The 56202-nt window shown below is 72.7% G+C and carries 55 protein-coding genes and 1 pseudogene; 25 read left to right on the forward strand and 31 right to left on the reverse strand.

The genetic code is table 11. From position 1 onward, the window contains the following. From Dsi01nite_RS44625 to Dsi01nite_RS44635, 3 genes and pseudogenes are all read right to left on the reverse strand, one after another. Positions 1 to 330, reverse strand: a pseudogene (locus Dsi01nite_RS44625) (hypothetical protein); the annotation flags it as partial. 733 nt (positions 331 to 1063) lie between these two features. Continuing rightward, entirely contained in the window at positions 1064 to 1597 is a 534-nt protein-coding gene (locus Dsi01nite_RS44630) for an SAV_6107 family HEPN domain-containing protein (RefSeq protein WP_203852523.1), read from the reverse strand. Positions 1598 to 2023: 426 nt separating this feature from the next. Then, positions 2024 to 2608 carry a helix-turn-helix domain-containing protein gene (locus tag Dsi01nite_RS44635; protein WP_203852524.1) on the reverse strand — a complete coding sequence of 195 codons (585 nt, stop codon included), beginning with the start codon at positions 2606 to 2608 and terminating at the stop codon, positions 2024 to 2026. A 48-nt stretch (positions 2609 to 2656) separates the two neighbouring features. On the opposite strand from Dsi01nite_RS44635, the gene Dsi01nite_RS44640 reads away from it, so the two are divergent. The 8 genes from Dsi01nite_RS44640 to Dsi01nite_RS44675 are packed head-to-tail and all read left to right on the forward strand — an operon-like array spanning position 2657 to position 9545. Further along, positions 2657 to 3508 carry a class I SAM-dependent methyltransferase gene (locus Dsi01nite_RS44640; protein ID WP_203852525.1) on the forward strand — a complete coding sequence of 284 codons (852 nt, stop codon included), beginning with the start codon at positions 2657 to 2659 and terminating at the stop codon, positions 3506 to 3508. Positions 3509 to 3549: 41 nt separating this feature from the next. Beyond that, positions 3550 to 4494, forward strand: a complete 945-nt coding sequence (locus Dsi01nite_RS44645; RefSeq protein ID WP_203852526.1) for an EamA family transporter — start codon at positions 3550 to 3552, stop codon at positions 4492 to 4494. 10 nt (positions 4495 to 4504) lie between these two features. After that, positions 4505 to 4999 carry a YbaK/EbsC family protein gene (locus tag Dsi01nite_RS44650; protein WP_203852527.1) on the forward strand — a complete coding sequence of 165 codons (495 nt, stop codon included), beginning with the start codon at positions 4505 to 4507 and terminating at the stop codon, positions 4997 to 4999. Then, entirely contained in the window at positions 4996 to 5775 is a 780-nt protein-coding gene (locus Dsi01nite_RS44655) for a monooxygenase (protein WP_203852528.1), read from the forward strand. Before Dsi01nite_RS44650 ends, Dsi01nite_RS44655 begins: the two co-directional genes overlap by 4 nt. Next, the gene (locus Dsi01nite_RS44660) at positions 5772 to 6308 is read left to right on the forward strand and encodes a GNAT family N-acetyltransferase (RefSeq protein WP_203852529.1); all 537 of its coding nucleotides are present in this window, start codon (positions 5772 to 5774) and stop codon (positions 6306 to 6308) included. The genes Dsi01nite_RS44655 and Dsi01nite_RS44660 overlap by 4 nt, the downstream gene beginning before the upstream one ends. After that, positions 6305 to 7039, forward strand: a complete 735-nt coding sequence (locus Dsi01nite_RS44665) for a carotenoid biosynthesis protein (protein ID WP_203852530.1) — start codon at positions 6305 to 6307, stop codon at positions 7037 to 7039. The genes Dsi01nite_RS44660 and Dsi01nite_RS44665 overlap by 4 nt, the downstream gene beginning before the upstream one ends. Then, positions 7021 to 8097 carry a glycosyltransferase family 2 protein gene (locus Dsi01nite_RS44670; protein WP_203852531.1) on the forward strand — a complete coding sequence of 359 codons (1077 nt, stop codon included), beginning with the start codon at positions 7021 to 7023 and terminating at the stop codon, positions 8095 to 8097. The genes Dsi01nite_RS44665 and Dsi01nite_RS44670 overlap by 19 nt, the downstream gene beginning before the upstream one ends. After that, a complete protein-coding gene (locus tag Dsi01nite_RS44675) occupies positions 8085 to 9545 on the forward strand; it encodes a phytoene desaturase family protein (RefSeq protein ID WP_203852532.1) in 1461 nt (486 codons plus the stop codon). Before Dsi01nite_RS44670 ends, Dsi01nite_RS44675 begins: the two co-directional genes overlap by 13 nt. A gap of 186 nt (positions 9546 to 9731) precedes the next feature. Here the strand turns inward: Dsi01nite_RS44675 and Dsi01nite_RS44680 are convergent, their stop codons facing one another. Together Dsi01nite_RS44680 and metF are read right to left on the reverse strand one after the other, a co-directional pair. Then, positions 9732 to 10421: a CDP-alcohol phosphatidyltransferase family protein gene (locus tag Dsi01nite_RS44680; protein WP_203852533.1), complete on the reverse strand. Its 690-nt coding sequence runs from the start codon at positions 10419 to 10421 to the stop codon at positions 9732 to 9734. Next, positions 10402 to 11319: a methylenetetrahydrofolate reductase [NAD(P)H] gene (gene metF / locus Dsi01nite_RS44685; RefSeq protein ID WP_203852534.1), complete on the reverse strand. Its 918-nt coding sequence runs from the start codon at positions 11317 to 11319 to the stop codon at positions 10402 to 10404. The genes Dsi01nite_RS44680 and metF overlap by 20 nt, the downstream gene beginning before the upstream one ends. A gap of 185 nt (positions 11320 to 11504) precedes the next feature. Here metF and Dsi01nite_RS44690 point away from each other — a divergent pair, with 185 nt between their 5' ends. Both Dsi01nite_RS44690 and Dsi01nite_RS44695 read left to right on the forward strand, forming a co-directional pair. After that, complete coding sequence (locus tag Dsi01nite_RS44690) at positions 11505 to 12947, forward strand: helix-turn-helix transcriptional regulator (RefSeq protein WP_203852535.1); 1443 nt, start codon at positions 11505 to 11507, stop codon at positions 12945 to 12947. 180 nt (positions 12948 to 13127) lie between these two features. After that, positions 13128 to 14195 carry a polyprenyl synthetase family protein gene (locus Dsi01nite_RS44695; RefSeq protein ID WP_239136646.1) on the forward strand — a complete coding sequence of 356 codons (1068 nt, stop codon included), beginning with the start codon at positions 13128 to 13130 and terminating at the stop codon, positions 14193 to 14195. On the opposite strand, the gene Dsi01nite_RS44700 is transcribed toward Dsi01nite_RS44695, so the two are convergent. From Dsi01nite_RS44700 to Dsi01nite_RS44710, 3 genes are read right to left on the reverse strand one after another with little or no spacing between them, the layout of a single operon-like run. Beyond that, positions 14131 to 14466: a lycopene cyclase domain-containing protein gene (locus Dsi01nite_RS44700; RefSeq protein ID WP_203852537.1), complete on the reverse strand. Its 336-nt coding sequence runs from the start codon at positions 14464 to 14466 to the stop codon at positions 14131 to 14133. The two genes, Dsi01nite_RS44695 and Dsi01nite_RS44700, sit on opposite strands and share 65 nt — an antisense overlap. Beyond that, positions 14463 to 14813 carry a lycopene cyclase domain-containing protein gene (locus Dsi01nite_RS44705; RefSeq protein WP_239136648.1) on the reverse strand — a complete coding sequence of 117 codons (351 nt, stop codon included), beginning with the start codon at positions 14811 to 14813 and terminating at the stop codon, positions 14463 to 14465. Before Dsi01nite_RS44705 ends, Dsi01nite_RS44700 begins: the two co-directional genes overlap by 4 nt. 3 nt (positions 14814 to 14816) lie before the next feature. Next, positions 14817 to 15164, reverse strand: a complete 348-nt coding sequence (locus Dsi01nite_RS44710) for an Rv2175c family DNA-binding protein (RefSeq protein WP_345004658.1) — start codon at positions 15162 to 15164, stop codon at positions 14817 to 14819. A gap of 51 nt (positions 15165 to 15215) precedes the next feature. Here Dsi01nite_RS44710 and Dsi01nite_RS44715 point away from each other — a divergent pair, with 51 nt between their 5' ends. The 7 genes from Dsi01nite_RS44715 to Dsi01nite_RS44745 all read left to right on the forward strand — a co-directional run bounded on the left by Dsi01nite_RS44715 (position 15216) and on the right by Dsi01nite_RS44745 (position 21559). Further along, positions 15216 to 15809: a hypothetical protein gene (locus Dsi01nite_RS44715; RefSeq protein ID WP_203852538.1), complete on the forward strand. Its 594-nt coding sequence runs from the start codon at positions 15216 to 15218 to the stop codon at positions 15807 to 15809. Between the two features lie 34 nt (positions 15810 to 15843). Continuing rightward, positions 15844 to 17826 carry a Stk1 family PASTA domain-containing Ser/Thr kinase gene (locus Dsi01nite_RS44720; protein ID WP_203852539.1) on the forward strand — a complete coding sequence of 661 codons (1983 nt, stop codon included), beginning with the start codon at positions 15844 to 15846 and terminating at the stop codon, positions 17824 to 17826. After that, entirely contained in the window at positions 17826 to 18695 is an 870-nt protein-coding gene (locus Dsi01nite_RS44725) for a deoxyribonuclease IV (RefSeq protein ID WP_203852540.1), read from the forward strand. Before Dsi01nite_RS44720 ends, Dsi01nite_RS44725 begins: the two co-directional genes overlap by 1 nt. Positions 18696 to 18769: 74 nt before the next feature. Then, positions 18770 to 19351, forward strand: a complete 582-nt coding sequence (locus tag Dsi01nite_RS44730; RefSeq protein ID WP_239136650.1) for a helix-turn-helix domain-containing protein — start codon at positions 18770 to 18772, stop codon at positions 19349 to 19351. After that, positions 19351 to 19722, forward strand: coding sequence for a hypothetical protein (locus Dsi01nite_RS44735; protein WP_203852541.1), 372 nt, complete (start codon positions 19351 to 19353; stop codon positions 19720 to 19722). The genes Dsi01nite_RS44730 and Dsi01nite_RS44735 overlap by 1 nt, the downstream gene beginning before the upstream one ends. Continuing rightward, positions 19719 to 20765 carry an ABC transporter ATP-binding protein gene (locus tag Dsi01nite_RS44740; protein WP_203852542.1) on the forward strand — a complete coding sequence of 349 codons (1047 nt, stop codon included), beginning with the start codon at positions 19719 to 19721 and terminating at the stop codon, positions 20763 to 20765. Before Dsi01nite_RS44735 ends, Dsi01nite_RS44740 begins: the two co-directional genes overlap by 4 nt. Then, positions 20762 to 21559, forward strand: a complete 798-nt coding sequence (locus Dsi01nite_RS44745; RefSeq protein WP_203852543.1) for an ABC transporter permease — start codon at positions 20762 to 20764, stop codon at positions 21557 to 21559. Before Dsi01nite_RS44740 ends, Dsi01nite_RS44745 begins: the two co-directional genes overlap by 4 nt. A 181-nt stretch (positions 21560 to 21740) precedes the next feature. On the opposite strand, the gene Dsi01nite_RS44750 is transcribed toward Dsi01nite_RS44745, so the two are convergent. The 4 genes from Dsi01nite_RS44750 to Dsi01nite_RS44765 all read right to left on the reverse strand — a co-directional run bounded on the left by Dsi01nite_RS44750 (position 21741) and on the right by Dsi01nite_RS44765 (position 26566). Continuing rightward, complete coding sequence (locus tag Dsi01nite_RS44750; protein ID WP_203852544.1) at positions 21741 to 22772, reverse strand: threonine aldolase family protein; 1032 nt, start codon at positions 22770 to 22772, stop codon at positions 21741 to 21743. After that, positions 22765 to 24162 carry a class II 3-deoxy-7-phosphoheptulonate synthase gene (locus tag Dsi01nite_RS44755; protein ID WP_203852545.1) on the reverse strand — a complete coding sequence of 466 codons (1398 nt, stop codon included), beginning with the start codon at positions 24160 to 24162 and terminating at the stop codon, positions 22765 to 22767. The genes Dsi01nite_RS44750 and Dsi01nite_RS44755 overlap by 8 nt, the downstream gene beginning before the upstream one ends. A gap of 68 nt (positions 24163 to 24230) precedes the next feature. Beyond that, complete coding sequence (gene lpdA / locus Dsi01nite_RS44760; protein ID WP_239136652.1) at positions 24231 to 25604, reverse strand: dihydrolipoyl dehydrogenase; 1374 nt, start codon at positions 25602 to 25604, stop codon at positions 24231 to 24233. Next, complete coding sequence (locus Dsi01nite_RS44765; RefSeq protein ID WP_203852547.1) at positions 25601 to 26566, reverse strand: magnesium transporter CorA family protein; 966 nt, start codon at positions 26564 to 26566, stop codon at positions 25601 to 25603. The genes lpdA and Dsi01nite_RS44765 overlap by 4 nt, the downstream gene beginning before the upstream one ends. A gap of 28 nt (positions 26567 to 26594) precedes the next feature. Here Dsi01nite_RS44765 and Dsi01nite_RS44770 point away from each other — a divergent pair, with 28 nt between their 5' ends. Continuing rightward, positions 26595 to 27383 carry a thioesterase family protein gene (locus Dsi01nite_RS44770; RefSeq protein WP_239136654.1) on the forward strand — a complete coding sequence of 263 codons (789 nt, stop codon included), beginning with the start codon at positions 26595 to 26597 and terminating at the stop codon, positions 27381 to 27383. A 52-nt stretch (positions 27384 to 27435) separates the two neighbouring features. Here Dsi01nite_RS44770 and Dsi01nite_RS44775 read toward each other — a convergent pair whose 3' ends face one another. From Dsi01nite_RS44775 to Dsi01nite_RS44790, 4 genes are all read right to left on the reverse strand, one after another. Next, on the reverse strand, positions 27436 to 27795 hold the full coding sequence (locus tag Dsi01nite_RS44775; protein WP_203852549.1) for a hypothetical protein: 360 nt from the start codon (positions 27793 to 27795) through the stop codon (positions 27436 to 27438). A 16-nt stretch (positions 27796 to 27811) separates the two neighbouring features. After that, entirely contained in the window at positions 27812 to 29683 is a 1872-nt protein-coding gene (locus tag Dsi01nite_RS44780) for an endonuclease/exonuclease/phosphatase family protein (RefSeq protein ID WP_203852550.1), read from the reverse strand. Beyond that, the gene (locus tag Dsi01nite_RS44785; RefSeq protein WP_203852551.1) at positions 29646 to 30293 is read right to left on the reverse strand and encodes a winged helix-turn-helix domain-containing protein; all 648 of its coding nucleotides are present in this window, start codon (positions 30291 to 30293) and stop codon (positions 29646 to 29648) included. Before Dsi01nite_RS44785 ends, Dsi01nite_RS44780 begins: the two co-directional genes overlap by 38 nt. A 374-nt stretch (positions 30294 to 30667) precedes the next feature. Further along, positions 30668 to 31084: a PIN domain-containing protein gene (locus Dsi01nite_RS44790; protein WP_203852552.1), complete on the reverse strand. Its 417-nt coding sequence runs from the start codon at positions 31082 to 31084 to the stop codon at positions 30668 to 30670. Positions 31085 to 31155: 71 nt separating this feature from the next. Here Dsi01nite_RS44790 and Dsi01nite_RS44795 point away from each other — a divergent pair, with 71 nt between their 5' ends. Further along, on the forward strand, positions 31156 to 33150 hold the full coding sequence (locus Dsi01nite_RS44795) for a GGDEF domain-containing protein (RefSeq protein ID WP_239136656.1): 1995 nt from the start codon (positions 31156 to 31158) through the stop codon (positions 33148 to 33150). A gap of 44 nt (positions 33151 to 33194) precedes the next feature. Continuing rightward, entirely contained in the window at positions 33195 to 34163 is a 969-nt protein-coding gene (locus tag Dsi01nite_RS44800; RefSeq protein ID WP_203852553.1) for an SLAC1 family transporter, read from the forward strand. A gap of 10 nt (positions 34164 to 34173) precedes the next feature. Here the strand turns inward: Dsi01nite_RS44800 and Dsi01nite_RS44805 are convergent, their stop codons facing one another. The 12 genes from Dsi01nite_RS44805 to Dsi01nite_RS44860 form a co-directional block, all read right to left on the reverse strand. Then, positions 34174 to 35463, reverse strand: coding sequence for an AAA domain-containing protein (locus tag Dsi01nite_RS44805; RefSeq protein ID WP_203852554.1), 1290 nt, complete (start codon positions 35461 to 35463; stop codon positions 34174 to 34176). 31 nt (positions 35464 to 35494) lie between these two features. Continuing rightward, positions 35495 to 36979: a hypothetical protein gene (locus Dsi01nite_RS44810; protein ID WP_203852555.1), complete on the reverse strand. Its 1485-nt coding sequence runs from the start codon at positions 36977 to 36979 to the stop codon at positions 35495 to 35497. 80 nt (positions 36980 to 37059) lie between these two features. Beyond that, positions 37060 to 38187, reverse strand: coding sequence for a hypothetical protein (locus Dsi01nite_RS44815; RefSeq protein ID WP_203852556.1), 1128 nt, complete (start codon positions 38185 to 38187; stop codon positions 37060 to 37062). Between the two features lie 34 nt (positions 38188 to 38221). After that, the gene (locus Dsi01nite_RS44820) at positions 38222 to 39016 is read right to left on the reverse strand and encodes a hypothetical protein (protein ID WP_239136658.1); all 795 of its coding nucleotides are present in this window, start codon (positions 39014 to 39016) and stop codon (positions 38222 to 38224) included. A gap of 110 nt (positions 39017 to 39126) precedes the next feature. Beyond that, positions 39127 to 40173: an acyltransferase family protein gene (locus Dsi01nite_RS44825; protein WP_203852558.1), complete on the reverse strand. Its 1047-nt coding sequence runs from the start codon at positions 40171 to 40173 to the stop codon at positions 39127 to 39129. A 130-nt stretch (positions 40174 to 40303) separates the two neighbouring features. Continuing rightward, the gene (locus tag Dsi01nite_RS44830; RefSeq protein ID WP_203852559.1) at positions 40304 to 40792 is read right to left on the reverse strand and encodes a DsbA family protein; all 489 of its coding nucleotides are present in this window, start codon (positions 40790 to 40792) and stop codon (positions 40304 to 40306) included. 27 nt (positions 40793 to 40819) lie between these two features. After that, positions 40820 to 42007: an elongation factor Tu gene (gene tuf / locus Dsi01nite_RS44835; RefSeq protein WP_203852560.1), complete on the reverse strand. Its 1188-nt coding sequence runs from the start codon at positions 42005 to 42007 to the stop codon at positions 40820 to 40822. 340 nt (positions 42008 to 42347) lie between these two features. After that, complete coding sequence (locus Dsi01nite_RS44840) at positions 42348 to 43430, reverse strand: FHA domain-containing protein (protein WP_203852561.1); 1083 nt, start codon at positions 43428 to 43430, stop codon at positions 42348 to 42350. Positions 43431 to 43697: 267 nt separating this feature from the next. After that, positions 43698 to 44201: a DUF2199 domain-containing protein gene (locus Dsi01nite_RS44845; RefSeq protein WP_203852562.1), complete on the reverse strand. Its 504-nt coding sequence runs from the start codon at positions 44199 to 44201 to the stop codon at positions 43698 to 43700. Between the two features lie 8 nt (positions 44202 to 44209). Next, positions 44210 to 45016: a pyrroline-5-carboxylate reductase gene (gene proC, locus Dsi01nite_RS44850; RefSeq protein WP_203852563.1), complete on the reverse strand. Its 807-nt coding sequence runs from the start codon at positions 45014 to 45016 to the stop codon at positions 44210 to 44212. 72 nt (positions 45017 to 45088) lie between these two features. After that, positions 45089 to 46117, reverse strand: a complete 1029-nt coding sequence (locus Dsi01nite_RS44855; RefSeq protein WP_203852564.1) for a 6-phosphofructokinase — start codon at positions 46115 to 46117, stop codon at positions 45089 to 45091. 167 nt (positions 46118 to 46284) lie between these two features. Then, positions 46285 to 46923, reverse strand: coding sequence for a MerR family transcriptional regulator (locus Dsi01nite_RS44860; protein WP_203852565.1), 639 nt, complete (start codon positions 46921 to 46923; stop codon positions 46285 to 46287). 83 nt (positions 46924 to 47006) lie between these two features. On the opposite strand from Dsi01nite_RS44860, the gene Dsi01nite_RS44865 reads away from it, so the two are divergent. Beyond that, entirely contained in the window at positions 47007 to 47966 is a 960-nt protein-coding gene (locus Dsi01nite_RS44865; RefSeq protein WP_203852566.1) for a hypothetical protein, read from the forward strand. Then, a complete protein-coding gene (locus tag Dsi01nite_RS44870) occupies positions 47966 to 48403 on the forward strand; it encodes an ABA4-like family protein (RefSeq protein WP_203852567.1) in 438 nt (145 codons plus the stop codon). Before Dsi01nite_RS44865 ends, Dsi01nite_RS44870 begins: the two co-directional genes overlap by 1 nt. On the opposite strand, the gene Dsi01nite_RS44875 is transcribed toward Dsi01nite_RS44870, so the two are convergent. After that, entirely contained in the window at positions 48384 to 48884 is a 501-nt protein-coding gene (locus Dsi01nite_RS44875; RefSeq protein WP_239136660.1) for a polyadenylate-specific 3'-exoribonuclease AS, read from the reverse strand. The genes Dsi01nite_RS44870 and Dsi01nite_RS44875 overlap by 20 nt on opposite strands. Before the next feature lie 30 nt (positions 48885 to 48914). Next, positions 48915 to 49805: an aminoglycoside phosphotransferase/kinase family protein gene (locus Dsi01nite_RS44880; RefSeq protein WP_203852569.1), complete on the reverse strand. Its 891-nt coding sequence runs from the start codon at positions 49803 to 49805 to the stop codon at positions 48915 to 48917. A gap of 293 nt (positions 49806 to 50098) precedes the next feature. Here Dsi01nite_RS44880 and Dsi01nite_RS44885 point away from each other — a divergent pair, with 293 nt between their 5' ends. Then, positions 50099 to 50791, forward strand: a complete 693-nt coding sequence (locus tag Dsi01nite_RS44885; protein ID WP_203852570.1) for a Crp/Fnr family transcriptional regulator — start codon at positions 50099 to 50101, stop codon at positions 50789 to 50791. A gap of 67 nt (positions 50792 to 50858) precedes the next feature. Next, complete coding sequence (locus tag Dsi01nite_RS44890) at positions 50859 to 54446, forward strand: ATP-binding protein (RefSeq protein WP_203852571.1); 3588 nt, start codon at positions 50859 to 50861, stop codon at positions 54444 to 54446. Here Dsi01nite_RS44890 and Dsi01nite_RS44895 read toward each other — a convergent pair. Next, positions 54433 to 55140 carry a lysophospholipid acyltransferase family protein gene (locus Dsi01nite_RS44895; RefSeq protein WP_203852572.1) on the reverse strand — a complete coding sequence of 236 codons (708 nt, stop codon included), beginning with the start codon at positions 55138 to 55140 and terminating at the stop codon, positions 54433 to 54435. The genes Dsi01nite_RS44890 and Dsi01nite_RS44895 overlap by 14 nt on opposite strands. A 179-nt stretch (positions 55141 to 55319) precedes the next feature. Between Dsi01nite_RS44895 and Dsi01nite_RS44900 the strand changes: the two genes are divergently transcribed. Then, the gene (locus Dsi01nite_RS44900; protein ID WP_203852573.1) at positions 55320 to 56153 is read left to right on the forward strand and encodes a DUF308 domain-containing protein; all 834 of its coding nucleotides are present in this window, start codon (positions 55320 to 55322) and stop codon (positions 56151 to 56153) included. The last annotated feature ends 49 nt before the right edge of the window (positions 56154 to 56202 follow it).

A 56202-nucleotide genomic window follows, 5' to 3' on the forward strand; every position in this document is an offset into this window, starting at 1 on the left:
TGGGGCGAGAGCTGGGGCGAGAGCTGGGGCGAGAGCTGGGGCGAGAGCTGGGGCGAGAGCTGGGGCGAGAGCTGGGGCGAGAGCTGGAATCGTGGCCAGGGCTGGAATCGGGGCGGGAGTGAGCAGGCGCAACGGGGCCGGGCCGGCGGGCGGATCCTGGGGTGGCACGCTGCCGGTGGACGGCACGGGCCGCAGCTGGTGAGGGGTCTCGGGGGCGATCGGGACGGGACTCGCCGGGGGTTGGGCAGGGTCGTTCATGCCGTCGGCTCCGACCACAGCGTCGTCGTCGACGTGTGTGTCGTAGGACTCGGCGGCCGCCGAAGCCGACATGCCAGCCACGGCACCTGCTCCCCCACTGTCTGTACTGTTCTCCCGCCGCACTCCGAGATCCCGCTGCGACGGCCTTACGCGACGCTGTCCTGCTGTGACGCGGACCGCTGCCCGCCCCTGTCAAACTCGCCGCCCCATCCACCGGTCAATCCCACCGAGCGCCCCGCCGAGCAGTCCCGCCGGACTTCCCACCGCCCAATCCCGCCGGGCGTCCCGTCGAACATTCCCGCCGAAGTCCCCCGTCGGGCGTCCCGCTGAGCAGTTCCGCCGGACGTCCACCGCCCAATCCGTCCCCACCGAGCGTCCCCGGCGAACAGGACCGCCAGGGCAGTTCCGCCGGGCTGTCCCACCGCCCAATCCCGCCCGGCGTCCTCACCGAAGGAATCCCTACCGGCCAGGTCCTGCCCGGTCGGATGCGGCACTCAGGTGGCGGACGGCGACGCGGTATGGCCCAAGTGGCTGACGCCGCAGATGGCGGCCGGTCCAGACGCTCGGCACCACCACCCGGCAGGGCCTGCGATGCCCACCCGGCCCGGCCACCGTCTGCGGCGTCAGCCCCCGGACCCGCACCGACCTGCGAACCCGGCCGGTCCGACGCGAGGGGACGAAGCCCGGACGGCGCCAGCTCCGCGACCGGAGCACCGCACCAGCGGCTCCGGCGAGGAGGTGCCACCGGCGAGAGCGTCGCCGCGGAGCCTGGACAGGTCGGCCGGGCTCCGGCACCGACCGCGGGTCAGCTGGCCAGACCCTCGAGCCTGGGCTGATAGGAGAAGCCGAGGCCGACCTCGACGACGGCGATGAACTGCTCCGCGGAGCGCATGAGGTCGTCGGCCTCCCGGGCGGTGACCACCCGCGGGATGCCCGCCTCGGCGGCGGAGCGCTTGCTGGCGCCGGCGGCGAAATAGGCCGCCCACTCGGTCAGCTCGGGCGCGACGAGCACCAGCAGCGACCAGACGCTGGTCACCCGGCTGCGGCGGCCCGGCGCGGCGGGCACTGCCCTGGCAGCGAGGACAGCGGCGGCGGCGCGCAGCGCGGCGAGGTGGGCGGTGGCGTAGCGCATCCCGTCGGTGCGGATCTCCGCCGCCTCTTCGAGGCCGCGACGGGCAAGGGTCAGCAGCTCCCGCGGGGTGCGGTGGGGAAGCGCATGCGCGGGAACCGGAAGCTGTTGCCGGGACGCACCGCCGGCCGGGCCGGCGACCGCAGGGGTGGCCGGGGCGGTCGGGAATCGACTGACGTTGGACGAGTGGGTCGAACGGTTCGTCGGCATCGGTGTCTCCCTCTGTGGTGCGTCGGCGGGACCCGCCATGGGTGCCCGTGGTGCGTGCGGGCCGCCGCTGGGGGAGTAGCGGTGACACGCGCGGGTCGATCGGTGCTCGGACAGCGGGGTCGAACTGCGACTCCGCCGGCCGGGCGTGGAGCTTCCCCACACCACCCCCGGCCGGCGGGCCGGCTGGGTCGCTGCCCGCCGCCCGGGGGTCGTGGGCGGCGGGCAACGACCCCACCTGAGGCCAGACCCGCGAAAATCCGGCCTCCGCGGTGTCGCGGACCGCGCTCGGGAAGAACGCCGCGAATCGTCTTCCCGAAGCAGTTCGAACACTCGTTCGACTGGGATAAGACTACACCCGGGGGGCGGGAAAGTCGCGACGGCGCGGGAGATTTTTCGAACATTCGTTCGCACGCGCCGCGGGCCCGGTCATCCGGCCGCGCCGACGCCGCCCGACGGGTGCAGATGGGTGCGCTCGCCGTCGTGGTCGAAGACGCAGAGGATCTCCGCGGGGCCGCCGTGCGCACCGAAGGCGTGCGGGGTCATGGTCGAGAACTCCGCCGCCTGACCCGTCTCCACCAGGATGGTCCGCTCCCCCAGCCGCAGCTCGATGGTCCCGGACAGCACCGTGAACCAGTCCTTGCCCGGATGCACCCGCAACTCACTGGGGACCGCCCGGCTGACCCGCATCTTGGCCACGGAGACACCGTGCGGCCCCGACTCCCGGGTCAGCATCCACGTGGTCATCCCGTGCGCCACGTCGCGGCGCGGCCGGATCACCACGTCCTCGTCGTCCATGGACTCCACCAGCTGGTCCAGCGTGGTCCCCAGCGCGCGGGCGATCGGGGCCAGCTGATCCAGGGCGATCCGCCGGTGGCCGGTCTCGATCCTGCTCAGCGTGGAGGGGCTCAGATAACACCGGGAGGCGAGGTCGTCCAGCGACCAGCCCTTGGCGATCCGCAGCCCGCGGATCCGCTTTCGAACCAGCCCGTCGAGCTCACCGTCTTGCGTCATACGCAAGATGCTATGCCACTGACGCAACTCGTGGCTATGGTCAACGGCATGGCACACCACCACGAAGGCCACGCCCACCAGAAAAGCCACAACCACGGAAGCCACAACCACAACCACGGGAGCCACGAGGCCCTCGCCGACATCCTCGACCTCGACGCCGAGGTACTGCACGAGCACCTCACCGAGGTCATGGCCTGGGTCCACGAGCGCACCGGCACCGCGGCGACAGTGCTCGACCTCGGTGCCGGCACCGGCGCCGGCACGCTCGCGCTGGCCCGCCGCTTCCCCGGCGCGCGGATCACCGCGGTCGACATGTCCCCGCAGATGCTGGACCACCTGCGGCACAAGGCGCACGCCGCGGGACTGGCCGACCGGATCCGCACGGTCGAGGCGGACCTCGACACCGCCTGGCCGGACGGCGTCGAGCAGCAGGCCGACCTGGTGTGGGCGGCCAACTCCCTGCACCACCTCGCCGACCCCGTCGGCACGCTGCGCACGATCCGCGCCGCGATCCGCCCCGGCGGGCACCTCGTCGCCCTCGAGATGGACGCGTTCCCGCGGTTCCTGCCGGACGACGCGCTCGAGGCCCGCTGCCACGCCGCGGTGGCCGAGGCACGGGCCACCGACATGCCGCACCTCGGGGCGGACTGGGCGCCGCTGCTGCGCGCGGCCGGCTTCACCGTCAAGGCCCAGCACCGCTTCGAGATCGACCTGCGACCCCCACTGCCGGAGGCCACCGGCCGCTACGCCCAGACGTCCCTGCGCCGCCTGCACCAAGGCCTCGAGGGCCGGCTGAGCCCGGAGGACCTGGCTGCACTGGAGGCGCTGGCGGAAGCCGTACCCCAGCATCCGGACCTCACCGTCCAAGCTCGACGGACCGCCTGGATCGCCGAACCGTAAGGGGTGAAGCATCGACCACTCCTGACCTGTACCCTCTGCGGGTGACCCACCAGCCCCGCCCCGCCACCGGTGTCGCGATGGTCCTCGCCGGCAGCTGCCTGTTCGCCGTCAACGGCACCGTGTCCAAGCTCGCCGCCGAGACCGGGATCGACGCGCCGCAGCTCACCACGCTGCGGGCGGGCGGGGCCGCGCTGGGGCTGTTCGCGCTCGCCCTCGCGTTCCGGCCGTCCCGGCTGCGGATCACCCGGCGGGAGGTGCCGATGCTCGTCGCGTACGGCCTCGCCGGCTTCTTCTTCGTCCCCATGCTCTACTTCGTCGGCATCGGCAGGCTGCCGGTCGGCATCAGCCTGCTGTTCGAGTACACCGCGCCGGTCCTGGTCGCGCTGTGGGCACGGTTCGTGCAGGGCCACGCGGTGCGGCCGAGGCTGTGGGTGGGCCTCGCCGCCAGCCTCGCCGGGCTCGCCTGCGTCGCGGAGATCTGGGGCGAGCTGCGCCTCGACGCGGTCGGGGTGAGCGCCGCGCTCGGCGCCGCCGTGCTGCTCGCCGTCTACTACCTGCTCAGCGCCCGGGGCGTGGCCAGCCGCGACACGCTGTCGCTGACCGCGTACGCGTTCGGGGTGTCCGCCCTCGCCGGCTCGGTCGTGCGGCCGTGGTGGGAGTTCGACTTCGCCCGGACCACGGTCACCACCCACGGCGTCCCGGTCTGGCTCCTGCTCCTGTACGTCGTGATCGGCGGCTCGATCGCCCCGTACCTGCTGCTCGCCGGCGCGATGCGACACCTGCCGCCGACCAGCGTCGGCATCATCGGCATGTCGGAGCCGGTGATCGCGACCGCCGTGGCCTGGCTGGTCCTGCACGAGCACCTGAACGTCGCACAGATCTGCGGGGGCGCCCTGATCCTGGCCGGCGTCGCGTTGGCCGAGACCGCCCGGGTACAGGCGGCCCCCGCCGAACGCCATCCCGAAATTGTCGGTGCTCCGAACTAGAGTCGACGGCATGCAGGTACATCCCAACGTGCAGGCAATCCAGGACGCCCTCGACGCCGCCGGGGCACGCGACGCCGCCGGCACCCCGTGCCAGGTCAGGGTGCTCACCGAGCCGGTCCCCACCGCCGCGACGGCGGCGGCCGCGGTCGGGGTCGAGGTCGGCCAGATCGCCAACTCGTTGATCTTCGACGCCAACGGCGACCCGTTACTGGTCCTCACGTCCGGCGCGCACCGCGTCGACACCGGGAAGGTCGCCGCGCTGCTCGGCATCGCCAAGAGCAGGGTCCGGCGGGCCAGCGCCGAGTTCGTCCTGGAGCACACCGGCCAGGTGGTCGGCGGGGTGTCGCCACTGGGTCACCCGAAGCCGGTGCGCACCTTTGTCGACGTCGATCTGGAGGTGTACGGCGAAATCTGGGCCGCCGGTGGCATCTCCCAGGCTGTCTTCCCGATCACGTACGAGGAGTTGGTGCGCATCACCGCCGGCACCCCCGCCGAGGTCGCGTGACGGTCCGGCTCCACGTCTGGCGCGTCCGCAGGGCCGCGGTGCCGCTCGCGTTCTGGGGGATGGCCGTCGACCGGCGGAGGCTGCGCCGCCAGGCCGGCTTCGTGAAGCTGCTCGGCACCGGCCGGGGCAGCGACTTCGGCGCGGGCAAGGCGGACCTGACCCGCTGGGCGGCGATCATCGTCGGCGACGCCGTTGTCGTGCCACCGATGCGGGGAGCCGTCGCGAGCTGCGTCGTCACGCTGGAGCCGATCGCCAGCCGCGGCACGTGGGCCGGGCACGCACCGTTCACCCCCGACGACACGAGCACCCCTGTCGCCCACAGGAGCCCGGCCGACGGCAAGAGCGCCCCCGCCGACGGCACGAGCAGTCCGGCCGACGGCGGGAGTGACCCGGCTGCCCACGAACGTGATCCGGCCGGCCGCAAGAGCCGCAAGGCCGACGGCATGATCGCGGTGCTGACCCGGGCCAGGTTGAAGGCCCACAAGGCACCCGCGTTCTGGCGGGCCATCGACCCCGTGTCCAGGGTGCTCCCCGGCGCCGAGGGCATGATCTGCGCGTTCGGTGTCGGGGAGGCACCCGTAGGATTCCAGGGCACGGTCAGCCTCTGGCGCAGTGCGGCGGATGTCGTGCGTTTCGCGTACCGTCAGCCCGAGCATGCCGCCGTCGTGGACCGCACGGCCCGGGAAGGCTGGTATGCGGAGGAGTTGTTCGCCCGGTTCCGCGTGCTGGACATCACCGGCGACTGGGAGGTGATCGGTTGGAGGGACAGCCCGTGAGGCTCGTGCGGTGGCGCGGGGACGACCTCCTCGCGCGACTCGACGACGTCATCGCCGTCTACGGGGAAGCGATGGGCTACTCGGTCCAGCTCCTGCAGACCCGCCGCGGCTACGTGGCCGGCCACACCCGGCGCGAGTCGTTCCAGGCGGTCGCGACCCTGGACGACGAGGACAACCTGCTCGGCTTCGGCTACGGCTACCGGGGCACGTCCGGGCAGTGGTGGCACGACCAGGTGCGCAACGCGCTGCGCCGGGAGCACCGCAAGTTCTGGCTCGGCAACTGCTTCGAGCTCGTCGAGTTGCACGTCCGGCCGCACGCGCAGGGGCACGGCATCGGCGCCCGGCAGCTGCACGACCTGCTCAGCAACGCGCCCCAGCAGACCGCGCTGCTGTCCACGCCCGAGGCGCCGGAGGCGACGTCGCGGGCCTGGCGGCTCTACCGGCGGTTCGGCTTCGTCGACGTCCTGCGGCACTTCAACTTCCCGGGCGACGACCGCCCGTTCGCGGTCCTCGGCCGGCAACTGCCGCTGTGAGAGCCCTCTGGGCCGTGCTCGCAGCGCTGGTCCTCGTCGAGATCGCGTACCCGCTCGTGCACGGCGGCACCCGCGCCGCGCTGACCGTCGCCACGGTCGTGGTCGGCTACCTGCTGTCCGTGGGGCATGCCTGGTTGTCCCGCGGCCCGCGCACCGCGGCCGTGCTCATCCTGGTCACGACCGGCGGCGGCTTCGCCGTCGAGGCGGCCGGCCGCGCGACCGGCTACCCGTTCGGCGACTACGACTACACCGGTTCGCTCGGGCCGCGGCTGCTGGGCGTGCCGCTGGTGATCCCCCTGGCCTGGACGTGGATGGCGTGGCCGGCGTGGGTCGCCGCGGCCCGCCTCACCACCCGGCCGTGGCTGCGGACCGGTGTCGCCGGGCTGGGCCTGGCCGCCTGGGACCTCTTCCTCGACCCGCAGATGGTCGGCGAGGGCCACTGGCACTGGGACAGTCCCGGCGCCGCGCTCCCCGGCGTCCCCGACATTCCGATCACCAACTATCTCGGTTGGCTGGTGGTGGCGTGGGTACTGGCGGCAGCGCTCACGGCCACCACCGGGAACGGCACCGACGACCGGCCGATGTACGCGCTGTACCTGTGGACGTACGGCTCCAGTGTCCTCGCGCACGCGGTGTTCCTCGGCCTGCCCGCGTCGGCCGCGTGGGGCGCCGCCGGGATGGGCCTGGTCGCGGTCCCGCTGGCGGTGACGCTGTGGCGCTCGCGATCCTGACCCTCGCGGTGCTCGCGCTGACCGTGCACACGCTGGTCAATGCCCGCCTGCTGCGAAGGCCGGGCGCCGGGACGCGGCGGCACCGGGTGGCGGTGCTGCTGCCGCTGCGGGACGAGGCACACCGGGTCGAGCCGTGTCTGCGCGCGCTGCTCGCCCTGCGCGGCGAGCCCCGGCTGCTGATCCTCGACGACGGGTCCACCGACGGCACCGCCGACCTCGTCCGGTCCGTCCTCGCCCCGGCCGGCGACCGGGTCACGCTGCTGACCGGCCGCCCGCTGCCACCCGGCTGGCTCGGCAAACCCCACGCCTGCCACCAACTCGCCGAGGCCGAGGCCGGAGCTGACGTCCTCGTGTTCATCGACGCGGATGTGGTGCTGCGGGAGGACGCCCTCGACGCCGCCACCGCGGTGCTCGACGACGCGGAGGCCGACCTGCTCAGCCCGTACCCCCGCATCACCGCGGGCAGCCTGGGCGAACGGCTGGTCCAGCCCCTGCTGCAGTGGTCGTGGCTGACGTTCCTGCCGCTGCGGGCGATGGAACGCTCACCCCGCCCGTCGCTCGCCGCGGCCGGCGGGCAGTTCCTGCTGGTCCGGCGGGCCGCCTACGACCGGGCCGGCGGGCACGCCGCGGTCCGGGACAGGATCCTGGAGGACATCGAGCTGGCCCGTGCGGTGAAACGCACCGGCGGCCGGATCGCGCTCGCGGACGGTTCGGACCTCGCGACCTGCCGCATGTACACGTCCTGGCATGACCTGAAAGACGGCTACAGCAAGTCGTTGTGGGCGTCGTTCGGCTCGCCGGTGGGCGCGGCGGCGGTCGTGGCGCTGCTGCTCGCCCTGTATGTGGTGCTGCCGCTGACCGGCACCTGGTGGGGCCTGGCCGGCTACCTGCTGGGTGTGGCCGGCCGGGTCGCCAGCGCCCGCACGACCGGCGGCCGGGCCTGGCCCGACGCGCTCGCCCACCCCGTCTCCGTGCTGCTGTTCGCCTGGCTGGTCGCCCGGTCGTTCCGGCGGCGCGGCCGGGTCACCTGGAAGGGACGCCCCACATGGCGACCGTGACCGTCATCGGCGCCGGCGTCGGCGGCCTCGCCACGGCGGCCCGGCTCGCCGCCGCCGGCCACCGCGTCACCGTGTTCGAGCAGGCGGCCGCGGCGGGCGGCAAGCTCGGCCGGCACGAGCGGGTCACCACCGCCGGCACGTTCCGGTTCGACACCGGGCCCAGCCTGTTCACGCTGCCGCAGGTGGCCGCGGAGCTGTTCGCGCACACCGGCGGCCCCGCCCCCGAGCTGGATCTGGTCGCGTTGGATCCGCTGGTACGGCACTGCTTCCCCGACGGCACGACCCTGGACTCGTGTGCCGGGGCCGGCTTCGCCGACCGGATCGCGGCGGCGTTCGGCCCGGCGGCGGCCGAGGACTGGCGGCGGCTGTGGCGGCGCGCCGGCCGCGTCTGGGAGACCTCGTGGCGGCACGTCCTCACCGCCCCGGTGGACGGCCCGCTGCAGCTGGCCGGCCTGGCGTGGCGGCTGCGCGACCTGGCCGCGATCGCGCCCGGCCGGACGCTGCGCGGCCTGGGCCGCCGGCACCTGCGGGACCCCCGGCTGCGGATGCTCCTGGACCGTTACGCCACCTACACGGGCGCCGACCCGCGCCGGGCTCCGGCCGCGCTGCTCGCGATCCCCTACGCGGAGCTGGAGTTCGGCGGCTGGTACCTGCGCGGCGGCCTCGGCACCCTCGCCGACGCCCTCCTCAGCCGCTGCGCCGCGCTCGGCGTCACCGTCCACCTCGGCACAGCGGTCGGGTCCGTCCTCGTGGAGGGCTCCCGGGCCGCCGGGGTCGTCCTCGCCGACGGCACCGTGGTCCGGAGCGACCTGGTCGTCGCCAACGCCGACGCGCTGCACGTGTACCGCGACCTGCTGCCGGCACCACGCCGGGCGGCCGCCCTGGAGCAGCGCAGCCTCGGCGGGTTCGTCCTGCTGCTCGGGGTCCGCGGCGCGACCCCGAGGCTGGCGCACCACACGGTGTTCTTCCCACGGGACTACGACGCAGAGTTCGACGCGATCTTCGGCGCCCCGGCCCGCCCGCCGGACGACCCCGCGGTGTTCGTCACGTCGGCCGGCGACCCCAGCGCCCGCCCGGACGGCCACGAGGCATGGTTCGTCCTGGTCAACGCGCCGCCGCAGGGAGCCTTCGACTGGCGCGCGCCCGGCGTCGCCGAGGGCTACGCGGACCGGGTCCTCGCCGTGCTCGCCGACCGGGGGGTCGACGTGCGGGACCGGCTGCTGTTCCGCGACGTGCTGACCCCCGCGGACCTGGAGACGGCGACCCGCTCCCCCGGCGGCGCGATCTACGGCACCGCCAGCCACGGCCTCACCGGCCTGCTCCGGCCCCCGACCCGGGGCGCGGTCCGGGACCTGTTCCTGGTCGGCGGGTCCGTGCACCCCGGCGGTGGCCTGCCCCTGGTGATGCTGTCCGCGAAGATCGTCGCCGATCGGATCGGCCCTGCGTAAGACCTCTGAACCCGTCCGCTGAGAGCAGCAGGATCGGCGCCGACACCACTCAGATCGGACCGGTCGACGGCGGCTGACCGCTTTCAAGCAACCGTACACCAGCCCAAAAAACCGGACTCCGGAGCGTTACCAGCCATCACCTTTCGTAGTCTCGCGCGGGTCGCAGCACCCAGATCCTGCCCTGTTTCACGTTAATGCACGGCGAACGACGATCACCAACTGGACGAAGCCGACGGTGGTCAGAGCCGCCATAACCACGAGTACGGCAAGGACTGTCACGTCCTGCCAGCCGCCCGCAACCGTGGCGCCCGCGACCGCGAGGAGCCCGAAGATCGTGACCAGCACCCGGGTGGGGCGCTCCGCGACCGTGACCGTGCCGATGTCGGACATGCCGGCGACGGTGGCTCTGGCCCGCACGTACTCGTGCAGCCACATCACGCCGCAGCACGCCGCGGCGAGCCAGGCCGGCCCGCCGAGGACGACCAGAGCCGCGAGCCAGGACGCCTCGGCGACGCGGTCGGCGGCGGAGTCGTAGACCTGGCCGAGGCGGCTCGCCCGGCCGGTGATCACCGCCAGGACGCCGTCGACGGTGTCCGCGACCGCCGACAGCAACACCAGCACCGCACCCGCGAGGGCCCAGCCGCGCCCGGCGACGACGGCGAAGGGCACGGCCACGGACAGCAGCAGCCCCAGGACGGTGACGGTGTTCGGACTGCGGACACCGATGCGTGCGAGGGCGGCGCCCAGCGCGTACGACCCGCGCAGCCAACCCCGCACGAGCGGCGGCGCGGACCTCGGGTCGTAGCCGCCGTGCGCCGCCGCCCACCGCTCGGCATAGGCGTCCCAGTCGCGGACGTCAGACGCGGGCGGCGACACCGAGCTGCTGCCAGACCTCTCGCGTGGCCGTCGACCGGTTGAGCGTGATGAAGTGGATCCCTGGAATGCCCTCGCCGAGGAGCCGTTCGCACATCTCGCTGGCCAGGTCGATGCCGAGGCTCCGGACGGCTTGGGGGTCGTCGGCGACGGCCTCGAACCGCGCGGCGAGCGCCGGCGGGAACGGCGCACCCGACAGCTGCTGGGACCGGGCAATGGTGCCGATCGCCGTGACGGGCATGACCCCGGCGACGATCGGGGTGGCGCAGCCGGCCGCCGCGACCCGGTCGCGCAGCCGCAGGTAGTCGTCGGCGTCGAAGAACATCTGGGTGATCGCGAAGTCGGCGCCGGCCCGGCATTTACGGACGAAGTTGGCGGTGTCGGACTCGATGTCCGCCGACCTCGGATGCTTGTACGGGAACGCCGCCACCCCGATGCTGAAGTCGCCGGATTCGCGGACGAGGCTTACCAGCTCCTCCGCGTAGAGCACGCCCTCCGGGTGCCGGACCCACTCCCCCATCGGGTCGCCGGGCGGGTCGCCGCGCACCAGCAGGAAGTTGCGGATGCCGGCGCCGGCCAGCTGGCCGATGACGTTGCGCAGCTCGGCGATGGAGTGGTTGACGGCGGTCAGGTGCGCCATCGGCAGCAGCGTCGTCTCCGTCGCCACCCGCTCCGTCACGGCGACGGTCGTGTCGCGGGTGGTGCCGCCGGCACCGTACGTGATGGAGACGAACGACGGCCGCAGCGGCTCCAGCTCCCGGATCGCCTGCCACAGCTGGCGCTCGCCCTCGGGCGTCTTCGGGGGGAAGAACTCGAAGGAGAACGTCGGGGCCGCCCCGGCGATCAGGTCGCCGATCGCCGCGGGTCCACCACCCATCACAGAAGGAAGTCCAGATGCCACGTCCAGACTGTAGTGCCCCCGGCACCGCGGCCGGGAGCTCCGTCGGCACCGAATCATGTCGTACCCCTGGGGTAAAACAGACGTCGGACGGTTCGACGTCCGCGGGCAGCGCGAAGCCCGCGGCGCCGGGCGTCCGGCTGGACCGCGAGCGGACGGGGGTCGCTGGTGCCAGGAGGTCGTGACCGATGTCTCAAAGGATCGCCCCGCCCGCTGGCCCGGGCGAGTCGCTCGGCGCGCTGCTGACCCAGCTGCGCCAGGCGCAGGGCAAGTCACAGGTGCGGCTGGCCGGGCTGCTGTGCGCCGTGTCGGGCCTGCCGACGCTCACCCGCCACGAGATCTCCAGGTGGGAGCGGGAGGAACGGGTCCCGAGCCAGGCCTGGCTGGGCTGGCTCGCGCTCGTGCTCGACACCCCCGTCGACGACCTGGAGCGCGCCGCGGCGCGGACCCGCCGGCGGAGGGAGCCAACCATGACCCCGACCACCCCGACCACTCTGGCCACCAGAACCACCCTGGCCACCAGGACCACCCCGACCACCACCACCCTGGCCACCACGACCACCCCGACCATCAGGACCGCCCCGACCACCACGACCGCCCTGGCCGGGACACCGCCCGCGGGCCCGGCCGGGCGGGGCGGCGCCGGGGCGCGCGGGCCGGCCCAGGCCGGCGACGGCGAACCGGACCGGCGCGGGCGCATCGCCGAGCTGCGCCGCATGGACGACCTCCTCGCCGGCCCCGAGCTGCTCGCGCTGGTGCGCACCGAGCTGCGGGCCGCCGCGCGCGACGCCACCGCCGGCCACGGCGCCCCGGCGCAGGTCGCCGAGCTGGCCCAGCTGCACACCTGGGTGGCCACGGACGCGGGCCGGCACCCGCCCGACGGCATCCTGCGCAGCGGCGTGCGGGCGGCGCTCGCCGCCGGCGACCGGGCGCTCGCCGGGCATCTCCTCGGCTGCCACGCCCAGGCCGTCGCGGAACGCGGCGACGGCCCGGCCGCCCTGCGGGCCGCGGGTGCCGCCGAGCGGGTCGCGGCCGGCAGCGACCCGGCGACCACCACCGTGCTGTCGTTGCGGGTCGCGTTCGCGGCGGCGCAGGCCGGCGACCGGCGCACCTGCGACACGGCGCTCGCCGCGGCGGGGCACGCGCACGCGCGCGCCCGTGGCCGGCCCGGCCTCGCCCCGCCCTGGCTGTACTGGCTGGACGCCGCCCACGCGGACGCGCTCGCCGGCCTGTGCCTGGCCGCGGCGGGCCGGCCCGCGGCGGCGCTGGCCCACCTCACCGCCGCGCGGCGCTCCCCGACCGTGCGGTTGCGCGCGGCGGGCCTGGTGACGGCCGCCACCGCCCACGCCCACCTCGCCGCCGGCGACCTCGACGCGGCCTGCGACGCCGCTGCCGAGGCGTTGCTCACGTGCGTGGACTCGGGCTCGTTCCGGGTGCTGGGCCGGCTGCGACGCCTGGAGCCGGCCCTGCACGCCGCCGCCGGCCCCGGCCGGCCACCGGCCGCGCTGCGCGCCTACACCGCCCTGGCCGAGTCGGCTGCCACCTGTCTGCCGGGCGCCGCCCCGCCGCCGGTGCGCCCGGCCCCGCTCCGGAGCGGCCCGGTCCGGCTCCCGGGCACCGCGGCCAGCTGACCCGGCACCTCCCATGATCCGGAAGACCCCAGCGGCCCGGCCCGGCTCCCGGGCATCGCGGCCAGCCGACCCGGCACCTCCCATGATCCGGAAGACCTTGCGCATCCAGGGTCTTTCCGGATCATGGAAAACCGGGAGCCGGAGCGGCGGGTCCGCCGGTTTCGGACTAGCGTCTCTGCCGTGACGCACCCCTTCCTCGACCGGGCCGACCTCCGCACGCGGGTGCGGGAGGCGCTCAGTGACTTCCTCCAGCGGCGGCGGAGCCGGCTGGCCGAGATCGAGCTGGCGGCGCTCGCCCCGGTCGCCGACGCGATCGAGGCGCTCGTGCTGCAGGGCGGCAAGCGGCTCCGGCCGGCGTTCGCGTTCTGGGGGCATCGCGGGGCCGGCGGTGAGGACGACGACGCGGTGGTGGCCGCGGTCGCCGCGCTCGAGCTGGTCCAGGCGAGCGCGCTGATCCACGACGACGTGATGGACGGCTCGGAGACCCGGCGCGGCGAGCCGGCCGTGCACCGCAGGTTCGCGAAGCTGCACGCGGAGGCCGGCTGGCGCGGTGACCCGGCCGGGTTCGGCACCGCCGCGGCGATCCTGCTCGGCGACCTGTGCCTGGTGTGGTCGGACGAGATGCTGCACCAAAGCGGGCTCGACCCGCACGTCCTGGCCAGGGCCCGGCCGGTGTTCGACGACATGCGGACCGAGGTGACCATCGGGCAGTATCTCGACGTGCAGACGCAGGCGACGGGGGACACGTCGACGGCGCGGGCCAGCCTGGTGGCGCGGTTCAAGTCGGCGAAGTACACGATCGAGCGGCCGCTGCTGCTCGGCGCCGCGATCGCCGGGGCGCCGCAGACCCTGGCCAAGGCCTATGAGGGCTACGGGCTGCCGCTGGGCGAGGCGTTCCAGCTGCGCGACGACGTGCTCGGGGTGTTCGGCGACCCGGCGGTGACGGGCAAACCCGCCGGCGACGACCTGCGCGAGGGCAAGCGGACCTACCTGATCGCGGCGGCCCTGGAGGCAGAGAGCGCGAAGGCGGCCATCGACGAGCTGCTCGGCAAGCCGGACCTGGACGCGAGCGGGGTCGCCAGGTTGCGCGAGGTCATCGAGGGCAGCGGCGCCCTGGCGAGGACCGAGCGCAGGATCGAGAACCTCACCGCGGAGGCTCTGGAAGCCCTGGCGGGCGCGCAGGTCACCGCGGAGGCGCGGGAGGTTCTGACGGGTCTGGCCCAGGCCGCGACCCAGCGGACAGTCTGACCCACAGCGACAGCGTCAGCACGATCAGCGCGAAGCCGAACGCGAGGTCCTCGACCGGGGCGTACACCAGCCGCACCCCGAGAATGTCGTCGGGGTTGTAGAGGACCACGCCCCGCCCGGTGAGGATGCCGTTCGACAGCAGCTGGAAGCCGAAGATGATCGGGTAGGTGCACCAGAACACCCGCCCGAGCACGACCCGGCTCCGCAACGCGAACACGTCGATCAGGACGGCCACGACGACGCCGGTGGCCGCGGCGGCGGTGTAGGTCACGGACGCCGCCGCCGGAAGAAGCCGGCCGAGGCCATGCGCAGCAACGTCTGCCGGGTCGCCTCGAAGCCGAGGATCGCGCAGACCGGCACGACGAGGAAGAACAGCACCTCTTCCAGCGGCAGCCCACCCGGGAACACCACGCCGGTCAGCTGCGCGGGGTCAAACGTCCAGTGCCCCGCGCGGATGGCCAGGAGGTCCCAGACGACGAACACGGCGGCGACCGGGGCGATCGTCAGGACGAGCCGACGGACCTGCCGGAGCACACCGACCTTCAGCAGCGGCTCGAGCCACAGCGCGCCGAAGAGACAACCGGCGAGCACCAGCAGGTACGTCAGATGCGGCAGCATCCGTCAGAAGCCCAGCGCCTGCGCGCGGCGCTTGACCTCGGTGGCCCGGTTGCCGCGCAACGCCGCCGCCGGCGTGCCCGGCAGGGTGTCGTCGGGCGTGTACAGCCACCGCAGCGCCTCATCGTCGTTGTACCCAGCGTCGTGCAACACCGTGAGGACGCCGGGCAGGTGCTTCACCACACCGTCGTCGCTGATGAAGTCGGCCGGGACGCGCAGCACACCGTCCTTGCGGACGGCGAGGAACTTGCGCTCCCGGACGAGCTGGTGCACCCGGTTCACCGGGATGTCGAGGCGTTCAGCGACGTCCGGCATGGTCAGCCACTCGGTCGGGCCCACAGGTTGTTCGGTCACAGGAACACAGTGCCATGTCGCTGCGACGACAACTGACGGAGGGGAACGGCTGTGGGGCTCTGGCTCAAGGTCCACCGTGAGGTCACCGGTGCCTGGCGCTCCGCGTGCTACGACGTCTACCGGCAGGTGAGCCGTCGCAAGCTGGTGCAGCTGCTGACCGACGAGACGACCGAGTTCGCGGCGCGGCACCGCGCCCGGGACGTGCCCCGCCGGCCGCGGCGGGTCGCGGCGACCAGCGGCGTCGCGCTGCTCGTCGCCGGTGGGGCGGCCGGGACCTATCTCGCGGTCGCCGGCAGCCTCACCGCGATGCGGACGCCGCCGGCGCCGCCGGCGGTCGCCGCGGCGGCCGAGAAGGCGCCGGACGTGACGGACCCGGCGACGAGCGCCGCGCCGCAGGCCGAACCGACCCGCGCCCGGCCGCAGGTGCGGCGGTCCGCGCCGCCACCGGTCCTGGCGATGCCGGCCGTGCCGCCCGCCGGGGCGCCCACGACGAACCGGCCGGAGAGCACGCCGACCCCCTCGGCGAGCCCCAGCCCCAGCGTTTCGACCAGTCCGTCACCGTCCGTGTCGGCGCCGTCGCCAACCCGTACGGCCTCGAAATCCCCGAAACAGGGACAAAGCAATGTCGGTGTGGCAGGACGCTGAGGAATCGGGTTCACCAGCCGTACACTCGCAGCCAATGGATACCACGGTCGCCGATCCCCTTCTCGGTGCGCTTGTAGACGGGCGCTACCGCGTTCGCTCCCGTGTCGCCAAGGGCGGCATGGCGACGGTCTACACCGCTCTCGACGAGCGGCTCGAGCGCACCGTCGCCCTCAAGATCATTCACCCCGGACAGTCACACGATCCGCAGTTCGTCAACCGGTTCACCGACGAGGCGAAGACGATCGCGCGGCTCACCCACCCCAACGTCGTGGCGGTGTACGACCAGGGCACCCACCACGGCCTGCCGTATCTGGTGATGGAGTTCGTGCGGGGCCGCACGCTGCGCGAGGTGCTCGCCGAGCGCCGCCGCCTGCAGCCGCAGGAAGCGCTCGCGATCATGGAGCAGATGCTCGCCGCGATCGCCGCCGCCCATCGCGCCGGGCTGGTCCACCGCGACGTCAAGCCGGAGAACGTCCTCGTGGCCGAGGCCCCCGGCGACGCGCACAACCTCATCGACGGCGTGGTCAAGGTCGCCGACTTCGGGCTCGCCCGCGCGGTCGAGGCCAGCGCCGACGAGACCGGCTCGCACCTCATGGCCACCGTCGCCTACGTCGCGCCGGAGCTCGTCACCGACGGCCACGCCGACCCCCGCACCGACGTGTACTCCGCCGGCATCGTGCTGTTCGAGATGCTCACCGGCCGGGTGCCCTACGAGGCGGACCGTCCCGTCGAGGTCGCGTGGCAGCACGTCGACCGGGACGTGCCGTTCCCGTCGCGATACACCCCGGGCCTCCCGCCGGCCATCGACGACCTGGTGATCCGCGCGACCCGCCGCGACCCCGGCGCCCGCCCGACCGACGCGGGCGCGATGCTCTCCGAGGTCCAGGCCGCCCGCGAGAACGTCGGCGTGGAGCTGGCGACCCGGTCCCGGCCCCTCGCGCAGCCGACGGTGATCGTGCCGCAGGTCGAGTCGGTGCCGCAGAACGTGTACCGCACCGGTTCGATGTCGGTCGAGCCGGCCCGGCCCTCCTGGGCGAAGCTGCCCAGCCCCTCGCCCGCGCAGCCGCCGGTCCGCCGCCGCCGGGCGCAGCCGGAGCCGACCGGCCCCGGCGCCCGCCTCGCCGAGCTGCTCGCCCAGGTCAACGCCAACCCGCGGACCCGCCTCACGGTGATCGCGGCGATGCTCACGCTGGGCCTGCTCGTCGCCATCGGTGGGTACTGGATCGGCGTCGGCCGGTACACCGACGCACCGGACCTGACCACGATGAGCAGCGACATGGCCGGCCAGCAGGCCAGGGCCGCCGGGTTCAAGGTGAAGTTCGGCCCGGCGAAGTTCGACAAGAAGATCGCCAAGGACAAGGTCCTCGCCCAGGACCCGGCGGCGCACGCCCGCATCCTGGACGGCGGCACGATCACGCTGACGCTGTCGCTCGGACCGGAGATCCACAAGGTCCCCGACATCGCCGGCAAGGAGTACGACCTCGCGCTCGTCGACATCCAGGCGACCGGCCTGCAGGCGACCCGCGCCGAGAAGTTCGACGACGCGATCCCGGCCGGCTACGTCGTGGAGACCGACCCGAAGATCGGCACCGAGGTCAAACCCGGCCAGACGATCAAGATCCTCGTCAGCAAGGGCCCCAACCCGGTCAAGGTCCCCCTCGTCATCGGCAAGAACATCGAAGAGGCCAAGCAGGCCCTCGCCAAGGTGAAGATCACCGTCGGCAAGATCGAGACCGTCGACAGCGACAAGCCCGCGAACGAGGTCACCTCGCAGAGCATCGGCGACGGCAACAGCGTCACCGACGGCATGGTCATCGACCTGCAGATCTCCAAGGGCCCCGCGCTCGTGACGGTCCCCGAGGTCCGCGGCATGCAGCTCGACCAGGCCCGGCAGATCCTGGAGTCGATGGGCCTCGCCGTCGACCCGCAGGGCTTCGGCACCGTCCGGCAGATGGACCCGGGGCCCGGCACCCAGGTCCCGCCCGGCACCCGGATCCGCCTGCTGGCGTACTTCTAGTGCACGGCTCGACACCGGTCGGCGGGCACGCGCCCGCCGCCGGTGGCCTCGCCAAGGCATCGTTGCGCTACGTCGAGCAGACCGACGCCACCGCCGTGCAGGTCTACGTCTCCAACCCGCGCGGCTGGGCCGTCACCGACGGCGACCCCGCCCAGGACGAGGCGTTCCTCAGCGGCTGCGAGGATCGCGGTGTCACCGCCTACATCCACGCCGCGCTCCTGGTCAACCTCGGCTCCCCCACCGTGGCCACGGTCGAGCGGTCCATCGCCTCCCTCGAACACGCCCTGCGCCGCGGCAAGGCGATCGGCGCCCACGGCGTGGTCTTCCACGCCGGCTCGGCCGTCGACGCCGTCCATGCCGAGAAGGCGTTGGATGTGGTACGGGACGTGCTCCGCCCCCTGCTCGACCGGGCCGCCGGGCAGGGCTGGCCGCCGCTGCTGGTCGAGCCGAGCGCCGGAGGCGGCCGTTCGCTCGCGTCCCGGGTCGAGCACCTGGAGGCGTACCTCGCCGCCGTCGACAACCACCCGCACCTCGGCGTCTGCTTCGACACCTGCCATGCCTGGGCCGCCGGGCACGACCTCGCGACCCCCGGCGGCATGACCGCCACCCTCGACGCCCTGCTCACGGCGACCGGCCCCGGCCGGCTGCGGCTCATCCACGCCAACGACTCGAAGGACCCCTGCGGCTCGACCCGCGACCGCCACGAGTCCCTCGGCAAGGGCACCATCGGCGCGGCGGCGTTCGCCGAGCTGACCCGGCATCCGGCGGCGGCCGGCGTACCGCTGATCGTGGAGACCCCCAGCGGCGAACTGTCCGCCGACCACGCCGCCGACATCGCCCTCCTGCGCGGCCTGCCGCTCCCCAGCTGACCCTGCCCGGGCACGGCCCCCGCGATCGACGCGTCTCCTATTGATATCACTATCGATAGTGATACTGTTGAGTCGTGGAGCTGTCGAGGGACCGTTGGGCCGAGCTGGCGCTGCATCCGGTGCGCATCCGGATCCTGCGGGCCGTCGCCGGGACCCGGCTGACCACCCACGACCTGGTCGCGCTGCTGCCGGACATCCCGCACGCCACCCTCTACCGGCATCTGGCCACGCTCGTGAAGAGCGGCCTCATCGAGGTGGTGGAGCACCGCAAGGTCCGCGGCACCGCCGAGCGGGTCTACGCGTTGCCCGCGCACGGCGCGACGCTGGACCCGGCGGCCCTGGCCACGGCGACGCCCGAGGATCACGCCCGCTACTTCACCGCGTTCGTGTCGAGCCTGCTGTCCGAGTTCTCGCGGTATCTCGCCCGCGAGCGGATCGACTTCGTCGCGGACGGGGCCGGATACCAGCAGATCGTGCTCCACCTGACCGACGCGGAGCTGGCGACGTTCGCCGCCGAGCTCAACCGGGTCATCGGGCCACTGCTCGGCAACGAGCCGGGCGAGGGCCGGGTGCCGCGCCTGCTGGCCACCATCCTGCTGCCGGCCGACCAGCCGGCGGCCACCGAGGAAGCACCAACGACGGAAGGAAATGTCTGATGGCAGCAATCACCGTTACCGGAGACCTCATCGACGTCCGGTTCAGCGCCTGGGAGCGGCTGTGGATCGGGCGAGGTCGCCAGGCGATCCCGGTCGCCGGGGTGCGGCACGTGTCGCTCGTGGCCGAGCCGCTGCGCCTGGCACACGGCGGCCGGCGCGGCATCGTGGTGTCCGGCTTCCTCAAGATCGGCATCTGGGGACTGTTCGGTGGCCCCCGCCAGCTCGTGGCGGCGCGACGGGGCGAGCCGGGACTGCACCTCGTCCTGGACCCGCCGGCCGCCGGCGGGGAGTTCGACGAGGCCGTGCTCTCCGACCCGGCCGCGACCGGGATCGTGGACGCGATCTCCCGCGCGATGGCGGCCCGCGCATGACCGGCGACCGCCAGAAGATCGAGGTGAAGCACCTGACGAAGCGATACGGCGAGGTCACCGCCGTCAGCGACCTGACCTTCACCGTCGAGCCGGGCGTGGTCACCGGGTTCCTCGGGCCGAACGGCGCCGGCAAGACCACCACGATGCGGATGCTGACCGGCCTCGTGTCGCCCACGTCCGGCACCGCGACGATCGGCGGCCGTCCCTACGCGCAGCTGCGCCGGCCCTCGCGCACCGTCGGCGCCGTGTTCGACGCGAACGCCTGCCACCCCGGCCACACCGCCCGGGACCACCTGCGGGTCTACGCCGCGATGGGCGGCTACCCGGACGGCCGGGTCACCGAGCTGCTCGACCTGCTCGACCTCGCCGGGGCCGCCGACCGCCGCACCCGCGGGTTCTCCACCGGCATGCGGCAGCGGCTCAACCTCGCCACGGCGCTGCTCGGCGACCCGCGGGTGCTGCTGCTGGACGAGCCCGGCAACGGCCTCGACCCCGACGGCGTGCGGTGGCTGCGCGGGTTCCTGCGCCGGCTGGCCGGCGAGGGCCGCACCGTCCTGATCTCCAGCCACGTCCTCAGCGAGCTGCAGCAGCTCGTCGAGGACGTGGTGGTGATCCGGCGCGGCGAGCTCGTCGCCGCCGGGCCCTGGTCGCGGCTCGCCGGACCACCATCGGTGCTGGTGCACTCCCCCGACGCCGACCGGCTGGCCGCCGTCCTCCGCGACCACCGGCCGGACGGCGACGCACCCCGGGTCGACGCCGCCGCAAGCGGCCGGCCAGACGGTCATGCGGCCCGGGTCGAAGCCGCCGCGGGCAGCCGGACGGACGGCGACGCACCCCGGGTCGACGCCCTCGGTGGCGGCCGGCTCCGCGTCCACGGGCTGGGCGCACCCGAGGTCGCCGACCTCGCCGCCGCGCACCGGCTGCGGGTGCACGAGCTGGTCACCGAGCGCGCCGACCTCGAGCAACGCTTCCTGGAACTGACCAAAGAACTGACCAACGAACTGACCGACGAACTGACCGACGACACGGGGATCGCCGCATGAGACACCTGGTCAAGGCCGAAATCCGCCGGCTCCTCGCCACCCGCGTGTGGACCGGGCTGTTGCTCGCCGCGACCCTGCTCGGCGGCGGTCTGATGGGTGCGATGGCGCTCGTCGGGCCGGAGCACTTCGACCCGCCGATGCCCGGACTGGACACCGAGGCCGGCGTCCGGTCGATCCTCGGCATCCTCGGCTACACCGCGTTCGTGCCGGCCGCCGCCGGCACCCTCGCCGTCACGTCCGAGTACCGGCACGGCACCGCCGCCGTCACGTTCCTGTTCGCGCCCCGCCGCTGGCAGGTCCTCGCCGCCAAGCTCGCCACCTACGGCGGCGCCGGGCTGGCCTTCGGGCTGGTCCTCGCCGGCACCGCCGCGGCGGCCCTGTTCGGCGTCGCCGCCGCCCGCGGCGTCCCGCTCGGCCTCCCGGCCGGCACCGTGCTCGGGCTGCTGGCCCGCATCGGCCTCGCCATGGTCGGCTACCTGCTGATCGGCGTGGGCGTGGGCGCCCTGCTCCGCAGCCAGGTCACGGCACTGTGCGCCGTGATCGGCTATCTGTACCTGGGCGAACCACTGCTCATGATGATCCCCGGGGTCAACACGCTGTATCCGGTGCTGCCCGGCGGCGCCATGGCCGCCCTCACCGGCTTCACCTATCTCGCCGACGCCGTGTCGCAGGAGCTCGGCAGCACCGCCGTCCGGCTGCTCCCACCGGCCGCCGGCGCGCTGCTGCTCACCGGATACGCCCTCGCCGCCGCCGCGATCGCCGTCGTCCTGCCCATGCGCCGCGACGTCACGTGACCCGAAACCGCCACGTCACCTGACCCGAAACCGCTACATCCGCTGACCGGAAACCGCCACGTCACCTGACCCGAAACCGCCACGTCCGCTGACCGGAAACCGCGACGTCACGCGACCGGAAGTCGCCGCGTCACCTGACCGGAAACCGCGACGTCATGCGACCCGGAAAGGCCGGCGGGGGTCAGGTCAGGAGCTTGGTGAGCACCGACGCGGCGGTGGCGACATCCTCGTCGGTGAGGTCCAGGTGCGTCGTCAGGCGGACCGTGCGCGGCCCGAACGGCGACACCAGCACCCCGAGCTCGCCGGCCGCCGCCGTCAGCTGCGCCGCGTCGAGCGCCGCCGCGCGCAGGTCCAGCATGACGAGGTTCGTCTCGACCCGGGCCGGGTCGACGACGCCCAGCGGGGCGAGGGCGAGGGCCAGGTGGCGGGCCTTGGCATGGTCCTCGGCGAGGCGGTCGATGTGGAACCGCAGGGCGTGCAGGCCCGCCGCGGCGAGGATGCCGGCCTGCCGCATGCCACCACCGAGGCGCTTGCGGATCACACGGGCCTGCGCGATGCGCTCGGCGGAGCCGATGACCAGCGAGCCGACGGGCGCGCCGAGGCCCTTGGACAGGCAGACGGACAGGGTGTCGAAGAGCCGGCCGTATTCGGCCAGGGGGATGCCGGTGGCGACGTGCGCGTGCCAGATGCGGGCGCCGTCGCAGTGCAGGAGCAGGCCGTGCTCGTCGCAGACGGCGCGCAGCGCCTGGAGATCGGACCACGGGATGATCGAGCCGCCGCCGCGGTTGTGGGTCTGCTCGACGGCGATCGCTCTGGTGGGGACGGTGTATCCACCGGGCTGGCGGATCATGTCAGCGATGGCGGCAGGGTCCAGGGCGCCGCCGGCGAAGGGCCACGTGCGGGTGGAGATGCCGCCGAAGGCCGCGGCCGCGCCCATCTCGTAGGTGACGATGTGGGCGTCGGCGTCGCAGAGCAGCTCCTCGGCGCGCGGGACGACGAGCTGGATGGCGATCTGGTTGGCCATCGACCCGGACGGCGTGAAGAGCGCGGCCTCGTGCCCGAACAGTGCGGCGGCATGCGACTGCAGCTCGTGCAGCGACGGGTCCTCGTCGAACACGTCGTCGCCGACCGGCGCCTCGGCCATCGCCAGCCGCATGGCCGGCGTCGGCCGGGTGACGGTATCGGAGCGCAGGTCCGCGACCCGATCAGCCACGCAGCATCTCCGCGACGAGGAACGCCAGCTCCAGGGACTGCTGCGTGTTGAGCCGCGGGTCGCAGGCCGTCTCGTATCGGCCGGGGAGGTCCTCGTCGACGATCGCCTGGGCGCCGCCGAGGCACTCGGTGACGTCCTCGCCGGTGAGCTCGACGTGCAGGCCGCCGGGGTGGGTCTCCAGCTCGCGGTGGACCTCGAAGTAGCCGAGGACCTCGTCGACGATCCGGTCGAAGTGCCGGGTCTTGTACCCGTTGGAGGACTCGTGGGTGTTGCCGTGCATGGGGTCGCACTGCCACACGACGCGGCAGCCGGCGGCGGTGACCTTCTCCACGATCGGCGGGAGCGCGTCGCGGACCTTGGTGCTGCCCATGCGGGCGACGAACGTGAGCCGGCCCGGGATGTTGTCGGGGTTGAGCTTCTCGAACAGTTCGAGCGCCTGCTCGGGGGCGGTGGTCGGGCCGAGCTTGACGCCGATCGGGTTGGCGATGCGCGACATGAAGTCGACGTGGGCGCCGTCGATCTGGCGGGTGCGCTCGCCGATCCACAGGAAGTGCCCGGACAGCCCGTACGGACGGCCGCCGGCGATGCGGGCCAGGGGGCGTTCGTACTCCAGGGCGAGCGCCTCGTGCGAGCAGTACAGGGTGACGGTGCGCAGCGCCTCGTCGTCGTTGACGCCGCAGGCCTGCATGAAGCGCAGAGCGCGGTCGATCTCGCGGGCGATCGCCTCGTAGCGCTGGCCGGCGGGTGAGGTGACGACGAAGCCCTTGTTCCAGTCGTGGACGGCGTGCAGGTCGCCCATGCCACCGCCGAGGTAGGCCCGGAGCATGTTCATCGCGCTGGAGGAGTTGGCGTAGGCACGGACCATGCGCTGCGGGTCGGCGATGCGCGCCTGCGGGTCCTGGTCCAGCGAGTTGATCATGTCGCCGCGATACGCCGGGAGCCCGAGCGAGTCGAGGGCCGCCGAGCGGGGCTTGGTGAACTGGCCGGCGACCCGGCCGAGCTTGATGACCGGCAGGGACGCGCCGTAGGTGAGCACGACGGCCATCTGCAGCAGGGTGCGGGCGTTGGCCAGGACGTGCGCCTCGGTGTTGTCGGCGAACGTCTCGGCGCAGTCGCCGCCCTGCAGCATGAACGCCTTGCCGTCGGCGACGAGGGCGAGCCGCTCGCGGAGCTGGTCGACCTCATACGGCGCGACGATCGGTGGCACCGAGGACAGCAGCTGACCGACCTCGTCGACCGCCTGCTGGTCCGGCCACGGCGGGGTCTGCGCGCGGGGCAGGGTGCGCCAGTGGTCGAGCCCGAACTCCTCGTCGTCTCCTGCGTCGCCGGCGATGGCGACTCGGGAGATCTCGGGACCGGGATATGTGAAGTGGTGCCACTCCTGCCGCATACCTGGAAGCGTACCGACTCATCGGGACCGGCGGTTGCCGCCATCCCGCCGGTCCTACAAGCTGAGAGTCACATGTTGATCATGTGACCGGCGAGTCCGTGGATCGCTTCCTTGACCGCCTCGCCGAGGGTCGGGTGGGCGTGCACGTTGCGGGCGACCTCGTGCACCGTGAGGTCCCACTGCTGGGCCAGGGTCAGCTCCGGCAGCAGCTCGGTGACCTCGGGGCCGATCAGGTGGGCGCCGAGGAGCTCGCCGTACCTGCCGTCGCTGATGATCTTCACGAAGCCCGTCGCGTCGCCGAGGCCGTGCGCCTTGCCGTTGGCGGTGTACGGGAACTTGACCACCTTCACGTCGAAGCCCTGCTCGCGGGCCTGCGCCTCGGTCCAGCCGAAGCTGGCGATCTGCGGCTGGCAGTACGTCGCCCGCGGGATCATGACGTAGTCGAGCTCCATGGTCTCCGCACCGGCGATGGTCTCCGCGGCGATGATGCCCATCGACTCGGCGGCGTGCGCGAGCATCAGCTTCGCGGTGACGTCGCCGATCGCGTAGATGTGCGGCACGTTGGTCCGCAGCCGCCCGTCGACGGCGATCGCGCCCCGGTCGGTGAGCGCCACCCCGGTCGTCTCCAGGCCGTAGCCCTCGACCCGGGGTTGGAAGCCGATCGCCTGCAGCAGCTTGTCCGCCTCCAGCACCTGCGACTTCCCAGCGCTTGAAACGGTGACCTTCACGCCGTCGGCCGCCTCTTCCACCGACTCGACGCGCGTGGAGGTCAGGACCTGGATGCCGAGGCGCTTGTACCGCTTCGCCAGCTCCGCCGACACCTCGGCGTCCTCGAGGGGCACCATGCGGTCGAGGAACTCCACGATGGTGACCTTGACCCCGTAGTTGTGCAGGACGTATGCGAACTCGACGCCGATCGCGCCCGCCCCGGCGATGATGATCGAGGAAGGCAGCTCCTCGGACAGGATCTGCTCCTCGTAGGTGACCACCCGGGACGACAGCGAGGTGCCGGGCAGCAACCGGGTGGTGGCACCGGTGGCGATGATGGCGTTGGCGAACGTGATCGTGTCGTCGCCGACCCGCAGCGTGTGGTCGTCGAGGAAGACGCCACGGTCGTGGAACTGGCGGATCTCGTTCTTCTTCATCAGGTAGTGCACGCCCTTGACCCGGCCGTCGGCGACCTTGCGGCTGCGCTGGAACGCGGCGGAGTAGTCGAAGGTCACCGACCCCTGGATGCCGAACGTCTTGGCCTCGGCGGTGAAGATGTGCGCCAGTTCGGCGTTGCGCAGCAGGGCCTTGCTGGGGATGCAGCCGACGTTGAGACAGACGCCGCCCCAGTACCTGTCCTCCACGATCGCGGTGCGCAGGCCGAGCTGGGCGGCGCGCACGGCGGCGGTGTAGCCGCCCGGGCCCGCGCCGAGGACCACCACATCGAAGTTCATAGCCAATCCTTGCGTTTGAAGGTGACGTACAGCCCCACGGACAGCACCACGATCAGCACGGCGGAGGTCACGAAGCCCGCACGGTGCTCGAAACCCGGGAACGGAAGGTTCTGCCCGTAATAACCAGTAACAGCGGTGGGCACCGCGATGATGGCCGCCCAGCTGGTGACCTTCTTCATGATGTTGTTCATCCGGTTGCCCTGCACGGCGAGGTTCGACTCCAGGATGCTCGCCACGAAGTCCCGCAGGCTCTCGGTCCACTCCGTGACCCGCATGACGTGGTCGAAGAGGTCCTGGTAGTAGGGCGCGATGTCCTCGTCGACGAACGGGGTGCGGCTCAGGCCGCTGACCACCTCGCGCATCGGCAGCACGATCTTGCGCAGGTGGCTGAGGATGCGGCGGAGCCGGAAGTTGCGCTGCTGCACCTCGCGGACCGCCTCCGGGGTCTCCTCGAAGAGCTTGTCCTCGAGCGCCTCGAGCGCGTCGTCGAGCTCCTGCACCGCGTCGAAGTGCCCGTCGACGATGACGTCGAGCAGCCCGTGGACGAGGTAGGCGACGCCGTGCCGGGCCAGCTCGGTGGTGGCGTCCCAGCGCCGCACGACCGCGTCGACGTCGAAACCGTCGCCGTGGACCGTGATCAGCGCCCGGTCGGTGAGGAACGCCGACACCTGGTGCACGGCCAGGTCGGTGGCGTCGCCGTCGAAGCCGACCTGGTACGCGCTGAGGTACAGGTGCCCGCTGTAGTGGTTGAGCTTCGGCCGCTCCCGCGGCGAGGACGCGTCCTCGATCGCCAGCTGGTGCAGCCCGAACTCCTCCTGCACCCGCTCGTACTCCTGCGGCGACGGCGAGACGAGGTCCAGCCACACGATCGTGTCCTCGGCCTGCAGGTGATCCGAGATATCGTCGAGCGGGAAGTCCTCGGCTACCAGGTCACCGTTGCGGTAGAGCCGCGTGCGAGCCATGCCGTCATCCAACCAGAAGGAGGCAGGCGTGGCAGCGTTCACGGACGCGACGCGGGTCCGGTCCGACGGCGAGGGCGGCTTCGAGGCCGACCTTGATCCACTGTGGACCGTCGGCGGGAAGCCCAACGGCGGCTACCTCCTGGCGATCCTCGCCCGGGCGGCGGTCGAGGCGGCCGGCACCCAGCCGCATCCGATGTCGGCGAGCGCGGTGTACCTGTCGCCGCCGGACCCCGGCCCGGCCGCCGTCACCGTCGAGGTGCTGCGCGCCGGCCGCTCCGCGAGCCAGGTCAGGGCGCGGCTGAGCCAGAAGGACCGCACCTGCGTCGAGGCGCTGTTCACCCTCGGCACGCTCGCGGCGGCCGGCGACCCCCGCTGGATCGACAGCACTCCCCCTCCGGTCGCCGCCGAGGCGGACCTGCTGCCGACGCCGTCGGAGGCGCCCGGCACCGGGCTGCGCATCGACATGCTGGACCAGTTCGAGCAGCGCATCGACTGGCAGGCGGTCGGCGACCCGGCCGGTGAGCTGCGCGGCTGGCTCCGCCTGCCCGACGGGGTCGGCTGGGACCCGGTGTCGCTGCTGTTCGCCGCGGACGCGTTCCCGCCGGCGACGTTCACCCTGGGCAGCAACGGCTGGACCCCGACGCTGGAGCTGACGGTGTACGTGCGGGCCCTGCCCGCGCCGGGTCCGCTGCGGGTCCGCCAGCGGGCCCGCCTGCTCACGGAGAGCCTCGTCGACCAGGTCTGCGAGATCTGGGACGCCGACGGCCACGTCGTCGCCCAGGCCACCCAGCTCGCGGCGTACCGGATGGCTGGATAGCACTGCGCCCCGCACCGGGAACCGGTGCGGGGCGCAGCTGTGGGAGAGGAGGTTACCGCTTGACCCGTTTCCTCACGCTCTTGCTGGTGCTCCGCCAGGCGTTGACGGCCCGCTGACGCGGCGTCGGCTTCCGGCGGCGACGCACGACCGTGACCACCGCGACGATCACGGTGGCGACTCCGGCCGCTGCGGCGGTCACCAGCGGAACGGGCCGACGGCGTGCCACGTCCTTGCCCTGCTCGGCCAGTTCGGCCGCGCGCTGCTTGGTCTTGGCGGACATCGTGTCGACCGTGTTGCCAAGGTCGTCGCGAGTACCGGTGGCCGTGTCATTGGCCCAGCCACCGATCTTGCTCCCGTTCGCATGTGTGACGCTCATCGCTGCCCCTTTCTCTCTGAGCGTCAGGTTGCCCACCGACGGGGCGGCTCAATCACCGCAATGTTGTGGCGACCATCGCATGGTCCGACGTCACTGCCCTGCCGACACTGACATCGGCGCAGGTCAGGCCCCGGACGAGGACGTGGTCGATCTGCTTGACGGGCACGTCGGCGGGGAACGTGCGCACCGGCCGGAACGCGGCGAACCCGTCGGCGTAGCCGGCGTCCGCGAACGCCCGCATCGACGCGTCCCCGGGCTCGATGTTCAGGTCGCCGGCGATGAACGTGGGCCGGCCCGCGCCGAACCGGGTCGCGAACGCGGCGATCTCGGCGACCTGCACGAGGGGCTCGGCGTCCGGCGGCGGCTGGATGTGGGTGGAGACGACCGCGATGTCCCGGCCGCCGAACCGCACGACGACGCCGAGAGCCTGGGCACCGGTCGGCGCGCCCACCGCGGACAGCGGCACCGTCTCGACCGCACCGACCGGCAGGTTCGTCAGCACCGCGTCGCCCCAGACGGCGTCCGCGGCCGGCCCGAACCAGTACCGCATGCCGAGCGCGGCGGCGAGGACCCGCAGGTCGTCGTGGCCGCCGTTGAGCAGCCAGGCCCGGTCGACCTCGGACAGGACCACGACGTCCGGGTCCGACGCGGCGATCGCCCGGGCCGCGACGGCCGGACGGTAGGTGCCGTCGAGTCCGAAACCCATGCGGATGTTGTACGCGACGAGCCGCAGCCCCCGGTCCGGATCGCCGGGCGTGACCGCCGGTGTGACGGTGACCCCGAGCAGCGGCACGAGGAAGCACAGGGCGAGCGCGGCGAGCCCGGCCCGGCGCGGCACCCCGGCGGCGGGGACGCCCGCCCCGGAACGCAGCAGGATCCAGGCGGGGGCGACGGCGACCGCGACCGGCACCCACTGGTTCGGGTAGCCGAGGTCGTAGGCGGCGTAGTACGCGACGGCGGCGACGGCGAACACCACCATGCCGGCGACCGCCGCGTAGCCGGCCGCCGCGGCCCGCACAGGCGCGCCGTCGGCCGCCGCGGCCCGGAACGCGCGGCCGAGGGCGCCGCAGCCGAGCAGCAACGCGACGAACAACCCGTCCGGGAAGAGCCAGATGACCGCGGCGGCGAGCAGCAACACCCCCGCCAGGACCCGCTCGAAACGCCCCCGGAGCCGCCCGGTGGCCCCGGCCAGGAACCCGGCGACGGCCAGGCCCAGCAGCAACTCGGGCACGGCGGGCGGCGCGCTGCCGGCGACCGGGTCGAACCGGAACGACACGGCCACGGTCGCGATCGCCGGGGACAGGGCGAACATCCCCGCCAGCAGCATCGCCGGTCCGACCAGGAACCAGGCCGCCGCGGAGCTGCGACCGGGTGCGGCACGGTGCTGGCACCGTAGGAACCGCTGCTGGCACCAGAGGAGCACGAGGCACTCGAGCGCGACGATCGGCGCGGCCCACCAGCGGGACTGCCAGCTGAGGTCGACCGTGCGCAGGGCGGCGTGCTGCAACGCGGCGGCGGCGAGGCCGACGGGGACGCCGACGGCTGCGGGGCCGCCGCGCACGGCGCTCGCCGCGAGCCAGGTCAGCCCGGCGAGCAGGCCGATGGAGGCGACGTAGAGCTGCGGCTGTCCACCGTGGACGAACAGCAGCGCGAAGCGGCAGGCGGCGAGCCCGGCGGCACCGGCGATCGCGACCTTCGCCGCGTCCCATCTCGCCGCGAGCGGCACGACGGCAAACGGAACGAGGAACCACAGCAGCGCGAAGGCGCCCATGAGCTCGGCCGGCGTCGAGGCGGCCTGCCCGAAGATCGTGATGATCGACGGGAGCCACACCCGCAGCAGGTCGACCAGGAGCAGGATCCCCGCGGCGAGCGCGGGGATCCGGGGGTCAGTCCTCGCGAACGACAACCTGGACGGCGGCGTCATCGTCGAGACGATAGCCGACACCGCGGACGGTGGCGATGATCCGGGCGGCCTCGCCGAGCTTGACCCGCAGGCGCCGCACGTGGACGTCGACGGTGCGCTCGGTGCCGACCATGTCGTAGCCCCAGACCTGGCGCAGCAGCTGCGCCCGGCTGAACACGCGCCGCGGGTGCTCGCAGAGGAACAGGAACAGGTCGTATTCGCGGCGGGTCAGCGGCACGGGCGCGCCGTCGCGCAGGACGAGCCGGGAGCCGGTGCACAGGTACAGCGAGGGGGCGTCGGCGGCACCGATCCGCTTGACCCTGGTGGGCTCGGCGGCGACGCCGGCGTCGGTGGTCTCGACCAGTCGCAGGTTACGGCCGGTGTGCTGGGACGGCCCGTGCTGCAGCGTGTGCGCCGTCGCGGTGGCACGCTGCAGCGGCGCCGGGGTCTGCGGGCCGCGCTGGATCGACGGCTGGATCTGCTGTTTGGCCTGGCTGGCGGCGAGCGCCTCGAGGTCGCTGATCAGGCGGGATGCCTCCGGTGGGAGCTCGTCCCCGTTGAGGGTGATGTGCACGGTGATGGTGACCACCGATGGCGCTACCTCAGGAGCGCCGACGACCGAAATGGCCATTTTCAGATCCTCTCGAAAAGCCTTTGGAATGACGCCGAATCAACGGATAGCCGCTCGACAAAGGCCGTCGAAATGGTGTGCACGCCGCGAGACCCACAACGGGTCAAGGAGTACCTCATGGCACATGGCACCGACCTTACCAGCATCGTCACGCCGTGCGACAGATCTGTAACCTGCCGCACAGAATAGATCGATGACAATTTGTCTGATGTTTTCGGCCGACATTCACCGGCCATTCACGACATGTCTACGAGTCCAGCTTTGCCACCGTGCGACGACGGGTCAATCTCTTCCCGCATGCTGAGAAGATCATGAGTGAGAGTACCGACAGACCCATGCCGAGGTGCGCACATGTTGCCGACAAATCCTATCCGCTAGATAGATTCACGTCGTCCACCATATGAGATCGACGCGCGCAACTCACCGGGGCTGACAATACTCGCACCGAGCTCGCGCACCCGTTGGCGGAGCTCCCGGTCCGCGGTCACCACCACGACCGGACGGCGACCCACATTGTCGGCGACGAGCGCGACGATGTGGTCGTCACCGGATTGCGGCGCGGCTTCGACACGCACACCCGCAACCGGCGGCACGCCCCGGGCGGCACCCTCCACCACCAGGGTGATCGCACCGAGCAGCACGGCCGGCACCGTGGCGACGTCCCGCGCCGCGAGGGCGTCGCGGAGCCGGGTCGCGGCCCCGCGCCGGTCCCGCCACCAGCCGTCGGGCACGGAGCCGACGACATTGGCGCCGTCCACGACGATCAACGGTTCGGCGGATTCGGGATCCATGTGAGCAGTCTTACCCGCCGGACATCCTCAGCAGTCCCCGGACCGCGCCGATGTCGAGCACCGGAGGCGCCATGGAACAGATCCGAGAGACGGCCGGTGTCACCCTGCGCGCCATTGTGCGATACGTGCGCGCCAGGGGCGGCGACACCGCGGTCGCACACGTGCTCAACCTCGCCGGCGAACACGAGCCGCCCGAGGCGTACGACGACGCCCGCCGCTGGTGGTCCTACGAGACGAAGATCAACGTGTTCGCGGCGGCCGCGCAGGCGCTCGGCGACGAGTCCGTCGGGCTGCGGGTCGGGCAGAGCATCCTGTCGTACTCCGTGAACACCCCGCTGCGGCTGGGGCTGCTGATGCTCGGCGGACCGACCCAGCTGATCCGGCTGATCGCCACGACCAGCGCCAAGTTCAACGCCAGCGCCGACATGTCCACGCTGTCGACCGGACACGGCACCGCCACGGTGCAGTACCGGCTGCGCGGCGGCTACCAGCCCAGCCGCTACGACTGCGACTACACCCGCGGGCTGCTCACCCAGCTGCCGGCGCTGTTCGGGCTGCCCGCGGCCACCGTCGCCCACGACGCCTGCCAGGTCGAGGGCGCCGAGGCGTGCGTGTACACGGTCCGCTGGCGGCAGCGGCGGCTGCTGTCCTGGCTGTGGCGGGGCCGCCGCCGGGCCGGCGACGACAGCACCGACGACGTCCTCGCCGGGCGGATGGAGCTGCTGCAGCGCACCGTCGCCGAGCTCGTCGCCGCCGAGCAGCCCGAGCGGGCCCTCGCCGTCGTCGCCGACCGGGCCGGCTACGCCGTCAACGCCCAGGCGTTCCTGCTCGTGGCCTCCCCCGCGCCGGACCAGCCGCGGCAGGTGCACGGCTACGGGCTGACCGACGCCGAGATCGCCGTGCTCACCGACGCGCCGCCGACCAGCTTCGGCGGCACGCTCGTGGCCGACATCGCCTCGCCGAACCGCTACTACGGGTATCTCGTGGCCTACTGCGAGGACTTCTTCGACGCCGAGCGGCGGATGCTCGACGCCTACGCGAACCTCGCCGCCGTCGCCCTCGACGCCCTGTCCGCCCTGGAGACCGCCGCCGAGCGGCAACGGACCGCGGAGAGCCTCCTGGCCCTCGCCCGCAAGCTGACCCTGGCCCGGACCACGCCCGAGGTCGCCGAGGTCACCGCGGACGCCGTCCGGTCCGTGATGGGCGCCGACTCCGCGACGGTACTGCTGCACCAGCAGGGCAAGCTCCGCATGGTCGCCAACTCGGGGGCCGGCGACGGCCGGCTCCGCAAGGCGCAGAACCTCACCGTGTCCCCGCAGGACACCGACCTGTTCGACCGCTTCCGCGCCAACACCGGCCGCCCCCGCGTCTACGACCGCGGCAGCGAGGAGCCGTTCATCCTCGCCATGCTCGACACGTTCGGCCACGACATGATGATCATCGTGGACATCGCGCTGCCGGACCACCCGTACGGCATCCTCGTCGCCGCCTACGACACCCCGCAGGGCACCACCCGCGCCCGCGAGATCATCAACCGGATGGCCGGCGTCGCGGACCAGGCCGCGACCGCGCTGCGCACCTGCGAGCTCCTCGAGGAGACCTGGCGGCTGGCGCACGTCGACGCGCTGACCGGCCTGGCCAACCGCCGCGCGTTCATGGCCGCCCTCGACGCCGCGCTCGGCGTCGGCGAGGGCGCGCTGCTGTTCATCGACCTCGACGGCTTCAAGACGGTCAACGACACCCTCGGCCACGCCGCCGGCGACCAGCTCCTCGCGGCGGTCGCCGGCCGGCTCACCGCCGCCGCGCGCACCGGCGACCTGGTCGCCCGCCTCGGCGGCGACGAGTTCGTCGTGCTCACCCACGGCACGCTCGGCGCCGACGGCGTGCCGGAGCTGGCCGGACGGATCCAGGCCGCGCTCACCGAGCCGGTCGCGGTCCTCGGCGGCGGGACGATCACGGCCCGCGCCAGCGTCGGCGGCACCCGCTTCCACGCCGGCGAGGAGTCCCAGCACGTCCTGCACCGCGCCGACACCGCCATGTACGAGGCCAAGCGCGTCCTGACCTGATCAGGACCCGGGATAACCGCCGCGGTGCCGGGTAGTGCGCGACCGTGAACCCACGGACCAGCGAGCCGCACGTCGGGATCACCCCGAACCTGTTCGGCATCGCGTACGGACTGGCCGGCCTGGCCGGCTGCTGGGGTTACGCCGCGTTGCTGGGCTTCGCCCCCGCGCTCGTCTCCGACATCCTGTGCGTCCTGGCCGCCGTCGTGTGGCTGGCGCTCCTGGTCAGCTACGTGTCGCAGGTGCCGCGACGGCCCGGCGGCTGGCCCGCCGAACTGGCCGACCCGGTGCTTGGGCCGTTCGTCTCGCTGATCCCGATCGTCGGCATGCTGCTGTCCGTCGGCCTGATGCGGCACGAACGCACGGCGGGCCAGTGGCTCTTCGGCGTCTTCGCCGCCGGCACCGTCGTGCTGGCCGCCTGGATGGCCGGCCAGTGGCTCTCCGCCGGCCTCGACCTGGACAAACTCCATCCCGGATACGTGCTGCCGGCCGTCGCCGGCGGACTCATCGCCGCCATCGGCGCGGCCCTCGCCGGCTGGTCGGGCCCGGCGCGGGTGTTCTTCGGCCTCGGTGCCGTGTCGTGGCTCGTCATCGAGTCGATGATCCTGGCCCGGCTGTACTTCCGCCCCCCGCTCCCCCCGCAGCTGCGACCCACCCTGGCGATCCTCGCCGCCCCGCCGGCCCTCGCCGGGCTGGCGTATCTGGCCGTCACGCGCAACCGGGTCGACGCCGTGACCTTCGGGCTCGCCGGTTACACCCTGCTGGCCGCACTCGTGCAGGTCCGGCTCGTCGGCGGGTACCGCCACCTGCACTTCGCCTCGGGGTTCTGGGCGTTCGCCTTCCCCTACGCGGCGGTCGCCACGTTCACGCTGCACTGGGTCGCCTACGCCCACCCGCCGGGCTACCGGATCTGGGCCTGGATCGTCGTCCTCGCGATCACCGCGTTCGTCGCCGCGCTCGCCGCCGAGACGACCATGGCGCTCGCCCGGCACCGTTTCCTGCCGCAGCTGCGCTGAACCGCGCCGGTCAGTGGTCGCCGCTGAGGTGCGCCAGCATGGCCTGGTTGGCCTCCCAGCCGTCGGGGAACCGGACCGGGACGTTGAGATGGACCGGCTCGGCGGACGGGTGGGTGTCGAGAAGCTCGGCGATGCCGGCCCTGGCCACGACCACGCACGCGTGCCGGTGCCGCGAGGCGAGCACGCACAGGCGGCCCGCTTCGAGGTGGAAGGCGCTCGCGTCGCGGCGGCCGGACAGCGGGTGCAGGATGACGGTGACGTCGTACTCGCGGCCCTGCAGGCGGTTCGCGGTGTCGACGGTGACGTCGGCGGCGACCGTGCCGGCCAGGGCCTGGCGGATCGCGGCGACCTGGTCGCGGTGCGCGGCGCCGACGGCGACCCGGTCGACGGTGACGGGCCGGCCGTCCGGGGCGTGCTCGGAGTAGGCGACCGGGCCGCGCTGCAGCAGCCGGGTCACCAGGTCGGCGATCGCGGCGACCGCCTCCCGGTCGGTGCGCACCGTGTGCCGGGCCGGCAGTTCGTGCAGCGCCCAGCCGGTGCGGCGGGCGGTCTCCAGGGTCGCGTCGAGGCCGTGATCGCCGCCGAGCGCCCGGGCGGAGAACTCCAGGCGCCGGTCCGCCGGTTTCGTGCCCGCCTCGAACGGGGTGAACGGGTAGAACGCCGCCGACACCACGGACGCGGCCGACGGTGGGAGGCGCCACGACACCGGCAGCCGGTGCACGGGCAGGTCCGGGTTGTGCCGCAGCAGCACCGCGACGGCGCTCTGCATCGGGTCCCAGGACAGGCCCGCCCAGCGTTCCACGGCCACGACCGAGAAGGGGTCGAGCTGGCCCGGGTCGCCGACGAACAGCGCGCGGGAGAACCGGCCGGCGACACGCAGCAGCATGTCGGAGCGCATCTGGTACGCCTCGTCGACGATCGCCCGCTCCCAGCTGCCGTCGGTGACGGTGGCCCACTTCGCGGCGGTGCCGATGGTGACGGCGCTGGCGTTCATGTCGCTGACGGCGCCGCTGACGGTGACGGTGCCGTGCTTGACGACGCGCTGCGCCGGGACGTAGGTCGACGCGGACAGCCGGCCGATCGCGAGGTTGGGCGCGGCCGTCGCCAGCCGGTCGATGAGGTCGTCGACCTGCTCGTTGGTCTGCGCGACCACCATCAGCCGTTCGCCGGCCTCGGCGAGGGTACGGGCGGCGCGGACCACGAGGGTCGACTTGCCGGCGCCGGGCGGCGAGTCGACGACGACGCCCCGACCGGCGGCGGAACCGAAGTCGCTGAGAATGGACTCGATCACACCGCTCACGCCGTCACCTCCGCTGCGCTCCGCTGGCCGCTCACGACCAATCCTCCACGGCGTCGTTGTCGCTCGCGTGATACTCGATGACCGGCGGCGGGCCGCCGTGCGTCCACGGGGTGTCGTCGCGGCTCGGGAAGCGGCCCGGCGGCTGGTAGGCGTCGGTGACCGGGCCGTACGTGACGCGGTCCCCCACCTCCGGCACCGACCCCGGCGCCGGTTGTTTCGTGGAGCGGCCCATGCCCTTGGACAGTTCGAGGACGACGTCCACGCTGGACACCGACACGACCGTCGCCTGCTGGGCGAGGCGGGCCGGGGACACCAGGTGCGCGCCCGGCTCCAGGCGCACCGGGTCGTCGGTCTGCACCGTGATGTGCGGGCGCAGCGCCGCCTTCTTGCCCGACGTGTCGACCCGGTTCGGCGACGCGGCGACGACGGTGCCGGTGAACGCCTCCCCCGACAGCCGGAACTCGGCCATCACGAGGGGGTCGTCGAGGGCCCGTTGCGCGTCGTAGCGGGCCTGTTCGCGTTCGAGCCGGTCGAGCCGGCCGGCGGCGGCGACGGCGCTGTCCCGCCGGGGCTGCGGCAGCGCGGTCCCCTCGGCCAGGGCCATGTGGTACATGGTGAACACGTCGCGGTCCATCGCCCAGCGGGTCTCGACGGACGCGCCGGCCGGCCGGGTCCGCAGCAACCGGACCGCCTGCCAGGTCAGGTCCCAGGTGGGCCGCATCTGGTCGGCGACGGCGGCGGTGAGCGCGGCGAGCGCCCGTTCGCGGGCGAAGTCGTCAATCGAGCGGGCGACGGCGGCCAGGGCCGGGGCGAGGATCTCGTTGTCGAAGGTCGGGTCGGTGCTCGGCCCGGCCGGCGGGGAACGCAGCGGGTCCTCGGCCAGGGCCGCGGCGCCGGCGCCGTCGAGGTCGCCGGGCGGGTCGATCCACCCGAGCAGCGCGGCGAGGTTGGCGTCCTCCAGGCCGCTCTGCCCGGTCGCCCAGTGCTCGCTGAGCACCGACGTCATGGCGAGCAGCATCGAGGAGCCGGGGTGGTCGGCGCGTTCCCGCAGGAACGTCAGCCACTGCCCGAGGATCGGCACGGTGCGGTGCACCGGGTACGGGCCGAACGGCCGGCGGAACCGGGTGGAGCGGCCCAGCAGCCGCACGAACTCGACGCCGCCCCGGTTCGGCACGATGACCTGGGGCGCTTCGGCGTAGCGTAGTTTCGTGCCACCGGCGCCGGTGTCGACGCTGCGGGCGCACCCGTCCACGTAGGACAGCACGACCCGGGCCAGCTCGGCGACGAAGTCGAAGCGCTGGGTGCGGTCGCGGGGGTTGGCCACGACGAGCAGCCGTGGCTCGCCGGGGTCGGTGCCGACGATCGCGGCCAGGGGCGCGGCGGCCTCACCGGCGAGGCTGAGCGGCACCAGGACCAGCGGCCGCTCGGCGACATGGGTGTGCCGGACCGTCGTCAGGGGCTGGGCTCTGCCCGACTCGACTGCCTCGGCCCGCGCCAGCGCGGTCAGGATGCTCACGGCGCCGGCTCACTGCGCTCACCGGCACCGCGAGGCACGAGGCGCTGCAACATGGTTCGCTCGCTCCGCTCACTCACGTGTCAGCCGATGCCGTCGAGGCACTCGGTGCGCAGCTTGTGCGCGAAGCGCAACAGGCCGGCGATCTCCTCCTGGCCGGCGCCCGGCGTCAGCGTCCCCCGGGCCAGCCCGAGGACGGTGCCGATGCTCTCCACGCCGCCGAGGTCGTCCCGGACCGACCGGCCGAGGGCGGACGTCGACCCGGCCGACTCGTCCCGGCAGAAGAACGCCATCTCGCACGTGCCGAGGCAGTCCGGGCTGTACCGGGCGTCGATCGTGCTGACCGCCTTGCGCAGCTCGTCGGCGGGGCGGGTGGCCTGCTGGTCGCTGTCGTAGGCGAGGTCGAAGGACAGCCCCGCCGGCAGCGCGTCGAGGATCGACTCCAGGCGGGTGAGCCGGGACAGCTGCCGCCGCAGGACGGTCAGCTGCTTGCGCACGTCGACGAGGGTGGCGGTGGGCCGGTTGGCGAAGTTCTCCGGGCAGACGAGCACCACGTCGTGCGACACCGACTCCGGCGGGTGGCCGAGCTCGGCGAGCAGCTCGCGCATCGCCATGACGTACACCGCGGACTGGGTCGCGGCGGCGGCGGTCTTGCCCGGGTCGGCCTGACCGTCGATGACCGCGAACGACTTGATCTCCACGACGTGGAACTTGCCGCCGGCCCGGAACGCGATGAGGTCGGGCTCCAGGTACGCGTAGTAGCCCGCGATCTCCAGCCGCAGCATCGGGTGGTCGAAGAGCGTCCCCGCGTCGTCCCGCTCCGACGCGGCCCGGGCGAGGAGCGCCTTCGTGCGGGCGTACCGGACCTCGCGGCTGGCGTTGCCGCCGACGTTGGACAGGTCGTCGTAGGCGACCTCGGGGATCGCCAGGCCGAGCCGGTCCCGCAGCAGCTGCAGCAGCTCGGCGGCGCCGTCGGCCTTCACCTGCGCCTCGAACGCGTTGCCGCGGGCGATCGCGAACCGGGACTGGCCGAAGCCGGCGGGGAAGCCGAGCTGCCCGGCGACGGCGCCCTTGTTGACCCCGGCGGCGTCCATCAGCCCACGGCGGCCGCACCCGGGGTTGCTGGTGAGGGCCGCGATGGTGCGCGCGTTGTGGTTGCGCGGCGCCACCGTGCCGCGGATGCGGTCCAACCGGTCGACCAGTGGGTCCATGAGCGGTCTTCTTTCGGGGAAGAATTTCGCGGTTTCACGTCGTGCTCGCGGTACGACGCAGTCGTTGCAGACGGGCTCCGAAGAGCGCTTCGGATCCGTCCAGGCGTTCCTGGGCCCGACTGGCCGCAGCGGTGCGGTCCGCGGTGTCGGCCTCGAGGTGCACGTCGAGCTCGGCCTGGGCCAGTTCGGCCACGGACGAGGGGGTGATCCCCGCACTGCCGGCACCGGGGATGCTCGCGGCGAACCGCCACAGCAGCCGCTGGGCGTCGTGCGCGTCCTCGGGCAGCTGCGCCACCCGCTGGGCCACCTTGATCGCGCCGATGAGGAAGTCGACGCGGGCGCTGAGCGGTCCGACGACCCTGATCTCCAGGGGCCAGGTGGACAACGCCAGGAGCCCGCGCGCCGGGGACAGCAGGTCGGCGGTGAGCGCGGGGCACAGGTAGTACGGCCGGCCGAACGGCTGGACGCGGAACGAGCGTTCCTCGTCGCGGCGCAGGCTGGTGAGGCGCGCCGCGACCAGTTCGCCCGGGAAGAAGGCGTCGTGGACGGCGATGATGAGCTTCGGCGCGGCCGGCACCGTGAGCAGGGTCAGCGCGTGGTGCACCTGCTCACGGATCGACAGCATCGGCTTGTGCACCGGCTGCGGCGCCGGCCGGGCCTGGTCCTCCAGGTCGGCGAGGGCGTCGTCCCAGGCGTGCTCCGCCTGGCGCAGCTCGGCCCGGAGTGCTCGGGCCATGGTCCGGTCACCGGTGGTGGCGGCCCGTCGCAGCTCGCCACGCAACCGGTCGATCCGCCGCTCGAGCAGCTCGATGTGGATCGGTTCGGACACGAACGGCACGGTAGCCGGTTCCAGCAAGTTCCAGCAAAGACCAGTGTCGGCGTGTCGTGTTGCAACTTGCGCTGAAACGGTTCGCCACTGCTCCTCGATGCGCCGTCGTTCTACGCCGGTACCGGTTGCGCCTGGTCCTCGAGCCGGCGGTTCGATGCCCGGGTCGGCAGTGGGATGAGCTTCGGCTTGCGCCTGGCGGCCAGGTCCTCGACCCAGCCCAGCCCGAGCACGACCAGGGTGACCAGCGCGAACACCAGCACGATCTGGAGCAGCCCGCCGTAGGGGCCGAGCAGCGAGATCCCGGCGGCGACCGCGGCCAGCCGGACCGCGGTGATCACGGCCTCGTGCCACAGGTAGATGGTCAGCGCCCGCCGGTTGACCGCCTCGACGGCCGGCTCGGCCGCACCGAGGCTCAGCGCCGCGGGGGCCGCGTTGAGCATCACCAGCAGGAAGGCGGTCGACCACAGCACGTCGGCGACCGGCACGTCGTTCATGTCGTACCCGCGCGGCCCCGGGTGGCTGTACAGGATGAACAGCCCGATGCCACCGACCACCAGGCACGCCGGCCACAGCACCTTGCGGGAGACCCGCTGCAGGGTGCCGTCGTGGTGGGCGAAGCCGAGCATCCACATCGGCGCGTACATGAAGAAGTCGCGGACCATGCCGCCGGTGCCGTAACCGGTCTCCCACATCGTGACGAGGATCCCGAACGGCACGAGCACGGTGGGGATCGGCGCCTTCCGGAAGAGCCACAGCATGACCGGCGACAGGATGATGAACCACAGGTAGGAGCGGACGTACCAGATCTGGCTGAACCAGACCCCGCCCTTCTCCGACGTCGGCGGATCGTCCAGCGGCAGGAACCACAGGACGAGGCGCCAGGTGTGCTCCAGCCCGCCCATGAAGGACATGAGCACGACGGCGAACGCGCCCAGCACCCAGAACGGCACGACGATGCGGCGCATGCGGCGGCCGATCGCCTTCAGGCCGACGCCGTCGGCACGGTCGAGGGAGGCGGCCATGAGGGAGCCGCCGAGCGCGAACATGAGGCCCATGGCCGGGAACGCGACGGTCAGCCACGCGAACCCCAGGGTGTGGTAGGTCACCACCCGGATGATCGCGACGGCTCGCAGGAGGTCTACGTACCGGTTCCGCATCCCCTACAGGTTGCCCTGACGCTCTTAACGGCAACCTTGGTTCAGCTCAAAATTGGCTGTGTTTCTTCTCAAAGATCCTAGGGAGGACAAGCCGTAACTCTTCTGGCAATCGACACTGTTCACCCGCATCTCACCCGATTGCCACTTTATCGAGCGCCTCACGGAGCGACTCGAAGTCGAAGCCGCCCTCATGCGGCACGCCGTTCACGAAGAACGCGGGCGTCCCACGCACCCCGGCGGACCGGCCGGCGGCCAGGTCGTTGTCGACCCGCTGGTAGTGCGCGCGGGTCCCGCCGGTGCCCGGGAGGCCGAACTGCTCCGCGTACCGGGACAGGTCCGTGTCCTCCAGGCTGTCCTGGTGGGACAGCAGCAGCGCGTGCATGCCCCAGAACGAGCCGGCGTCGGCGGCCGCCTCCGCGAGCAGCGCCGCCGGCATCGCCCGCGGGTGCTTGTCGACGAGCGGGAAGTGCCGGAACGCGAACCGCAGCCGCCCGGCGAAGTGCAGCTGCAGGCGCTCCACCACGCCGAATGCCCGGCCCGAGTACGGGCACTGGTAGTCCCCGTACTCGAGCAGGGTCAGCGGTGCGTCGGCCGGGCCTTGAACATGGTCGGTGTCCATACCGACCAGTGCCCACCTCGGACTCCCTTAGTCGAGGAGTTCCGTGACCGTGCCGGCGGCGACGGTGCGACCACCCTCGCGGACGGCGAACCCGAGGCCTTCGGCCATGGCGACCGGCTTGCCCAGTTCGACCGTCAGGTCGACGGTGTCGCCGGGCATGACCATCGTGACCTCGCCCAGGTCGACCGACCCGACCACGTCCGTGGTCCGGAAGAAGAACTGCGGCCGGTAGTTGGCGAAGAACGGCGTGTGCCGGCCTCCTTCCTTCGTGGTGAGCGCGTACACGTGGGCGGTGAACCGGCGGTGCGGCGAGACCGACCCCGGCAGCGCGACGACCTGGCCCCGCTGCACGTCGCCGCGGCGGATGCCGCGCAGCAGCAGCGCCGCGTTGTCGCCCGCCTCGGCCTGCTCGAGCTGCCGGCCGAACGTCTCCAGGCCGGTCACCACGCTGGACCGGGTGGGGCCCAGCCCGACGACCTCGACCGGGGCGTTGAGCCGCAGCGTGCCGCGCTCGACCGCGCCGGTGACGACGGTGCCACGCCCGGTGATCGTGAGCACGTTCTCGATCGGCATCAGGAACGGCTCGGCGAGCACCCGGTCGGGCACCGGGACATACCGGTCGACCGCGTCGAGCAGGTCGAGCACCGACCGCACGCCGGCCGGGTCGCCCTTGAGCGCCCGCAGCGCGGACACCCGGACGACCGGCACGTCGTCACCGGGGAACCCGTAGCCGCTGAGCAGCTCGCGGATCTCCAGCTCGATGAGGTCGAGCAGCTCGGCGTCGTCGACCGCGTCGGCCTTGTTCATCGCCACGACCAGGTGGGGCACGCCGATGCGCCGCGCGAGCAGGACGTGCTCGCGCGTCTGCGGCATGACCCCGTCGACCGCGCTGACCACCAGGATCGCACCGTCGACCTGGGCCGCACCGGTGATCATGTTCTTCACGTAGTCGGCGTGGCCGGGCATGTCGACGTGGGCGTAGTGCCTGGTCGCGGTCTCGTACTCGACGTGGGCGATGTTGATGGTGATGCCCCGGCTGATCTCCTCCGGCGCCCGGTCGATCCCCTCGAACGAGGTGTACCGGTTGACGGTCGGGTAGCGCTCGGCGAGCACCTTGGTGATCGCGGCGGTCAGGGTCGTCTTGCCGTGGTCGACGTGACCCATGGTGCCGATGTTGAGGTGGGGTTTGTTCCTCGTGAACGTCTGCTTGGCCATCTGACACTCCACAGTGGATGTGTGGTGGGTGTGCAGAACCGCGCGGCCACCGTCGTGAAGGGTGGCCGGACCACCCTCCTCCGTAGGTTCCGCATGAAAGGCTGCGGGAGGAGGGTCAGCTTCGTAGCGCCGAGGCGCACGCGACCGCGGAGCCGGTGGCCGATAGGCCCGACTCGAAGAACGCGGTCGTGGTGATCACGCTGGAAAGATAGCTCGCCGTCACTCCAGCGACAACCGGTTTACCGTCCGGCAGGTTTGCTGCTTCGGCAGGTGTACTGCGTGGGCAGGTGTACTGCTTCGGCAGGTGTACTGCTTCGGCAGGTGTACTGCTTCGGCAGGTTTACTGCTTGGGCAGGCGCAGGGCGATCGTGGGCGCGTCGGCCATGACGGAGTTGGGGGCGCCGCCCTTGGCGACCGACGACGGCGGGCGGTCCGCGCGGCCGACGGTGACCTCGGGGTAGAGCTCGACCTCGTCCCACTCCCCCATCGCCTTGGGCTCACCCCGGTGCAGGTCGACCTCGCGGGGCGGGACCGAGGAGCCGGTGCGGGCCAGGACCGCGGCGCCGTTGGTGCTGACGTCGGTGACCAGGACCATGCCGTCGCGCAGTTCGAGGCGGACGTGGTTGCGGCTGACCCGGCGGGTCGACTCGTCGTTGAGCCAGTTGCCGATGGTGATGCCGCCCGGCTCGTCCGGGGCCCGGCCGACGACGACCGGGCGGGCCGCGGTCAGCGGGAAGCGGGCGCGCACGATGCCGTCGATGCGCACCGCCATCGTGATCGCCGGCGGCCGGGGACCGGCGTCGATCAGCCGGTCGCCGTGCCGCGGGCACAGCGGGGCGCCACTGGGCAGCGCGGGTGGTGGCTGTCCGGCACCGGCGGCGGGCGGCCGGCCGAGCGTCGGGCAGTCGGCGGCCGGGCAGCGCCAGAACCGGGCGAGCACCGGGTGCGGCCGCGGCGACGAGCCGGTCGACGGGGCCAGGGCCAGCTCCATCCCGCCGGCCGCGCCGGTGGTGAGGTAGACCGGGCCGGGGTGGCCGGGCAGCGGGGTGCGGCTGATCAGGGGCAGGCCGGTGAGCGCGGCCGCCTCCCGGACCCGGGCACCGGTCCGGGCGCCGGGCGGCAGCATCTCGATCAGCCCGTCGTCGGACCACCGGCGCAGCACCATGCGCTCGTTGGAGGTGAAGTCGGTGTCGGACATGGCGCCGCGTTCGGCGACGGCATACAGGGCGACGTTGCCGTCGCCGAGCTGCCGGCTGAGCGCGTCGACGAACATGCCGAGGCGCAGCAGGGAGGCGGGGCGACCGCCGTCGAGGTCGACGCTGCGGGCAGCCTCCACCAGGTCGATGACCCCACCGACAGCGAGGGGGTCGACACTCAGTCTCCGCTCGACCGCGTCGAGCGCACGGCTGGTTTCGAATCGCACCCGGTTATCATGTCGCACCTGCGCCGCCGGTTCGACCCGGCATTGCCGCAAAGCCGCCGTCGACCACCTCTGCGGCCGACGGCGGGCTTTACGCCGCGCTCGTCGGCTGGGGAAGGGCACCGAGCGCGGGACACGTGACGAGCGGGGGGCCACCGGTCACGGTTTGCATCAGCTTCACTGCAGGTAACGGTACGGGCAGCACACCGTGTCGGATACCGGTGAATACCTGAATGAACGAAGTGTCAGCCGGGGCGTCCAGGGACGTCCTCAGGCGCCGCACGCGGCGGCGATGGCCGGCAGTTCGTGCGCGTCGATGCCCTCGCGCTGCCGCACCGCGAGGGGATGCTCGTGCGCCCGGAGCTCCACCAGGGGCCGCAGGCCGGGCCGGCGCGTGTGCACCCGGACCTTCAGGCGCAGGGTCTCCGGGTAGCCGGGGATGCGGTTGGCCAGCTGGCCGAAGAACGGCGGCTCGGCGGCCCGGTCCGGGTCCTCCCACTGCTCGACGGCCCGGGCGAAGCCGGCCGCGCTGAGGCTGGCCCAGACGCTGTAGGTCAGCGCGTCCTGGGCGCCGCGGACCGGGACCTCGATCAGGCCACGGATGAAGAAGTGCTGCTCATCGAGATCGGGCAGTTCGACGAAGCACAGCTCCTCCTCGAGGAACGATGCTCCGCCGACGCCGGGGACGGCCCAGGTGTCAGGGGCGGAGAACGACCACATGCTCGGCACGTCGCCGAGGTCCACGCCGCAACACGCGCAAGTGATGACGGTCACCGGGAGATTCAACCACTCTGCGCGGCGAGCTCCCGGGCGCGGTCGCGGGCGGCTTCGAGCGCGGCCAGGAACGCCGCCCTGACCCCGTGGTTCTCCAGCTCGCGGATCGCGTTGATGGTGGTGCCGGCCGGCGACGTCACGGCCTCGCGGAGCTTCACCGGATGCTCGCCGGACTCCCGCAGCATCACCGCCGAGCCGATCGCGGTCTGCACGATGAGGTCGTGTGCCACCTGGCGGGGCAGGCCGAGCAGGATGCCGGCGTCGGTCATCGCCTCGACCAGGAAGTAGAAGTAGGCGGGGCCGGAGCCGGACAGCGCGGTCACCGCGTCCTGCTGGGACTCGGGGACCCGGATGGTGCGGCCGAGCGGCCGGAACATCTCCTCGGTGAGGGCGAGGTGCTCGGCGGTGGCGTGCGGGCCGGCCGAGATCGCGGTCATCGCCTCGTCGACCAGCGCCGGGGTGTTGGTCATGACCCGGACCACCGGGGTGCCCTCGGGCAGGTGCCGGGCGAAGAACGCGGTGGGCAGGCCGGCGCAGAGCGACACGACGAGCTTGCCGGCCGGCAGCTTCGGGCCGAGGTCCGCCAGGAGCACCCCGGCGTCCTGCGGCTTCACCGCGACGGTGAGCACGTCGGCCTCGAGCATCGCGGTCTCGTTGTCCACGACCTTGATGCCGTAGCGCTCGGCCAGCTCCTGGGCCCGCTCGGGGCGGCGGGCGGTGGCGAGGAGGCGGTCGGCCGACCAGCCGGCCCGCAGCAGCCCCGACAGCAGCACCTCACCGAGCTTGCCGGCACCGAAGACGGCGATGGTCCGCACGAACTCACTCCCTAGGTTGGCGACGCACCGCGGCCCGGCCCCGGTCCAACCGGGGCCGGGCCGTGACGGGGATCAGGAGCCGAAGAAGACCTCGGCCTCGGTGTAGCGCTCGACCGGGACGGTCTTGAGCTCACGGGTCGCGTCGGCCAGGGGCACGCGCACGATGTCCGTGGACTGCAGCGCGACCATCTTGCCGAAGTCGCCCTCGTGCACGGCGTCGATCGCGCCCAGGCCGAAGCGGGTGGCGAGGACCCGGTCGAACGCGGTCGGCGTGCCACCGCGCTGGATGTGGCCGAGCACGACGGTGCGGGCCTCCTTGCCGGTCTTCGCCTCCAGCTGCTCGGCGAGCCACTGGCCGATGCCGCCGAGGCGGACGTGACCGAACGCGTCGAGCTCCTGGTTGTGCGTCACCATCTGGCCGTCGAGCGGCTGCGCGCCCTCGGCGACCACGACGATCGGCGAGTACTGCGTCTGGAAGCGCTTCTCGACGTAGCCGGCGACCTGCTCGACGTCGAACTGCCGCTCCGGCAGGAGGATGACGTTGGCGCCACCGGCGAGGCCGGCGTGCAGCGCGATCCAGCCGGCGTGGCGGCCCATGACCTCCACGACGAGCGTGCGGTGGTGCGACTCGGCCGTGGTGTGCAGCCGGTCGATGGCCTCCATCGCGATGTTGACCGCGGTGTCGAAGCCGAACGTGTAGTCGGTCGCGCCGAGGTCGTTGTCGATCGTCTTCGGCACGCCGACGACGTTGACGCCCAGGTCGGTCAGCTTCGCCGCGACACCCAGGGTGTCCTCGCCGCCGATCGCGACGAGCGCGTCGATGCCCAGCTCGGCCAGGTTCGACTTGATCTTCTCGACGCCGCCGTCGATCTTGAACGGGTTGGTCCGGGAGGAGCCGAGGATGGTGCCGCCGCGCGGCAGGATGCCACGGACCTGTGCGATGCCCAGCTCACGGGTGTTGCCCTCGAGGGGGCCACGCCAACCGTCCCGGAAGCCCACGAACTCGTGACCGTAGGTGGAGATTCCCTTGCGGACCACGGCACGGATGACCGCGTTGAGTCCGGGGCAGTCGCCGCCCCCGGTCAGTACGCCGATACGCATGCTAGATCTTGCCTTCCTGGTTGCGGTGCTGCCCGACCATGCTGACGGGCGCGGTCGAGCCCTCGTTGGCGACGCTGCCGATTCACAGCGCACTGTAGTCGCTCCGCCTGAACTCGCCGACGTCGCATCAGCCAGCACTTCCGGCCCGGCGGCCGCCCCGGACGGCCTCAGCAGCTGTCGTCGCGGATGCCGAACATCTTGGCCGACTCGTGCTCCTGCGCCATCCGCCGCAGGGCCGCGAGCAGGGAATCCCCCAGGATCGAGCCCACCACGGCGGCGTGCAGCTTGCCCTCGTTGCCGCCCGCCTGGGCGACGAAGCGCAGGTCGTGCACCGCGATCTGCTCGGCGAGGTCCGCGTACTGCTCCAGCAGGTGCTCGACATCGGCGCCGACCTGCTGGAACGCGGCGACGACCTCGGCCGCGGACTGCCGGGTGCGGGCGTTGTCCGACAGCAGCCAGCCGCGCTCCTTGATCAAGGATCTCACCCGTTCGTGGGCCGCGGCGAGCATGGCCGGGTCGCTGGTCTCGCGGGTGCCGACGGTGGCCGGCAGGGCCCGGCCGAGCACCTCGTGCACGTCGGGGTCCGGCCGGTCCAGCTCGGTGAGCAGGTCGCGGATCGTGGCGATCGGCAGCCGGCCGATGTCCAGCAGCACCCGCACCAGACGCAGCCGCTGGACGTGGCGATCGTCATACCTGGCCTGGTTGGGGCTGGTCAGCTCGCCGGCCGGGAGGAGCCCCTCGCGCAGGTAGTACTTGATCGTCGGCACCGGCACGCCGGTCGTCTGGCTCAGCTCAGCGATGCGCATCAGGGTCCTTTCAGGGTTGACATGGATAGTGTAGCTCTCCAATAGTGGAGAGCGCCGCTATCCATACTGTCTGGGAGCCTCTGATGCGTCTCGCACAGCTGCACCGCCCCCTCATCATCTCCACCGCGGTGATGATCCTCATCGCAATCTTCGCCGGTGCCGGGCTCGCTCTCGACGACCGGGAGCTGATCGGCGTCCCGATCTGGCTCAAGCCGTTCAAGTTCGCGGTGTCGATCGCCATCTACGCCGTCACCATCGCCTGGCTGCTGTCGCTGCTGGAGCGCCGGCGGCGGCTCGGCTGGTGGCTCGGCACCGTGATCGCCACCGCCATGATCGGCGAGATGGTGATCATCGTCGGCCAGGCGGCCCGCGGCCGGCAGAGCCACTTCAACAACCAGACCCCGCTCGACTCCATCCTGTACAGCGTGATGGGCGCCACGATCGCGATCGCCTGGATGTGCACGCTGGTCCTCGCGATCCTGCTGCTCATCCAGCGCCTGCCGGACCGGGCCAACGCCCTCGCCGTGCGCTTCGGCCTGCTCGTCGGCCTCGGCGGCATGATGGTCGGCTTCCTGATGACCATGCCCACCAAGGCGCAGCTCGACCGGCCCGAGGGCGAGGCGCCCACGATCGTCGGCGCGCACAGCGTCGGCGTTCAGGACGGCGGGCCCGGCCTGCCGCTGGTCAACTGGAGCACCACCGGCGGCGACCTGCGCGCCGCGCACTTCATCGGCATGCACGCGCTGCAGGCGCTGCCGCTGCTCGGGTTCCTGCTGGTGCTCGCCTCCCGGCGCTTCGCCCGGCTCAGCTTCGACCGGGTGCGGGCCCGCGTCGTGACCGTCGCCGGCGGCGCGTACGCGGCGCTCACCGTCCTGCTCACCTGGCAGGCGCTGCGCGGGCAGTCGATCGTCCACCCGGACGCGCTGACCCTCGCGGCCCTCGGCGGCCTGCTGCTGGCCACCGCCGGCGGCCTGGCCTGGGCCCTGGACCGCCCTCGTACGGTGGAGGTCCCCGCCGCACCGATGCTGAGTGAGGTCCACTGATGGCCGGCACCCTGTTCCAGCTCGCGTTCCTGGTGGTCATGCCGTTCTGGGCGCTGATGATCGTCGCCCCGAAGTGGCACTGGTCACGCCGGATCGCCGGGTCGGTGTTCATCGCCCTGCCGGCGCTGGTCGTCTGGGCCCTCGCGATCGCCCCCGTCTTCAGGGACTTCGCCGCGGAGATGATCAACCCCGACCTGGCCGGCGTGCGTGCCCTGTTCGCCGACGACGACGTGGTCGCCGCGGTCTGGGCCCAGGTCCTCGCGTGGGACCTGCTCGTCGGCCGCTGGATCTACCTGGACAGCCGCGAGCGGCGGATCCATCCGGTGATCATGGCACCGGTGCTGGTCCTGACGATCCTGCTGTCCCCGCTCGGGCTGCCGCTCTACCTGGCGCTGCGGATCCCCTTCGCCCGGCAGGTCACGACCCCGGACGCATGACGGCCCAGCGGGCCAGGTTGTGCCGGGCGTCGACGAGCGCGTCGTGCCGCCCCTCCGCCGCGGGCAGGGGCGGCCGGCCCGACTCGTCCCACAGCTGGCGCAGGTCCTTGGTGAACCGGGGGATCTCCCGGGGCAGCGTCGGCATCGGACCCCACAGCTGGGCGAGCGCGACGTGGTCGTAGGCGGCATACCAGGCCCACAGCTCCAGCTCGTCGGCCTCGCCCGCGCGCAGCGGCTCGACCAGGAACTCCAGGAGCTCCTCGCGGATCCGTTCACGGGAGCGCCACGCCTTGTCGGCCGGTGACGGCAGCTTGTCCAGGACGTTGCGGCGCACCCACGGCACCGCCCGCGAGCCGTCGAACTCCGTGGAGACCGCGTAGTACTCCCGGCCGTGCTCGTCCACCACCCCGATGGAGACCAGGTCGATCAGGCGACCGTCCTCGATGAACTCACAGTCGTAGAAGTAGCGATATGCCGACACCGCACACATCCTGCCGGGCGGTGCCGGGCCTCACCGCAGCAGGGTCGCCAGCCGGGTCAGCTCGGCGTGGTCGCGGGGGGTGCCGCCGTCGGCGTGGATCCGCGCGGCGACGGCGGCGGCCTGGACGGCGGTCCGCAGCGCGAGCATCGCGGGCAGGACCGCCTCGCACTCGTCGCCCGGGACCGGCCCGGCCCGCACGTACGCCTCGACGAGCGCGTCGGCGCCGGTGCCGCCGGCGCACAGGACGGCGTGGGCCAGGTCGTACAGCAGCGGGCCCGTGCCGGTGGCGGCCCAGCCGACCAGTCCGACCCGGCCGGTGGCGGGGTCGAGCCGGAACCGGGCGGCGGCCGGCGCGCCGTGCCGGACCCCGTAGGTGAGCTGGTCGGTGACCATGATCCGGCGGACCACGGCCGCGGTCTCCACGACCGCCGGCCCGAGCCACGGCTCCATCGCCAGGTGGGGCGCCGCCGACGGCACCGCCGCCGCCTGGAACTTCGCCAGGTCCTGATGCACGAACCGGCGCAGGCTGCGGTGCGCGGCGCCCAGCGCGGCACCCCACCACGCCTGGTCCACGGGGTCCTCGGCGCGCAGCGGCCGGCCGGGCACCAGGCACAGCAGGGCGAGGACGCCGTCACCGGCGCGCGAGGTGAGCGCGCCGTCGGCGGCCCGGACCGGACGGCCGGCGCACAGTCCGGCGGCATCGACGTGTTCCGCGGCACACAGCCCGGCCTCGAAGCCGCGCCGGGCCGCCGTGGGAGCCCATTTCACGACGAACTGGTCACTGTCCCGTGGCGACGTTTCGAGTTGCCGGTCGTCAATCTCCACCCGCCAGGCGGCGGCGCCGAGAGGAATGCACGGGCCGGGACTGCACTGCCAACTTCTGCGCAGTGTCGTGTGCACCTGGTCGGCAGCGGGGGCCACGCTGCGCATTATGCGCCGATGCCGGGACACGTGCCGGGGAAACGCGGATACCCGAGGTGCCGGTGCTCGCACCACCGGCGCCTCGGGTACCCGACACCAACCCCGCCCCCCAGCGGTCTGCGTGCTGGCACTAGCCTGCCTGCGGGCGCATGCGCGGGCTGTCGGTGAGCCGATGCGGGGGATGTACAGACTCCGACACGCGCGTCATGATCTGGTAGAAGTTCCGTACTGTGCTCGTGATCACCTACCGTGATCACGAGTCCGATCAACGCTGCACCGGGAGGGGTTTGACCGTGGAGGGTCGGCTGCCAGATCCCGGCGACGCACTGACCGGTGTGGACATGTTCAGTGGTCTGGAGCCCGATGTGCGTCAGCGGGTCATCCAGGCGGCGGTGCCACGGACATACCGCAAGGGCCAGCTGCTGTTCGTCGAAAACGATCCGGGCGAATCACTCATCGTGCTCAAACGCGGTGCCGTGATGGTGTTCCGGACCGCGCCGACCGGCGAGCGCGCGGTCCTTTCCGTGGTCCGCCCGCCCGACACACTCGGCGAGGTGTCGCTGCTGGACGGGGCGGCCCGCTCGGCGTCCGCGGAGGCGATCGAGGACTGCCAGGCCCTCGCGCTGTCCCGGCACGCGTTCATCGAGCTGGTCCACGCCAACCCGCGCATCCTGGACGCCGTGATGCGCTCCCTGGGCGCGCTCATCCGGCGCCTCACCGAGCAGAACGCCGACCACGTCTTCCTCGACCTGCCCGGCCGGGTCGCCAAGACCCTGGTCCGCCTCGCCGGCGAGACCAACGCCCCCATGGTCACCATCGAGCTCAACCAGAGCCAGCTGGCCGAGATGGCCGGTGGCTCGCGGCAGAGTGTCAACCAGGCCATCGGGTCGTTCGCCAGCCGCGGCTGGCTGCGCACCGAGGGCCGCCGGATCGTGGTGACCGACCTCAGCGCGCTGCGCCGCAGGGCCGGGATGACCGACCGCTGACCTGCGTCTCGCACCACCGCGTTGCGCGACGCAACGCGGTGGCCGGTCGGGTCCCCGGCGTGTGAGGATGTGCGGGGACCCGAGTCAGGGAGTGTCGGCGATTTCCAGTCAGTGCGCACGCTGCGGCCGCCAGTCAGGCGATGGTGACCGGTTCTGCGGTGGATGCGGCGCCGAGCTGAGCCCCGCCTGCGCGACCTGCGGACGCTCGCTGAGCCCCGACGCGTCCTTCTGCACCGGCTGCGGCACCCCACGCGCCGCCTCCGGGGCGGGCGGCGGCGCCCAGGCCAGGTCCGACCGGCCGATGGGCCGCGCCACCGTGCCGATCCCGGCCACCCGCAGCGAGGACCGCCGCCGCATCAGCGTGCTGTTCGTCGACCTGATCGACTTCACGCCCTACGTCGAGCGCGCCGACCCGGAGCTGGTCCGCGAGCTGCAGAAGGGCTTCTTCTCCACCGCCCGCGAGGTCATCGGCCAATACGGCGGCGTGGTCGAGAAGTACATCGGCGACGCCGTGATGGCGCTCTTCGGCGCGCCCGTGGCCACCGAGACCGACGCGGTGCGCTGCGTGCGGGCCGGCCTGGAGCTGCAGCGGGTGCTCGCCCGGTATGCCAGCACCGGCGACGGCGAACGGGCACTGCGGTTCCGCGTCGGGGTCGCGACCGGCGAGGCGCTCGTCGACGTGGCCGCGGCCCGCGACGGCGGCCAGGCGATCGTCGCCGGCGACGTGGTCAACACCGCCTCCCGGCTGCAGTCCCTCGCGCCGCCCGGCGGGGTGCTCGTCTGCGGCAGCACGTACACGCTGACCAAGTCCTCGATCCGCTACGAGGCGCAGCCGCCGGCGACGCTGCGCGGGCGCTCCACCCCGACCGAGGTGTGGCTGGCCCTCGCCCCGCTGCGGCGCAACCACCCCGACCGGGAGGCCGGCTCCACCCCCCTGGTGAACCGCACCCACGAGCTCAGCCTGCTGGTCAACGCGCTGCACCGGGGGCTGCGGGAACGCACCCCGCAGCTGGTCACCGTGATCGGCCACGCCGGGATCGGCAAGAGCCGCCTGGTGCACGAGCTGTTCCTGCACGCCGAGCGGCTCTTCGACGCGCCCGTGGCGTGGCGGACCGGGCGCTGCCCGCCGTTCGGGGAGAACGTGACCTACGCCGCGCTCGCCGACATCGTCAAGGCCCAGGCCGGCATCCTGGACACCGACAGCGCCGAAACGGCCAGGGAGCGGCTCGACACCGCGCTCAGCGTGATCGTCACCCCGTCGGAGGCCGAGCGGCTCGCCGACGCGCTCAGCCCCCTCGTCGGCCTGCCCGGCCCGAAGCTCGCCCCGGACGAGACCGAGTCCGCCTGGCGGCGCTTCGTGGTCGCGCTCGCCGCGCACCGGCCCACCGTCCTGGTCTTCGAGGACCTGCACTGGGCCGACGAGTCGATGGTGCGGTTCGTCGAGCGCCTCGGCGCCTCGGTCCGTGACGTGCCGCTGCTGCTGCTGTCCACGGCGCGGCCGGAGTTCCTGGAGCGCAACGCGAGCTGGGCCGGCGCCATCGCCGGGTCGGTCACCATCACCCTGCCGCCGCTGCGCGACGCCGAGATCGCCACCATGTACGCGCACCTGCTGGGCCAGGCGGCGTTCCCCGGCCACTCGCTCAACTCCCTCGTCGAGCTGGCCGACGGCAACCCGCTGTACGCCCTCGAGTACACCCGCATGCTGGCCGAGCAGGGCAACCTGCGCACCTCCGACGCGCTGTCCCGGGTGCTGCCGATGCCCGACAGCGTCCACGCCGTCATCGCCAACCGGGTCGACCTCCTGGAGGCCGCCGACCGTGCGGTCCTGCAGGCCGCCGCCGTGGTCGGGATGAACTTCTGGCCGGGCGCGGTCGCCGCGGCCATGAGCCGCCCCGCCGACGGCATCGAGCGCTCGCTGCGCCGCCTGGAGCAGCGCGACCTGATCCACGAGCAGGCCGCCTCGACCATGGAGGGCCAGACGGAGTACCGGTTCGGCCACGTCCTCGTCCGGGACGTCTGCTACCAGCGGCTCCCCCGCACCGAGCGGGTCGCCCGGCACGAGCTGACCGCCGCCTGGCTCGACAGCGTCGCCGCCGACCGCGACACCGACCTCGCCGAGGTGGTCGCCAACCACCGGTACACCGCCTACGAGATCGCCGGCTCGCTCGGCCTGGACGCGCCCCGCTACAGCGTGCCGGCCCGCGACGCCCTGCACCGGGCGGCCCGCCGCACCTATGCGCTGCACGCCCTCGACGCCGCCGCGGCCCACGCCGGCAAGGCCCTCGCCCTCTGCGACGACACCACCGACCAGGGCGAGCGGCTGCGCATCGCGCTCCTCGCGACCGAGATCGCCTTCTACGCCGACCCTTCCTCCTTCCTCGGCACGGACCCGGCCACCGGCGGCACCGACCAGCTCGCGGTCCTCGCCGACCGGCTGTACGCGGCCGGCGAGCAGGCCAGCGCCGCCCGGGCCTGGACCATCCGCGGCCAGGCCGCCTGGCTGCGCGCGGACCGGCTCGGTGCCCTGTCCTGCCTGGACCGGGCGGTGGAGCTGTTCGACGAGCTGCCCGACGCGCCGCAGAAGGCCGACGCCTACGCGGAGCTCGGCCGGCTGCACATGTCCAACTTCGAGGTCGAACCCGCGGTGGCCGCCGCCAGCGCCGCCGCGGAGATCGCCGACCGCCTCGGCCTGATCGAGGTCGCCACCAGCGCCCGGATCACCATCGGCACCGCCCTGTTCCAGGCCGGGGACCGCTCCGGCCTGGTCGAGCTGCAGGCCGCCCTGGAGGTGTGCCGGGAGCGGCGGCTGCTGTCGGAGCACCGGGCGATGCGCAACGTCGCCTGGGCGCTGCTCGAGGACGGCGACTGGACCGCCTCCGCGGCGATGTACGAGAGCAGCCGCAACACCGTCCCCGGCAGCCACACCCTCGCCACCGGCTACTCCAACGTGGCGCAGGTCGCGTACTTCACCGGTGACTGGGCCGCCCTGATCGACGTGGCCGAACGGGTCCCCGCGTCGGAGTGGGACCTGCAGGTGCGCGGCGCCCACGCGTGGATGAAGATCCTGCGCGGCGAGCCCTTCGTCAACCCGGAGGAGATCGAGGACCTCGTCGCCGCCGGGCGCCGCAGCGGCTTCTACCGCCTCCAGTGGACCGTGCTGGGCCACGGTGCGCTCTGCCGGGCGCTGCAGGGCCGGGAGCGCGACGCGGAGGCGCTCGTCGTCGAGCTCGCCAAGACCTGGCGCGAGGTGCGGGCCATCGCCAGCGGCGAGTGGATCGACGCGACCGCGCACGCCGCCGTCCTGGCCGGCCGGGTCGCGATGATGGCGATCCGCGACATGCTCGCCGACGTGCCGCACCCCACCCCGTGGGTCGAGGCGGCGATGCGGACCATCACCGGGGCGATCGCCTTCGTCGACGGCGACTTCGCCCGGGCCGCCGACATGCACCTGGCCGCCGCGGAGCTCTACGGCGAGATCCCCAACGCCTCCGCCCGCATCCTGTCGCTCACCTGGGCGGTCCAGGCGCTCGGCCGGCTGGGCCCGGACTCCGCCGACCGCCTGGAACCGTGGCGCAGCGAGCTGGTCGCCTTCGCCACGCAGGCCGCCGCGCCGCTGCTGCTCGAGCTCGCGGAGCTGCCGCCTACGCCGCTATAGGCTGCTCGACCTTCGCCGGCTCAGGGGCGCTCTTCACCTTCTGTGCGTACATGTCGATGTACTCGCGGCCGGACAGGGTCATCAGCTCATACATGATCTCGTCGGTGACCGCCCGCTCGATGAACCGGTCCCCCGCCATCCCCGCGTAGCGGGAGAAGTCCAGCGCCGGGCCGAAGCGGATGTGGACGCGCTTCAGGTTGGGCAGCCGCTGCCCGATCGGCTGGACCTTGTCCATGTTCATCATCGCCACCGGCACCACTACCGCGCCGGACTCCAGCGCGAGCCGGGCCACGCCGGTCTTGCCCCGGTACAGCCGCCCGTCCGGGGAGCGCGTGCCCTCCGGGTAGATGCCGAAGATGCCACCCGCCCGCAGGATCTTGAGCCCGACCTCCAGGGCCGCCCGGGCCGCCTTGCCGCCCGACCGGTCGATCGGGACCTGACCCGTGCCGGCGAAGAACAGCTTGACGAGGCGCCCCTTAACACCCTTTCCGGTGAAATATTCGGCTTTGGCCGGAAAGGTGACCCGCCGTTTGACGCTCAACGGCATGAAGATCGAGTCCGCGAACGACAGGTGGTTGCTGGCGATGATGACGGGCCCCTCGGCGGGGACGTGTTCGAGTCCCTCCACCTTGGGGCGGAAGATGAGCTTCAGCACAGGCCCGAGGACGATGTACTTGAGGAACCAGTAGAGCACCGCTCAACCTTCCAAGATCTGCCGACAATCGGTGATGACCGTCGCAAAGAGCCTACGAACCAGTTCGGCACACCACAACGCACTCCCGGAAGCACCACTGCGCATGTCAGGATTTCGGTCAGCGGTTTTTTCGCGGCGGACCCGGTCGTCGCGGTGTCGGCCGCGGGGAGGGGCAGGCGGTGCCAGGGGGTGGGGCGCGGCGCGGCCGGCGCGACAACGGCCTGGTAGCGCAGGAATATGCGGTGGTCGGAGACGTTGACCCTCGTGTCGGTGAGCATTTGCTGGACGTCCTCGCGGCCGGAGGGATCGCGGCATATCTCCAGCCTGCCACCGATCTGCACCCCGTGACCCGCACCACGACCCTGCCCGCCAGACCCACCGACCGGCTCTACGCTGACCGTGACCATCTCGCCACGGCCCGTGACTTCCTCAGCCAGCTCACCGCCGTGCCCGAGCAGCACACCCCACCCGCCGAGGCCGCCCAGCCCGCCAAGGCGACTCCCGCCCCGGAGGCCAAGACGAGCCGCACCTCGGACGACGAGACGTTCGCCAGCATCATCGCCGGCTTCCACACGACCGTCGATCCGACCAGTGCGCCCTGGCCCGCCGCCGAGGACCTCGACTCCTCCGGGTCCACCGCCGCCGACATGGACACCGAGCCGGCCCCGCGGCCCCCGATGCGACGCGCCTCCGACGCCGTGGACCGCACCCTGCTGGACGGGCTCGACTCGTTCGGCGCCGACCTGCCCGACGACGAGGACGACGAGGCCGGCTACACGCCCCCGCCCCCGCCGCCGCTGCCCAGGATCGCGCCGTCGACCCTGCTCGCCGTCATCGGCCTGGTGGGCGGGCTGGTCCTGCTGATCTGGCCCGACCTGCTCCCGGTCTTCGGGCCGCAGTCGACGCTGTTCCTGGGCTTCGCGCTGCTGCTGAGCGGCTTCGTCTCCCTGGTCCTGCGCCTGCGCCCCGGCGACGAGGAGGACGACGACCCGGACAACGGCGCCCGCGTGTAGCTGTTTCTGCTGTTTCTGCTGTTTCTGCTGTTTCTGCCGCGGCGGCCTT

The sequence above is a fragment of the Dactylosporangium siamense genome, assembly GCF_016862795.1.
GTDB classification, from domain to species: Bacteria; Actinomycetota; Actinomycetes; order Mycobacteriales; family Micromonosporaceae; genus Dactylosporangium; species Dactylosporangium siamense.

Coding starts and splice junctions, on each gene's coding strand:
- Dsi01nite_RS44630 (WP_203852523.1), bottom strand. CDS start 1,597: ATGCCGACGAACCGTTCGACCCACTCGTCCAACGTCAGTCGATTCCCG.
- Dsi01nite_RS44635 (WP_203852524.1), bottom strand. CDS start 2,608: ATGACGCAAGACGGTGAGCTCGACGGGCTGGTTCGAAAGCGGATCCGC.
- Dsi01nite_RS44640 (WP_203852525.1), top strand. CDS start 2,657: ATGGCACACCACCACGAAGGCCACGCCCACCAGAAAAGCCACAACCAC.
- Dsi01nite_RS44650 (WP_203852527.1), top strand. CDS start 4,505: ATGCAGGTACATCCCAACGTGCAGGCAATCCAGGACGCCCTCGACGCC.
- Dsi01nite_RS44675 (WP_203852532.1), top strand. CDS start 8,085: ATGGCGACCGTGACCGTCATCGGCGCCGGCGTCGGCGGCCTCGCCACG.
- Dsi01nite_RS44690 (WP_203852535.1), top strand. CDS start 11,505: ATGTCTCAAAGGATCGCCCCGCCCGCTGGCCCGGGCGAGTCGCTCGGC.
- Dsi01nite_RS44705 (WP_239136648.1), bottom strand. CDS start 14,813: ATGCTGCCGCATCTGACGTACCTGCTGGTGCTCGCCGGTTGTCTCTTC.
- Dsi01nite_RS44720 (WP_203852539.1), top strand. CDS start 15,844: ATGGATACCACGGTCGCCGATCCCCTTCTCGGTGCGCTTGTAGACGGG.
- Dsi01nite_RS44735 (WP_203852541.1), top strand. CDS start 19,351: ATGGCAGCAATCACCGTTACCGGAGACCTCATCGACGTCCGGTTCAGC.
- Dsi01nite_RS44740 (WP_203852542.1), top strand. CDS start 19,719: ATGACCGGCGACCGCCAGAAGATCGAGGTGAAGCACCTGACGAAGCGA.
- Dsi01nite_RS44745 (WP_203852543.1), top strand. CDS start 20,762: ATGAGACACCTGGTCAAGGCCGAAATCCGCCGGCTCCTCGCCACCCGC.
- Dsi01nite_RS44755 (WP_203852545.1), bottom strand. CDS start 24,162: ATGCGGCAGGAGTGGCACCACTTCACATATCCCGGTCCCGAGATCTCC.
- lpdA (WP_239136652.1), bottom strand. CDS start 25,604: ATGAACTTCGATGTGGTGGTCCTCGGCGCGGGCCCGGGCGGCTACACC.
- Dsi01nite_RS44765 (WP_203852547.1), bottom strand. CDS start 26,566: ATGGCTCGCACGCGGCTCTACCGCAACGGTGACCTGGTAGCCGAGGAC.
- Dsi01nite_RS44780 (WP_203852550.1), bottom strand. CDS start 29,683: ATGACGCCGCCGTCCAGGTTGTCGTTCGCGAGGACTGACCCCCGGATC.
- Dsi01nite_RS44785 (WP_203852551.1), bottom strand. CDS start 30,293: ATGGCCATTTCGGTCGTCGGCGCTCCTGAGGTAGCGCCATCGGTGGTC.
- Dsi01nite_RS44790 (WP_203852552.1), bottom strand. CDS start 31,084: ATGGATCCCGAATCCGCCGAACCGTTGATCGTCGTGGACGGCGCCAAT.
- Dsi01nite_RS44795 (WP_239136656.1), top strand. CDS start 31,156: ATGGAACAGATCCGAGAGACGGCCGGTGTCACCCTGCGCGCCATTGTG.
- Dsi01nite_RS44815 (WP_203852556.1), bottom strand. CDS start 38,187: ATGGACCCACTGGTCGACCGGTTGGACCGCATCCGCGGCACGGTGGCG.
- Dsi01nite_RS44825 (WP_203852558.1), bottom strand. CDS start 40,173: ATGCGGAACCGGTACGTAGACCTCCTGCGAGCCGTCGCGATCATCCGG.
- Dsi01nite_RS44830 (WP_203852559.1), bottom strand. CDS start 40,792: ATGGACACCGACCATGTTCAAGGCCCGGCCGACGCACCGCTGACCCTG.
- tuf (WP_203852560.1), bottom strand. CDS start 42,007: ATGGCCAAGCAGACGTTCACGAGGAACAAACCCCACCTCAACATCGGC.
- Dsi01nite_RS44855 (WP_203852564.1), bottom strand. CDS start 46,117: ATGCGTATCGGCGTACTGACCGGGGGCGGCGACTGCCCCGGACTCAAC.
- Dsi01nite_RS44860 (WP_203852565.1), bottom strand. CDS start 46,923: ATGCGCATCGCTGAGCTGAGCCAGACGACCGGCGTGCCGGTGCCGACG.
- Dsi01nite_RS44865 (WP_203852566.1), top strand. CDS start 47,007: ATGCGTCTCGCACAGCTGCACCGCCCCCTCATCATCTCCACCGCGGTG.
- Dsi01nite_RS44870 (WP_203852567.1), top strand. CDS start 47,966: ATGGCCGGCACCCTGTTCCAGCTCGCGTTCCTGGTGGTCATGCCGTTC.
- Dsi01nite_RS44890 (WP_203852571.1), top strand. CDS start 50,859: ATGTGCGGGGACCCGAGTCAGGGAGTGTCGGCGATTTCCAGTCAGTGC.